Below are 55,881 nucleotides of genomic sequence, written 5' to 3'. Positions count from 1 at the left end.
GCGGTTGCTAGGCTCGCGCCTGTGCCTTCTCCTGAAGCGCCTGCGTCACCTCCAGTTGCGTCTCCTGCGCGAACTTGTCCGCCAGCGCCAGCAGGGCGCGCGCACTGATCGGACCGCCGAAGACGTGACGCGTGTAGTGCCAGTTGTTGAGCACGATCTCCAGGAAGGTGCCCTCCTCGACCGACACCACATGCACAAAACCGTAGCGCGTGCGAATGGCGCCCAACAAAGCCTGGGAGTCGGTCGAATCCTCCAGCGGATGCAGCCCCCATGACACAGGCTTGGTCACGGCCTGGCGCGAAGTGCTTGATTCGAAGTTCATCGGTCCTCCGGTGTACATGGCCGACGCCTCGCATTAGGCATCGGATGCCTTTTCTCGATAGCGCATCGTGGCGGGCGATCCGATGCGACCACCCTCCGGGCGCCTGCGGATGGCGCCAACCACAAGGCCGGAATCCTTACCCCGGCTTCCGGCACGGCTCCGCATCATGAATGATCAATGGCCGTGCATTTTGCAAAATTGAAACCAAAAGCATTACCCATCAACTTCTGTTGCGAAGTGCCGCCCTTGACATGTCGCAGGTCACCGCCAGAAGCGCCATACGTGGCTCTTATCCGGAAAAGTGCCCTTGTCGCCTCGCAACCCGCATGAACACTGGTGCATTTGCTTATCCGCATAAAGCGCGAACAAAAAGATAGTTTGCTTTCATAAGCACCTTGCCTACAGTTCGATCCCGACCGAGCCAGCGCTGCCATGCACGGCGTGCCGGCCCTTGATCCCTCGATGCCCATGAACGCCATTTCCCTCTACGCCAAGCCTTCTGCCGACTTCGACGCCAAGGTCGCCGAAAGCGTCGCGCTGCTGCAGCGCGCCGCCCGCGACTACGCGCCCATCACCCAGGCCTCCAGCCTGGGCGCCGAGGACATGGTGGTCACCGACCTGCTGCAGCGCCATCACGTGCAGTCGTCCATCTTCGTGCTCGAAACAGGCAAGCTGCACGCCGAGACGCTGGCGCTGATCGAACGGCTCGAAGCGCACTACGCCCGCGACGTCGAGCGCTACCACCCCGACCCCGCTGCCGCGGCCGCCTTCGTCGCCGAGAACGGCGAAGAGGCGATGTACCGCAGCCTCGGCCTGCGCAAGAGCTGCTGCGACATCCGCAAGATGGAGCCGCTGGAGCGCGCCCTGACGGGCAAGCGCGCCTGGATCACCGGCCTGCGCCGCGAACAGTCGGGCGCGCGTTCGGAAGTCGAGTTCATCGAGCATTCGCAGGTCACCGACAAGAACGGTGTCGAAAGCACCCGTAGCAAGGTCAACCCGCTTGCCCGCTGGACCTGGGGCGACGTGTGGCACTACATCGCCACGAACAAGGTGCCCTACAACCCGCTGCATGACCAGTTCTTTCCCAGCATCGGCTGCGCGCCCTGCACGCGCGCCGTGACGCTGGGCGAGGACTTCCGCTCCGGCCGCTGGTGGTGGGAGCAGGAAAGCGCCAAGGAATGCGGCCTGCACGTCGCCGCCGACGGCACGCACGAGGGCGAGGAGCCCGCCGCGTTCGAACCGCTGTCAGCCGTGTCGGTCATCCCGATCCGAGCAATTGAATGAATACCGGATACGGACAGCCGAACGCAGAACGAAGACAAACACGCAAAGGTCGCAAAAAGAAATGAATCAATTTTTTGGTTTTCCCTTCCGCGACCTCTGCGAAACCTTTGCGACTTCTGCGTTCGGCTGCCCGAATTAAAGACCCCATGAACGCCCGTACCGATACCGAACTGCTGCTGCCCTCGATGCACTCCCCTGCGCGCCTGTCCAACACGCACCTCGACGCGCTCGAGGAAGAAACCATCTTCATCCTGCGCGAAGTCGCTGCCGCCTTCGAACGGCCGACGCTGCTGTTCTCAGGCGGCAAGGACTCGCTGGTGCTGCTGAAGTGCGCCGAGAAGGCCTTCGGCGCCGGACGCATTCCCTACCCGCTGCTGATGATCGACACCGGCCACAACTTCCCCGAAGTGACCGACTACCGCGACCAGCGCGCCAAGGAACTGGGCGCCGAACTGATCGTGCGCAGCGTCGAGGATTCGATGGCACGCGGCACCGTGCGCCTGGCGCACCCTGGCGAGTCACGCAATGCGCACCAGTCGGTGACGTTGCTCGAGGCGATCGAGGAATTCCGTTTCGACGCCCTCATCGGCGGCGCCCGTCGCGACGAGGAAAAGGCGCGCGCGAAGGAGCGCATCTTTTCGCATCGCGACTCCTTCGGCCAATGGCAGCCAAAGGACCAGCGCCCCGAACTCTGGACGTTGTTCAACACGCGCCTTGCTCCGGGCGAACACTTCCGCGTGTTCCCGATCTCGAACTGGACCGAACTCGACGTCTGGCAATACATCGAGCGCGAACATGTCGGCCTGCCGTCGATCTACTACACGCACAAGCGCGAGGTGGTCGAGCGCCGCGGCCTGCTGGTACCGGTGACCGGCCTCACGCCGGCGCGCGACGGCGAAACCATTCAAGTGCGCGACGTGCGTTTCCGCACCGTCGGCGACATCACCACCACCTGCCCGGTCGAAAGCCTGGCCTCCGATGCCGGCGACGTGGTGATCGAGACGCTGAGCGTGGATGTCAGCGAACGCGGCGCGACGCGGATGGACGACATGACCTCCGAGGCTTCGATGGAGAAGCGCAAGAAAGACGGATATTTCTGAGATGACTACGAATGTTTTGAACGTCCCGGCCGAAGTGCATGGTCACGGCGACACCGGCACCGCCCTGCGCTTCATCACCTGCGGCAGCGTCGACGACGGCAAGAGCACGCTCATCGGCCGCCTGCTGGTCGACAGCAAGACCGTCCTGCAGGACCAGCTTGCCGGCGTGCAGCGCGGCGGCGAAACCGACCTGGCCCTGCTCACCGACGGCCTCTCCGCCGAACGCGAGCAAGGCATCACCATCGACGTCGCCTACCGCTACTTCTCGACCGCCAAGCGCAAGTTCATCATCGGCGACGCGCCGGGCCATGAGCAGTACACGCGCAACATGGTCACCGCCGCCTCGGCCGCGGACGCCGCCGTGGTGCTGGTCGATGCCACCAAGTTGCCGTGGGCCGGCGAAGTGCCCGACGGCGAGATCGTCGTGCAGGACCTCCTGCCGCAAACCCGCCGCCACACCCTGCTGTGCAACCTGTTGCGCGTGCAGTCCATCGTGTTCGCCGTCAACAAGCTCGATGCGATGGACGATGCCGAAGTCGCCTTCGAGCGCATCTCGACCGCGCTCAACGCCTTCGCCGAAGCGGCCAATGTGCAGGTCGCAGCCATCGTGCCGATCTCCGCGCTCAAGGGCTGGAACGTGGCCTCGCGCCATGCGGACTGGTGCAACTACGAAGGCCCGAGCCTGCTCGAATTGCTCGAACAACTGCCGGTGACCGAGAAGGACGAGGCGGTGCCTTTCGCCTTCCCGGTGCAATGGGTCGAGAAGTTCTCCTCGTCTGCCGACACCTCGCAAGGGCGCCGCGTCTTCTGGGGCCGCGTCGCCAGCGGACATGTCGAGCCGGGCCAGCGCGTGACGGTCCTGCCGAGCAAGCAGACCGCCACCGTCGCGCAAGTGCTCAACCACGTGCGCCAGCCGCACGCCGTGCATGCGGGTCACAGCGCCGGCATCGTGTTGGACCGCGAACTCGACGTGTCGCGCGGCGACTGGCTGCTGGAGCCCGAGGCCTTCGAGCCGGTGCGCGAGATCACCGCGACCATCGCATGGCTCGACGACGAGCCGCTGGTGGCGGGCCGCGTGTACTGGGCGCTGCAGGGTCATCGCTGGGTCAAGGCCAAGGTTGCGCGCATCATCGACCGCGTGAACATCACGACACTTGGCTCCGAGCCCGCCACGCAACTGGAAGCCAATTCGATCGGTGACGTGGTGCTGTCACTGCAGCAGCCGCTGGCCGTCCTGCCCTTCGCGAAATCGCGCGCACTCGGCTCGCTGGTGCTGGTCGACACCGCGACCCATAAGACTTCCGCGGCCGTGCTCGTGCAGCCTTCTGTCACAAACAACTAAAATCGCGGGTTTCCCCGATCACCAGCTTCAGCAAAAGAACATGACCCACGTCGTCTCCGAATCCTGCATCCGTTGCAAATACACCGACTGTGTGGACGTGTGCCCCGTGGACTGCTTCCGCGAAGGCCCCAACATGCTGGTGATCGACCCCGACGAATGCATCGACTGCGCCGTCTGCATTCCGGAGTGCCCCGTCAACGCGATCTACGCCGAGGAAGACCTCCCCGCGAACCAGATCGCCTTCATCAAGCTCAACGCCGAACTCTCGCTGGCCGACGGCTGGAAGAGCATCACCAAGCGCAAGCCCGCGCTGCCCGATGCCGAGGAGTGGAAGGACGTGACGGACAAGGTGGGCGAGCTCGTTCGCTGAGGCCGTCGAATACGGACAGCCGAACGCAGAAGTCGCAAAGGTCTCGCAGAAGTCGCAAAAAATTCAGAAGAAAATTCTTGATGTCTTCTTTTGCGACCTTTGCGATCCTTTGCGACTTCTGCGTTCGGTAGTCCGTATTTCTCTTGATGCACGCCCCCATTGAAACCGACGCGCTGATCATCGGCGCAGGCCCGGTCGGGCTGTTCCAGGCGTTCCAGCTCGGGCTGCTCGAAATCTCCTGCCACATCATCGACGCGCTGCCCCGTGCGGGCGGCCAATGCGTCGAGCTGTACGGCGACAAGCCCATCTACGACATTCCCGGCACACCGCGCACCACCGGGCGCGGGCTGGTCGATTCGCTGCTCGAACAGATCGCGCCGTTCAAGCCGACGTTCCACTACGGCGAGCAGGTCGCGACGCTGGAGCGCCAACCGGATGGCCGCCTGCTGCTGGGCACTTCGGCTGGCACGTCATTCCTGGCCAGGACAGTCTTCATCGCGGCAGGCGTAGGTGCCTTCGTGCCGCGCCGCATGACCGTCGAAGGTATCTCGCGCTTCGAGGGCACCAGGCTTTTCTACCACCCCGACGCGCTCGAACGCTTCGCCGGCCAGGACGTCGTCGTGCACGGTGGCGACGATGCCGCGCTCGAAACCGCACTGGCGCTCGCCGGCCAGGCGAACGAGGTCACGCTGCTGTTCCGCCGCGACGCCTTCAATGCCGAAGACTCCCTGGTGGCGCGGTTCCGCGAGGCCGTGTCGGCAGGCGCGGTGAAGCTCCTTATCGGCCAGCCAACCGGATTCGACGGCGCACGGGTGCAGGTTGCGACGCCCGACGCGCAGACCGTCGATCTCCCCATCGACGCCTTGATCGCCTGCCTGGGCATCTCCCCCCGCCTCGGCCCCATCGCCGATTGGGGCCTCGCGCTGGAACGCAAACAGGTCCCCGTCGACACCGAGCGCTTCGAGACCCGCGAGCGCGGCGTGTTCGCCGTCGGGGACGTCAACACCTATCCCGGCAAGAAGAAGCTCATCGTCTGCGGCTTCCACGAGGCCACGCTCGCCGCCTGGGCCGCCACGGCCGTCGTCTTCCCGGGCAAGTCGATCCCGCTCCAATACACCACGACCAGCACGCGGTTGCACACGCTGCTCGGCGTCGGCTGAAATACTACAATCCGACGAGTTGCGCACATCGCTGCGCAGCCACGCTAGGGGTGCCGGCCGTTTCACCAGACGGTTGGCTGAGAGAGTCCCTTTGAACCTGATTGAGGTAATCCTCGCGCAGGGAAGCTGGTCCGGCGGCCTCCACGTTGTCTCGCGTGCACCCATGGCCATCGAACCGCAACCTGCCAATCACTTTGCAATGGAGCAAATGGATGGCACAGCCTTCTGACAATTCATCCGGCCGCAACGAGGCGCTCACGCCCCTGGCGGATTCCGCCCGCGTGTTCCGCTGGCACGACCACGCATCGCTCTGGTTCAGCCTCGGCGTCGGCTTGCTCGTGATGCAGGTCGGCGCGTACCTGGTGCCCGCCGTGGGCACGCAGGCGGCCGCCGTCGCGATCGTGCTCGGCTCCTGCGTCGGCGCCGGGCTGCTGGCCTGGACGGCGCGGCTCGGTTGCGAAAGCGGCCTGGCCAGTGCGGGCCTCATGCATGCGACCTATGGCAGCGCCTTTGCGCGGCTGCCGGTGCTGCTCAACATCGTGCAGCTCGTAGGCTGGACCACCTTCGAGATCGTCATCATGCGCGAGGGCACGCAGGCGATCGGCAAGCAGGCCTTCGGCCTTGCGCTCGACACCCCGCTGGGCACGCTGCTCACCACCCTGCTCTGGGGCGCGGTACTGCTGGCACTGCTGGCCGGCTCGATGGTCAAGCTGGTGCGGCGCTTCGTCAGCCGCTTCGGCCTGCCGCTGGTGGTGATTTCGCTGGTCTGGCTGACATGGCAGTTTGCCGGGCAGCTCAACGCCAAGGGCTTCGGCGCCTTCTGGTCCCGCGCGGGCGACGGCTCCATGGGCATGTTCAGTGCGCTTGACCTGGTGATCGCGATGCCGGTCTCGTGGCTGCCGCTGGTGGCCGACTATGCGCGGCATGGCAAACGCAGCACCGGCGGCCTGGGCAGCGCCTTCAGCGGCACCTGGATCGGCTACCTGGTGGCCAATGTCTGGTGCTATGCGCTCGGCGTCATGGTCGTGAGTTCAGCCGACACCGGCACCAGCCTGGTCACCGCACTTCTGCTTGCACAAGGCGGTCTTCTCGCGCTCGGGCTGATCCTCGTCGACGAGCTCGACAACGCCTACGGCGACGTCTACTCGGGCGCTGTTTCGACGCACAGCCTGCTGCCGCGCTGGAGCGTGAAGCAATGGGGCCTGCTGATCGGCGTGCTGTGCATCGGCCTCGCGCTGGTGCTGCCGATGCACGCGCTGGAACCCTTCCTGTTGCTGCTGAGTTCGGTGTTCGTGCCGCTCTATGGCGTGATCCTCGGGCGCCTGGGAACCGGGGCAGCGCCGTCCGGCGTCGGCACGCATCGCGTCGACTGGGGTGCCGCCGCCATCTGGATCCTCGGCATCGCCGTGTACCACTGCCTGGCCCAGTGGGCGCCGCAGTTCGGCTCGGCCCTGCCGACGCTGGTGCTGACCTTCGTGACCGCCTGGCTCAGCCGGGCATCGGCTACAGGCGGTGCATCGGCACTGGCGCAAAGCCGTGGTTGAGCGGACCGTGGCCTGCGCCGACCTTGATGTCGGCCCCGGCCGTCATCGCAGCGATCACGTAGGCACGTGCCTGCTGCACGGCCTCGGGCAACGCGTGGCCGAGCGCAAGGTGCGCCGCGATGGCCGACGACAGCGTGCAGCCGGTGCCATGCAGGTTCTGGCTCGCGATACGGGCCGACCCGAAGCGGCGCGGCGGGCTTCCGGCCTCCGCCAGCACGTCGACGATCTCCTCGCCCTTCAGGTGGCCTCCCTTCAGCAGCACCGCATGCGCGCCGAGCGCCAGCAGGTCGCTGGCCGCGCGATCGAGGCCATCGACGCCATCGATCTCGCGGCCGATCAACAGGGCGGCCTCGTCGAGGTTCGGCGTGATCACCATTGCGCGCGGGAACAGCTCGTTCACCAGCCGCTGCACCGTCTCGTTCTCGATCAGGCGGTCGCCGCTGGTCGCGACCATCACCGGGTCAAGCACCACGTTCGGCAGCTTGTAGTGGTCGATGGCCCATGCCACCACCTCGACCACCTCGGGCGCATGCAGCATGCCGAGCTTGACCGCGTCGACGCCGATGTCCTCCACCACGGACTGGATCTGCGCCTTCAGGAAGGCCGGCGGCACCGCGAAGATGCCGCTCACGCCCATCGTGTTCTGCGCCGTGAGCGCGGTGATCGCGGTCATGCCGTAGCACCCGAGTGCGCTGAAGGTCTTGAGGTCGGCCTGGATGCCGGCACCGCCGCCACTGTCGGAGCCGGCGATCGAAAGCACGCGCGCGTAGCGCAAGGAAGCGTTGGTCATTCGCAAAATTATCAACCACCCGCATGAACTCCCTTGAAGCGCTTCCGTTCGATGCAGCCACCGTGCTCGGCGCCGGCCTCATGGGCCGGCTGCTGGCCCTGTCGCTGGCGCGGCGTGGCTGCCAGGTCACGCTGCACGACGCGGGCGGGCCGCAGGCCGATGGCGCCGCCGCGCGCGTGGCCGCCGCCATGCTGGCCCCGCTGGCCGAATCGGCCGTGGCGCCGGCCTCCGTGGTCCGCATGGGCCAGTACGGGCTCGAACGCTGGCCGGAGCTCCTCGCATCGCTCGCTTCCGCCGTCTTCTTTCAGCGCGAAGGCACGCTGGTGCTGTGGCATCGGCAGGACGCACCTGAGGCCGTGCGCTTTGCCGGCGTGCTCGCGCGCACGGTGAACGAAGTGCCGGGCTTGCCGGCGATGCAGCGGCTCGATGCCGCCGGCGTCGACGCCATCGAACCCGGCATCGGCAAGCGATTTGCGCAGGGCCTGCTGCTGCCGGGCGAAGGCCAGCTCGACAACCGGCAGTTGCTGGCCGCGCTGCTGGCCTCGCTGCAGGCGCTGCCCAACGTGACGATGCATTGGCACAGCGCACGCGCACCCGATGAATTCGAACCAGGCGCGTCGGAGCGCATCATCGATTGCCGCGGCCTCGGCGCCAGGCCGCAATGGGCCGCCCTGCGCGGCGTGCGTGGCGAGGTGATCCGCGTGCATGCGCCCGAGGTCAACCTGCGACGGCCGACGCGCCTCGTGCACCCGCGCTACCCGCTCTACATCGCGCCCAAGCCCGACGGCGTGTTCGTCATCGGCGCCACCGAGATCGAATCCGACGACATGTCGCCCGCCAGCGTGCGGTCCACGCTCGAATTGCTGAGCGCCGCCTATTCGGTGCACAGCGGCTTTGCGGAGGCGCGCATCCTGGAGATCGCGACACAATGCCGCCCCTCGCTGCCCGACAACCTGCCCGCCATTCGCTGGCTGAAGCCGCGCGTGATGCAGGTCAACGGCCTGTACCGTCACGGCTTTCTCATCGCACCCGCGATGCTGGACACGGCCATCGAACGGCTGGCCACCCGCACGCCGACGCTGGCGTCGCGCTTTGCCCTCGAATCCGAATGAACATCCTGATCAACGACACACCACGCGAACTGCCCACCGGCGCCTCGCTGGCCGACGCCATCGCGCTGCTGGCGCCGGCGCCACCCTTCGCCGCCGCGGTCAACAAGCAATTCGTGCCGCGTTCCGGTTACGCCGCCCGCACATTGCAGGACGACGACCTGGTCGAAGTGATCCGTCCAGTGACCGGCGGCTGACAAAACCCAAAAGCAGCGCCATGAAGAGAGACTCCATGAATACCGACGACCCGCTGGTCCTCTACGGCCAGACCTTCCACAGCCGCCTGCTCCTGGGCACCGCGCGCTACCCCTCGCCCGACGTGCTCGAAGCGGCCGTCAGGCGGGCCCGCCCCGCGATGCTGACCGCCTCCCTCCGGCGCCAGACCGCAGCACCTTCGGACCGCCATGACAACGGCTTCTGGGACTTGCTGCGCCGGCTCGACGTGCCGGTGCTGCCCAACACCGCCGGCTGCCACAGCGTGCAGGAAGTGATCGCGACCGCGCAGATGGCACGCGAGCTGTTCGAGACGCCGTGGATCAAGCTCGAGCTGATCGGTGACGACTACACCCTGCAGCCCGACACGCTCAATCTCGTCGATGCCGCTTCGCAGCTCATCCGCGACGGCTTCCAGGTGCTGCCCTATTGCACCGAAGACCTGGTGCTGTGCCAACGCCTCGTCGATGTCGGCTGCCAGGCCGTCATGCCCTGGGCCGCGCCCATCGGCACCGGCCGTGGCCCGGTCAACCCCTATGCGCTGCAACTGCTGCGCGAGCGGCTCGACGTGCCGATGCTGGTCGACGCCGGCCTGGGCCTGCCTTCGCATGCCTGCCAGGTCATGGAATGGGGCTACGACGGCGTGCTGTTGAACACCGCCGTTGCATTGGCGCAAGACCCGGTCGCGATGGCCGGCGCCTTTGCGGATGCGGTGCAAGCCGGCCGCGCCGCGCATCGGGCCGGCGCGATGTCCGCACAAGAGTCCGCCCAGCCGAGCACGCCCGTGCTGGGCACACCCTTTTGGCACCAGTCATGACCGCTCCTTCCGCGCAAGCCATCTTCGACGCCCACACCGGGCGCTTCGGCGCCGCCATCGGCGACCTCACGCCATCCTTCACGCGCGACGAGCCCGTCTACCGCGCCGCCAAGGAAGCCTGCCTTCGCCTCGGCTTCATCGAAAGCGACGCCGAATGCCTCGGGCAGGCCTGGCAGGCCCGCAGCGCGCGACTGGGCTTCGATGCCACCGCCTGGCCCGAAGACCCGGTCGACTTCGGCTTCCACCCCTGGCCGCGCGACAACGCCTTCGCGCCCTGCCCCAAGGCCCTCGGCCTCTATGCCGTGCTGCCCGATGCCGCCTGGGTCGGTCGCATGGCGCGCGCCGGCGTGCCCACGGTGCAACTGCGCTTCAAGTCCGACGACCCCCAGGCGGTCCAGCGTGAAGTGCGCGCAGCCATCGACGCGGTCGCGGGCACGTCCTCGCTGCTGTTCATCAACGACCACTGGCAAGTCGCCGTCGACGCGGGCGCCTACGGCGTCCACCTCGGGCAGGAAGACATCGACGAGGCGAATCTCGACGCCATCCGCGCCGCCGGCCTGCGTCTGGGCCTCAGCACCCACGGCTATGCGGAGATGCTTCGCGTCGATGCCCTCAGCCCCAGCTACATCGCGATGGGCGCCGTGTTCCCGACCACGCTCAAGCGCATGCCCACCGCGCCGCAAGGACCGACGCGCCTGGCCGCCTATGCGCGCCTCCTGCGCGACTATCCGCTGGTTGCCATCGGTGGCATCGATCTCGGCAGGCTGCCCGAGGTGCTGCAAAGCGGCGTTGGCTCGGTGGCCGTGGTGCGTGCGCTGGTGGCGGCGGCATCGCCGGAGACGGAGGTCGAGCGCTTCCAGCGGGCGCTGGAAAACTGCTAGAGCAGTTGCCCTAACTATCGACAGGATCTAGCTTTTTCCGACTAGTCCTTTGGAGGGAACATACGTCCATTCCAAACAACTCCTCACAGGACAAGACCATGTCGAACCAATCCCTCGCTACCGTTGCCACCCACGTCGTCGACCAGTACAGCGCTGCTGGCAAGACCCTGAACCAAGCCTACCGCGCCACCGTCGAGCGCGTGCTCGGCAACGCCAAGAGCCGCTTCGTCACGGCGCTGGAAGCCCGTTCGCTGCCCTTGGTCAACGACCAGGTCAAGTCGGACCTCGTGAACGCGCAAGACGTGCTGGCCGGCTTCATGCTCAAGGGCGTGCAAACCGCCTACGACCGCGCTGACCAAGCCATCGACGCGATCGCCACGCGCGCCAACAGCGGCATCCAGTCGGTCGACAGCACCATTGCTCGCGTCGAATCCGCTTTCAAGATCGGCAACCTCGACGCAGTGCGCGCCCTGTGCGCACCGGCCGCCACGCTGGCTTCGCAAGTCGCCGACAAGATCGCCGAAGGCGCCAAGGCCCTCGAAGCCCGCATCGGCTCGGTCGTTGAGCAAGGCACGGAAGTCGCCGTCGTCGCCAAGCCGGCCCGCCGCGCCGTTCGCAAGGCCTGAGTCCTGATAGGCTGCATGCCTGCGCCCTGAATTCCTGGGGCCCACACGAAAGTTCGCATGCCCTCGCCCGCCAAGAAAACTGCTGCATCCAGGAGCCCCAGGCCGAAGACCACCGCCGCGGACGACGCGCGCAAGGTCAAGGCCAGCGAGCCGGCGGCAGATGCAGCGGGCGGATCAAGCGAGAACCTGCTGACCGTGGGCCTCAAGGTGCTTGGCGACGCGCGCAACCACCAGAACCGGGTCGTCGAGTCGCTGCTCGGCATTCCCAAGGGCACGCCCACCGGGACGCGCCCGGCCGGCAAGAAGACCCCGCTCGATACGCTGGGCGACACCCTCGGCTTTCGCAAGCTCGAGGACGTGTTCGACCAGCGCATCGCCGCCGCCCTGGTGCGGCTCGGCATTCCCTCCGCTGAAGAATTGGCCAGCTTGCGCAGGCAGGTGAACCAACTGATCGAAGAGCGCGACAAGGCGCTCGCGCAGGCGCAACCCCGCCGCAAACGCTGACCTCCTGCGACGCGCATCGCGCCGGTATCGCTGTGGCCAGTTCCAACACCCGTGAACGGATTCTCCAGACGAGTCTGGCGTTGTTCAACGCGCACGGCTTGCCCTCGGTGTCCACGCACCGCATTGCCGCTGAAATGGGCATCAGCACCGGCAACCTTCACTATCACTTCAAGACCAAGCGACTGATCGTCGAATGGTTGTTCCGGCGTTTCGACGACAGGCTCGCAACCATCGACGAAGCCGGCGTCGGCGTCCGCGCGATCGACGACCTGTGGCTGGCGCTGCACCTGCGCTTCGAGGCCATCAACGAATACCGCTTCGTCTATCGCGACATGGCCCACCTCGAGAGCGAGTATCCCGAGACTGCCGCCAAGTCCCGAGCCTTGATGGCGCGCAACCTGCTGAACTCCCGCGCGCTGTGCGAGAACCTCGCTGCCCTGGGCGTCATCAAAGCGACCGCCGACGAGGCCGAGATGCTGGCGCTGCAGATCGTCTTCACGACCACCTGCTGGCTGTCGTTCGAGCGGCTGGTCACGCAAAATGCGGCTTCGACCCAACCGTCCGACACCGGACTCGCCGCCTACTACACGCTGACCTTGCTCACGCCCTATGTCGACCCGCAGTCACGGGCGTACCTCGACTACCTGCGTTCCAAGTACGTGCAATAGCAACGCTGTTCCTGACCACAGGAGTTCCATGGCCCGCACCGTTTCCCCGTCCACCATCGCACCGCCTTCGCGTTTCCTGCAGATCGCCGAACTGCGCGCGGGCTGGGAGCTGGGCGCTACCTTGTCGCTCTGGCCGCTGCTCAAGCTCGCGCCCAAGGGCGACGGACATCCGGTGCTCGTCCTGCCCGGTCTGGGCGCCGGCGACCGGTCGACGCAGTTGCTGCGCCGGTACCTTCGCGGGCGCGGATACGACGTGCATGGCTGGGGCCTGGGGCGCAACCTCGGTCCGCGCGAAGGCGTCGAAGCCGGCATGTTCAAGCTGCTCGAATCCCTGCGCGAAAAAGCCGATCGCAAGGTCAGCCTCGTAGGATGGAGCCTCGGCGGCGCTTACGCGCGCCTGCTGGCCACCAAGCGGCCTGACCTGGTGCGCAGCGTCATCACGCTCGGCAGCCCTTTCGCCGGCGGCCCGCGTTCGACGAACGCATGGCATATCTACGAAGACGTCAGCGGGCAGAGTTCGGACGACCAGACCCGCATGAAGCATGTGCGCCCCACGCCGCCTGTCCCGACCACTTCGATCTTCAGCCGCAGCGATGGTGTCGTCGCCTGGCGAGGCAGTCTTGAAAAGACCGGCCCCGCCGCGGAAAACATCGAGGTCTTCGCAAGCCACGTCGGCCTGGGGGCCAATCCTTCGGTGCTGTATGCCGTTGCAGATCGGCTCGCACAACCAGAGGGCGCCTGGAAGCCCTTCACCCGAAAGGCGCTTGGCGCGCTGATCTATCCCAACCCGCAACGCCGGCTCTGACGCCCGCGCGACGGCTCACTTGATGCCGAGGTAGTCGCGGATGTCTTGCAGCGATTCGCCCGCGGCCGCCACTGCATAGCGCAGTTGCATCTCTGACACGCCGAATTCACGGGTCCAAAAGAGGATGTGCCGAGGCTCGGTGACGTCGATGAACGACGGGGTGGAATGCGTCGCGTTTTCCGTGGAAGGCGTCATGGTGATCTCCGTGGAGGATGAACGGAGGGTGCCCGCGGCGCTCATGCGGCGTGCCGGAAAAAGCCGCATCCGGATGCAGGAAGCCAGCGACAGCGGAATGAAAAAGCCTGCTGTCTGATGGAGCAGCAGGCTTGTCTTGTGGGCTTTTCGACCTGGGTGTCGCACCGGCGTCGACCTTGCGCCGGCCGGTGTTCAAGCCCTCACGCAGGGGCCGTTGCGGTTTCCTTTGAACTAGTCGCTGACGTAGTGATATGCCTCACGAAGGCCTCCACCTGATTCATTGAGGCCTGCGATTCATTAAGGAACTTGGCGACCTGGAACACGTGCGGCAGGTCGTGCCAGATGGAGATTTCGGCACTGCCGCCCGCCGCCCGGACCTTTTCCACGAAGCGGCGCGAATCGTCGAGCAGCAGTTCGCTATCGCTCACCTGCATGAGCAAGGGAGGCAGCCCATGCAATTCGCCGTAGAGGGGCGAGACCCACGGGTGGTTCACCTGCGAGGGGTCCGTCAAGTAGAACTCCTGGATGTAGGCAGCAGCCTTCGGCATGAACATCACGTCCTTCAACGCATTCATGCGCACCGAATCGCCCGTGAATGCCAGGTCGGTCGCGGCTGAAAACGTGAAGGCACAGGCCGGCATTGGCAGGCCCTCGTCGCGCGCGCGCAGCAAGGTTGCCAATGTCAGGTTTCCGCCCGCGGAATCCCCGGCAATCACGAACTGCAAGGGCGATATCCCTTGCGCGAGGACATGCTTGTACGCGGCCAGGCAATCGTCCGAACCCAAGGGAAAGCGGAATTCGGGCGCCAGCCGGTAGTCGGGCAAGAACACGCGTGCCTCGAGTTGTTGGGCCAGGCGACGCGCAAGCCCGCGATACAGGCGCGGCGCGCGCGTGATCCAGGCGCCGCCGTGCAAGTAAAGCAAGACCCGCTTGGGCGCGATGCCGACCGGCTCGAACCATTCGCCTTCGCAATGCTGGGGAATGAATTCGGGCCGGCCCGGCATGGCGTCCCGCGCGGGCAGCCGCTTGCTCAACTGGTCCACGAGATGCTGCATGTCCGCTGCCGTGAGATTGGGGCGCTCCCACAGGGGGCGGGCCCGCTTGCGCAGCATCCAGTTGAAAGCCTTGCGCTTCATCCAGCCCCAGACGCTGTTCCCCGTATCAGATTGCTGCATTTGCCTGCACTCTCCATGAATGATTTGTGACACGGAGGCGCACCGCCCCGTGACGCGCGGCTGCCCGGGGCGACGAACAAGCCTTGACCTCGCCCGCGCAACAAACCAGAGGTTCGTCAAGCATGAGCGTGAGTGAAGCGTTGTACCGATGGTTGACAGCGGAATTGAACACGGCTTTCCTCTCCTTGGACCATGAAATCAGGTTGTATTGCGCCGGCGGCGTCCGTGCGTTGGGACCCCTCCTGTCCGGCAGGCGTGACAGTGCCGAAAGTGTAGGGTTGTTTTGTGCCAATCCAAACCAGCAAGCGTGGGCTTAGGTATTAAATTGGGAGTGCTCGGCCTGCGCCGAGTGGAAGCGACCACAGGTACGGTGCTTTTCAGCGACCCCGCGAAGAGGCGCAAGGCGTATCACGAGATGAGCCATTCGCAATTGAAAATGCCCCGCTACCAATTAGATAGCGGGGCATTCAAGAACCACAGGGGTTTGTCTTGGCTCCTCGACCTGGGCTCGAACCAGGGACCTACGGATTAACAGTCCGGCGCTCTACCAACTGAGCTATCGAGGAATATTGTTGAGCCTCAAATTATAGCGTGCTTTTTCGGGCTCTCACAACAACTCACAAAATCGCGCGAACTTCTCGCGCCGCTTCAAACAAAAGTGGCAGCAGTTCGTGCTGCAGCCGGGACGCCGGACGCGGTCCGCCCGGAAGCACCACGTTGAGTGCTGCAACGGTATGGCCCTGCATGTTGCGCAGCGGAACCGCCATCGCCTGCACGCCAAGTTCGTGCTCCTCGGTGGCAATGCAATAGTCATCGGCGCGCACTTGTGCAATGCGCCGGCGCAGCGCCGCGATCCGTGTGAGCGTGTGCGGTGTCAGCCGGGGCAGCGAGCGCCCCTTGAGCCACGCACCGAGGCTCGCCGCGCTCATTGACGCAAGCAACACACAACCTGTCGATGTCGCGTGCACAGGCAGGCGCGCACCCAGGTGCAATCCGTAGGCCAACGCGCGTGTCGGCGCGCCGTAGCTGCCACTGCGCGCAACGATGACCACCTCCTCCCCGTCCAGCACCACGGCGGAAAACGACTCATGCGTCTGCGCGGCCAGGCGGTTGAGCGTGGGCTGCAATGCGCGCGGCAGCCGCGACGATGCCAGGTAGCTCCCCGAAAACCGCAGCACTTTCGGCGACATCCAGAAATAGCTGCCGTCGGTCTCCAGGTAGCCCAGGTGCGTCAATGTCAGCAGATGGCGCCGGGCCGCCGCGCGCGTCAGCCCGGCGCGCGCGGCCGCGAGCGTCGCATTGAGGCGCTGCCGTTCCGTGTCGAAGCTCTCCAGCACCGCCATGCCCTTGGCGATGCCTTCGATGAAATCGGGTTTGGCGATGGTCACTCGGTTGCCTTGATCGACTTGCTGCGCGATCATCGCGCAGGCTTGCCGATCATCGCACACAGCGCTTGCACCGGGCTTCTGTCTTGAAGCTCCGCACCCTACGCTTGAGGTCATTCAGGAGACCTCATGAAAACGCAAGTCGTCATCATCGGCGCCGGCCCCGCGGGCCTGTTGCTGGGCCAGCTTTTGTACCGCGCCGGCATAGAAAACATCATCCTCGAACGCCAGAGCGGCGACTACGTGCTGGGCCGCATTCGCGCCGGCGTGCTGGAGCAGGTGAGCATGGACCTGCTGCGCCAGGCCGGCGTGGAGGTGCGCGCACTTGAAGAGGGCCTGCCGCACGAAGGCATCGAGCTGCTGTTCAAGGGCGCCCGCCACCGCATCGACCTGCACGGCTTGACCGGCGGCAAGCAGGTCACCGTCTACGGCCAGACCGAAGTCACGCGCGACCTGATGGCGGCCCGGGCGGCGGAAGGCCTCACGACGATCTACAACGCAGCGCCCGTGAGCCTGCAAGACTTCGACACCGCCACGCCCACCGTGCGCTACCAGAAGGACGGCGCCACGCATGAAATCGCTTGCGACTTCATCGCCGGTTGCGATGGCTACCACGGCATCAGCCGCGCCAGCGTGCCTGCAGCCGCGCTGCACCTCTACGAAAAGGTCTACCCCTTCGGCTGGCTGGGCATCCTGGCCGACGTGCCCCCCGTCTCGCACGAACTGATCTATGCCAACACCGCGCGGGGCTTCGCGCTGTGCAGCATGCGCAGCGAAGCGCGCAGCCGCTACTACCTGCAGGTGGCGAGCGACCAGAAAGTCGAGAACTGGAGCGACGACGCCTTCTGGAACGAACTGCGCCATCGCCTCGACCCCGAAGCCTGCGAGCGCCTCGTCACCGGGCCATCGCTCGAGAAGAGCATCGCGCCGCTGCGCAGCTTCGTCGCCGAGCCGATGCGATTCGGTAGCCTTTTCCTTGCAGGCGACGCCGCCCACATCGTTCCACCCACAGGTGCCAAGGGCCTCAACCTTGCGACCGCCGACGTCGGCTTCCTGTCGCGCGCCCTCGAGATCCACTACCGCGAAGGCAGCCAGTCCGCACTCGATCGCTACTCGGAGTTGTGCCTGCGCCGCGTCTGGAAGGCGGAGCGCTTCTCGTGGTGGTTTACTTCGCTGATGCACAGGTTTCCGGAGAACGGCGAGTTCGGCCAGAAGATCCAGGAGGCCGAACTCGACTACCTGGTCCACTCGCGCGCAGCGTCCACCTCGCTCGCAGAAAACTACGTAGGCCTGCCATTGGAATCCTTTTGAACATGGAGGAAGACACGCAAACGCGTGTATACCTCCAGCATGCAAATCACGTGGATCGCGCCCGGCGAATCGTTGCCTGACCCGGCATTGGCCTGGGGCCCCGACGCACCCGTGCCGGGCCTGCTGGCCGCCGGCGGAGAACTGGGGGTGGAGCGCTTGCTGGAGGCCTATGGCAACGCGATCTTTCCTTGGTTCAGCGACAACCAGCCGATCCTCTGGTGGAGCCCCGACCCGCGCATGGTGCTGGAGGTGGCGCGCTTTCGCCTGCACCGCTCGTTGCGCAAGACCCTCGAGAAATTCCGTCGCCAGGATGGCTGCGAAGTGCGCATCAACCACGACTTCAGGGCGGTGATCCGCGCTTGCGCAGCCGCGCCGCGCGCCGGCCAGTCCGGCACGTGGATCGTGCCGGACATGGTGGAAGCCTATTGCGGCCTGCACCAGGCCGGCCATGCGCACAGCATCGAAACCTGGATCGACGGCCGTCTGGCCGGCGGGCTCTACTGCGTGGCGATCGGCCGCGCGGTGTTTGGCGAATCCATGTTCGCGCGCCAGGCCGATGCTTCCAAGATCGCCCTCGCGGCGCTGGTGAGCTTTTGCCGCCGGCACGGCATGCCCATGATCGACTGCCAGCAGAACACGTCGCACCTGGCCAGCCTTGGCGCCCTGGAAATGCCGCGCAGCGCATTCATTTCGCATGTGACGCGCGCGCGCAGGCAACAGGGGCCCGCATGGCATTTCGACCCTTTATACTGGGACGAACTCCTGTTTGCGCGACCTTTGCCACTGACGTGACGCACCTCAAGGATCTTCCGCTCCACACGCTGCAGTTCTATGCCACTGCGCCCTATCCGTGCAGCTACCTGCCGGACCGGCAGGCGCGCTCCCAAGTCGCCACGCCAAGCCACCTGATCCACAACGACGCTTATTCCGACCTCGTGTTGGCGGGCTTCCGGCGCAGCGGCATGTTCACGTATCGACCCTATTGCGACGGCTGCCGCGCCTGCGTCCCACTGCGTGTGAAGGTCGACGAGTTCAAGCCTACGCGCAGCCAGCGTCGCGCCATGTCGCGCCACGCTAACCTGCAGGCGCGGGTGCTCAAGCTCTGCTTCGTGCCCGAGCACTACCAGCTGTACCTGCGCTACCAGAACGGTCGTCATGCAGGCGGCGGCATGGACCACGACAGCATCGATCAGTACACGCAATTCCTGCTGCAAAGCCGGGTCAATTCGCGCCTTGTGGAATTTCGCGAAACCCTGCCCGACGGCAGCGCGGGCGCCCTCAAGATGGTGTCGATCCTGGACGTCCTGAACGATGGGCTCTCCGCGGTCTACACCTTCTATGAACCCGACGCGGGCGCGGGCTACGGCAACTACGGCGTGCTGTGGCAGATCTCGCAGGCGCGAACCCTGGGGCTGCCGCACGTCTACCTTGGCTACTGGATCTCGGGCAGCGCCAAGATGAACTACAAGGCCCTTTATTCGCCGCACGAATTGCTTGTGGATGGGCGCTGGCAAGCGCAAAGCGATTTCACAAAGTAAAATGGCAGGCGATACAACCCCGTACCGCCGCCCATGAGAAAACCCCAATCCGACGTCGCCGCGACACCCGTCATCCAGGTGATCGAACGCATGTTCGCCTTGATCGACGTGCTGGCCTCCCGCGAGGAAGCCATCTCGCTCAAGGAGATCAGCGAAAAAACCGGATTGCACCCTTCCACCACGCACCGCATCCTCAACGATCTGGCCGTGGGGCGCTTTGTCGATCGACCCGAAGCCGGCAGCTACCGACTTGGCATGCGCCTCCTGGAACTGGGCAATCTGGTCAAGGGCCGGCTCAACGTGCGCGATGCCGCATTGACGCCCATGCGCGAACTGCACAAGCTCACGCAGCAACCCGTCAACCTGAGCATGCGCCAGGGCGACGAGATCGTGTACATCGAGCGTGCCTACAGCGAGCGCTCCGGCATGCAAGTGGTCCGCGCCATTGGTGGCCGGGCCCCGCTGCACCTCACCTCCACCGGCAAGTTGTTCCTCGCGGCCGACGATCCGCAGCGTGTGCGCAGCTATGCCACCCGCACGGGGCTGGCCGGCCATACCCGCAACAGCATCACGCAGTTGCCGGCGTTGGAGCGCGAACTGTCGCGAGCGCGCCAATACGGAATCGCCCGCGACAACGAGGAACTCGAACTGGGCGTCCGCTGCATGGCCGCCGGGATTTACGACGACCAGGGCAAGCTCATTGCCGGCCTGTCGATCTCGGCGCCGGCAGACCGTCTCGACGACGGCTGGCTGCCGAAGCTGCAAGCCACTGCGAACGAAATCTCCGGAGCGCTCGGTCACAGCGCCGACGCGCCCGCGGCGTCTTCGGCCTGAAGCTGCCGATGAGCAGTCGCCTGCAGCGACCGCTCATCGGCAAGCTTCGCCAGATAGCCCGCTATCCGGCGACGCCAACCGTCACGGCTTGATGGCGAGCCGCAGGCGTCGACATCAATTGAGTGGCCTCCACCCAACGGCGAACGCGCTCGGCATCCCCGATGCGGCTCAGCTTGCCGGCTGAATCCAGGAACACCATGATCAGCTTGCGTCCGGCGATCTTCGTCTGCATCACCAGGCACTGGCCCGCTTCCGAGATGTAGCCGGTCTTTTGCACGCCAATGTCCCAATCCGGGTTCTTCACCAGTCGATTGGTCGTGTTGAACTGCATCATCCGATTGCCGACCTCGACCTGGTACTCCGGGGACGTGGACAGTTCGCGCACCGTGGCGTCAGCCGAGGCTGCGTTCACCAACAAGGCCAGGTCCTGTGCGCTCGACTGGTTGCCGCTCGACAGCCCCGTCGGCTCGACATAGCGGGTGTCCTTCATGCCGAGCGAACGCGCTTTCGCATTCATCATGCTCACGAAAGTCGCCAAGCCACCGGGGAAGGTGCGGCCCAGCGCATGGGCAGCGCGGTTCTCGCTGGACATCAGCGCCAGGTGAAGCAATTCGCCACGCGACAAGGTAGTGCCCACACGCAGGCGCGAGCGGCTGAACTTCTCGGTGTCGATGTCGTCCTCGGTGATCGTGACCGGTTCGTCCATCGGCAGGCGGGCTTCGCTTACGAGCAAGCCAGTCATCAGCTTGGTCAGGGATGCAATCGGCAAGACGGCATGGTCGTTCTTGCTGAACAGCACTTCGCGCGTGTCCTGGTCAATGACGAGTGCCACGCTCGACTTCAGATCGAGCTCGTCCTGGCTGTGCAGTCCTGCGAGTTGCCCGTACGAAAGCTTGGGCGGCGCGGCATCGGCCAGCCGGACCACGGAGCGGCGCTGGACGGCGACAACCGTCTTGCCATGGCGCGTGTGAGCGGTGGCCACCACGTTCCTGCCGGCGCGAACGGAGCGTTCGGCCTTGTCGGTGCGCTCGACTTTGGATGCGCGTGCGGCCTTGGCCGGTGCAGCGTTGGCGGCGACGACCGCCTTCTGCTTGGCGCCGGCACTGGCTTGCGCCTTCTTGGCGGAAGCCGCCTCCGGATGCTTGGCCGCCTGGGCTGCGGGCAACAAAAACGCCGTGGCACACAGAGCGACGGCGATCATGCGAAACGCGGGTTGGAACCGCTGGCTGGAAACTCGATGTAGGCGGGCTTCAGGCATTAATAAATCTCCAGCGGGCGAAAGTAAGCGCGCAGTTTAACGAGTTAGAAAAAGACACGCAATATCAGTTACTTGCATTCGCTTCCTCATTCGAAAACAAAAGAGCGCTCGAACACCTAACCTTGCGCGGCAATTCTCTCAGCTTGGCTCTGTAACTTGTTGAGCGCACTCAGATATGCCTTGGCCGAGGCCACCACGATGTCGGGATCGGCTCCGACACCATTGACCACCCGGCCGGCATTCTGCAAGCGCACAGTTACCTCTCCCTGACTTTCGGTCGACCCGCTGATTGCGTTCACCGAGTACAAGACCATTTCCGCCCCGCTCTTCACATGCGATTCGATCGCCTTCAGAGAGGCATCGACGGGGCCGTTGCCATCGGACTCGCCCGTCACTTCCTTGCCGTGGGCAGTGAACACCACGCGCGCCTGCGGCCGCTCCCCGGTTTCGCTGTGTTGTGACAAGGAAACAAATGCAAACTGCTCCCCAACGTGCGACCCGTCCTCGTCGCTGACCAAAGCGAGGATGTCTTCATCAAAAATTTCACTCTTGCGGTCAGCCAGTTCCTTGAAGCGGGCAAAGGCGGCGTTGATGTCGGCCTCGCTTTCCATGGTCACGCCGAGTTCCTGCAGCCGCTGCTTGAACGCATTTCGGCCGCTCAGCTTGCCCAGCACGATCTTGTTCGTGGTCCAGCCCACATCTTCGGCACGCATGATCTCGTAGGTATCACGGGCCTTCAGGACACCATCCTGGTGGATGCCCGAAGCATGCGCGAACGCGTTGGCGCCGACCACCGCCTTGTTCGGCTGCACCACGAACCCGGTTGTCTGGCTCACCATGCGGCTGGCCGCGAGGATGTGCTGGGTGTCGATATTCATGGTCAAGCCGAAGTAGTCCTTGCGGGTCTTCACAGCCATGACGATTTCTTCCAGCGAACAGTTGCCCGCCCGCTCGCCCAGGCCATTGATCGTGCATTCGACCTGCCGCGCGCCGCCGAGCTTCACGCCCGCCAGCGAGTTGGCTACCGCCATGCCAAGGTCGTTGTGGCAATGCACCGACCAGATGGCCTTGTCGCTGTTCGGAATGCGCTCGCGCAGCGTCTTGATGAAGTTGCCGTACAGCTCCGGGATCGCATAGCCCACGGTGTCCGGCACATTGATCGTCGTCGCGCCTTCGGAGATCACGGTCTCCAGCACGCGGCACAGGAAATCCACGTCGCTGCGGTAGCCGTCCTCCGGGCTGAATTCCACATCGCCGATCTGGTTGCGCGCAAAGCGCACCGCCAGCTTCGCCTGCTCGAACACCTCGTCGGGCGTCATTCGCAGCTTCTTTTCCATGTGCAACGCGGAGGTCGCGATGAAGGTATGGATTCGACCACGGGCGGCGCCCTTGAGCGCCTCGGCCGCGCGCGCGATGTCGCGGTCGTTGGCGCGCGACAGGCCGCACACGGTCGAGTCCTTGATCGCGTTGGCGATGGCTTTGACGGCCTCGAAGTCGCCATTGGAACTGGCCGGAAATCCGGCCTCGATCACGTCGACCTTCAGCCGCTCCAGTTGCCGGGCAATGCGCATCTTCTCGTCGCGCGTCATCGACGCACCGGGCGATTGCTCGCCATCGCGCAAAGTGGTGTCAAAAATGATCAGCTGGTCGGTCATCGTGTCTCTCCATACTTTGAATTGCCGCTCTGCGCCTCAGGCCGGCTCAGCCACCGATTGTGCGCTGCGCGCGCCCTGCCCTCGCGCACGCTCCAGGCCCGAAACAATGGCCTTCAGCGAGGCGGAAATCGTGTCTGCGTCGATGCCCACGCCGAAAAGGGTTTGCGACTCGTCCACGCGCAACTCAAGGTAGGCCACCGCCTTGGCGTCGGCACCGGCGCCGATGGCATGCTGGTGGTAGTCGATCACGCGGACGGCATGGCCGGTCGCGTCGACAAGTGCATGGATGAAGGCATCGATCGGGCCGTTGCCTCGGCCTTCGATGCGGCAAGTCTCCCCATCCCATTGCAGGTCGCCGCGCAGCACGATCGACGCATCTTCCCCCTCGCCCTGCTCTTCAAGCACGCGGTGTTGCAAGGCATGCACGGTGCTCAAGCCGTACTCGCGCTCGAACAGCGCGTAGAGGTCGGCCGCACTCAATTCCTTGCCACCCACGTCCATCACCCGCTGCACCGTCTGCATGAATTCCATCTGCAGGCGGCGCGGCATCTCGATGCCGTATTCGCTTTCGAGCAGGTAGGCCATGCCGCCCTTGCCCGATTGGCTGTTGACGCGGATCACGGCTTCATAGCTGCGACCCACGTCCTTCGGGTCGATCGGCAGGTAGGGCATGTCCCAGATGTCGCCTTCCTTGCGCGCCGAGAACGCCTTCTTGATCGCGTCCTGGTGCGAACCCGAAAACGAGGTGTAAACCAGGTCGCCGACGTACGGATGGCGCGGATGTACCGGGATCTGGTTGCAGTGCTCGACCGTTGCGCGGATATCGTCGATGTGGGAGAAGTCCAGTTCCGGCGACACGCCCTGGGTATAGAGGTTGAGGGCGACGTTCACCAGGTCGAGGTTGCCGGTGCGCTCGCCATTGCCGAACAGGCAGCCTTCGATGCGGTCGGCGCCGGCCATCAACGCAAACTCGCCGGCCGCCGTGCCCGTGCCACGGTCGTTGTGCGGGTGAACCGACAGCACGATGCCGTCGCGCCGCGCGAGATTGCGATGCATCCACTCGATCATGTCGGCGAAGATGTTGGGCGTGGAATGTTCCACCGTCGAGGGGAGGTTGACGATGCACTTGTTCTGCGCCGTCGCACCCCATACCTCGGTCACTGCATCGACCACCCGCTTGGAGAACGCGAGATCGGTGCCCGAGAACATTTCCGGCGAATACTGGAAGGTCCATCGCGTGTGCGGTTGCTTCGCTGCGCAGTCCTTGAACATTTCGGCGTGCGAGCTGGCGAGTTCGACGATCTCGTCCTCGTTCATGCCCAGCACCACCTTGCGCATCACCGGCGCCACGGCGTTGTAGAGGTGGACGATCGCACGCGGCGCGCCTTGCAGCGACTCGAATGTGCGCGCGACGAGATGGTCGCGCGCCTGGGTGAGCACCTGGATCGTCACGTCATCGGGAATGCGGTCTTCCTCGATGAGCTTGCGCACGAAGTCGAACTCAACCTGCGAGGCCGAGGGAAAGCCGACCTCGATCTCCTTGAAGCCGATCGCCACGAGTTGCTCGAACATGCGCATCTTGCGCGCGATGTCCATGGGCTCCACCAGCGCCTGGTTGCCGTCGCGCAGGTCCGTCGACAGCCAGATCGGGGCCTTGGTCAGCACGGCGTCCGGCCAGGTGCGGTCCTTGAGGCCGATCGGTGCGAACGCGCGGTACTTGCGGTCGGGTTGCTTCAACATTTGATTCTCTCCATTGAGGGTGATGAACCAGCAACCCCAAGCAAAACGGCCCGTTGCTGGTGCGAACGGGCCGTGTGAAAAGGTTTGCGCGTGCGCTACCGTCTCCGCCCGAAGGGGATCAGTAGTAGGGCCAGCGAAATCTTTTGCATGAGGGTGCGGAGTGTAGCAGAGCCGATTTGTGCGTGGCAATTAGTTGTGCAGGCCGCGTTCGTCGGGTTCGTCGGTCGACGTGCTGATCACGCTCACCGGATGCCCCTTCGCCTTGCGCCATGCATACACGACATAGCCGCTCAACCCATAGGCGACGAACACGCCGAACAGCACTGTCGGGGGATCGATATTGATGATGGCAATGCCCAGCGCAATGAGCACGATCACCGCGAACGGCACGCTCTTCTTCACCTGAATGTCCTTGAAGCTGTAGAAGGGCGCGTTGGTCACCATCGTCAGGCCCGCGTACAGCGTGAAGGCAAAGGTGAGCCAGCTGATCTGGTTCCATGTCAGGTACAGGGCTTCGCCGCCCCGCTTTCCGGACTCGGTCATGAGCCAGATGAATCCGGCCACCAGTGCAGCGGCCGCTGGCGAAGGCAGGCCCTGGAACCACCGCTTGTCGATCACGCCGGTATTGACGTTGAATCGTGCCAGGCGGAGGGCCGCACAGGCGCAGTAGACAAACGCCGCAATCCATCCCCAGCGCCCCAATCCCTTCAGCGACCATTCGTATGCAATCAACGCGGGCGCGGCGCCGAACGACACCATGTCTGACAGGGAATCCATTTGCTCGCCAAACGCACTCTGCGTGTTGGTCATCCGGGCCACACGCCCGTCGAGGCTGTCCAAGATCATCGCGGCGCCCACGCCCATCGCGGCCAGGTCGAAGCGCGAATTCATCGCCATGACGATCGAATAGAAGCCGCCGAACAATGCGGCCAGCGTAAAAAGGTTGGGAAGGATGTAGATGCCCTTGCGGCGCTTGCGCGGCAGAGCCTCTGTGTGCACGGTGTCGTCATGCATCGAATTGACCTCCAGCGCACACGCCTCGGGCGCATTCAGCTATCACATTCATAGCAGGACGGGGGTTGATTCGCATCGTGGGCAGTGTAGTTCAGACGCCCTCTCGGGCCTGTAATGAAAAAGGCCACCGCAAGGGTGGCCTGCTGTTGGTCGCAGAGGCGATCAGTTGCGGGTCTGGTCGACCAGCTTGTTCTTCTTGATCCAGGGCATCATGGCGCGCAACTTGTCGCCGACGACTTCGATCTGGTGCTCTGCATTCAGGCGGCGGCGGCTGATGAGCGTGGGCGCGCCGCCAGCGTTCTCGAGCACGAAGCTCTTGGCGTATTCGCCGGTCTGGATGTCCTTGAGCACCTGCTTCATGACCTTCTTGGTCTCTTCGGTCACGATGCGCGGGCCCGTGACGTACTCGCCGTATTCGGCATTGTTCGAGATCGAGTAGTTCATGTTGGCGATGCCGCCTTCATAGATCAGGTCAACGATCAGCTTGAGCTCGTGCAGGCATTCGAAGTACGCCATTTCGGGCGCGTAGCCGGCTTCCACCAGTGTTTCGAAACCAGCCTTGATCAGTTCGACCGTGCCGCCGCACAGAACCGCTTGTTCGCCGAACAGGTCGGTCTCGGTTTCTTCGCGGAAGTTGGTTTCGATGATGCCGGCCTTGCCTCCGCCGTTGGCCGTGGCGTAGCTCAGGGCCAGGTCGCGGGCCTTGCCGGACTTGTCTTGATGGACAGCCACGAGGTGGGGAACGCCGCCGCCTTGCGTGTAGGTGCTGCGAACCGTGTGGCCGGGGGCCTTCGGCGCCACCATCCACACGTCGAGGTCGGCGCGCGGCTGCACGAAGCCGTAGTGCACGTTGAAGCCGTGCGCGAAGACCAGCGAAGCGCCTTCCTTGATGTTGGGGGCGACGTCGTTCTTGTAGACGTTGGCGATCTGCTCGTCAGGCAGGAGGATCATGACCACGTCGGCCGACTTCACGGCGTCAGCGACTTCCGCAACCTTCAGGCCGGCCTTCTCGACCTTGGGCCACGAAGCGCCGCCCTTGCGCAGGCCGACCACGACCTTGACGCCGCTGTCATTCAGGTTTTGCGCGTGCGCATGGCCTTGCGAACCGTAGCCGATGATTGCGACGGTCTTGCCCTTGATGAGGCTCAGGTCCGCGTCCTTGTCGTAATAAACCTTCATGAGATGCTCCTTCGTTGAATTCAGTGTGAGTGGTTGGATGGATGGGGCACTTGGTCAGCCCCGGATTTCTTCCAGAAACACCGCTGGGCAAGCTTTGCCGGACTGCGGGTGTTGCCCTGGCGAGGGGGTTGGCTGCCAAACGAAGTGGGCAAGCCTGGGGGAGTGCTCATACTCTCAAGATGCGTTCGCCGCGGCCGATGCCGCTGGCGCCGGTACGCACCGTCTCGAGGATCGCGCTGCGTTCGATCGCCTCGAGGAATGCGTCGTTCTTGCCATGGTCGCCAGTCAGCTCGATGGTGTAGCTCTTGTCGGTGACGTCGATGATGCGGCCGCGGAAGATCTCGGCCATGCGCATCATTTCTTCGCGCTCCTTGCCGACCGCGCGCACCTTCACCATCATGAGCTCGCGCTCGGTGTAGGAGCCTTCGGTCAGGTCGACAACCTTCACGACTTCGATCAGGCGATTCAGGTGCTTGGTGATCTGCTCGATGACTTCGTCGGACCCGCTCGTGACGATGGTCATGCGCGAGAGGCTCGCGTCTTCGGTCGGTGCGACCGTGAGCGATTCGATGTTGTAGCCACGGGCCGAGAACAGGCCCACCACGCGGGAGAGTGCGCCGGGCTCGTTTTCGAGCAGGACGGCAATGATGTGTTTCATAAGCGATGGACTCCTCTTTTCGCCGCCCTCCCCCGTGCACGGTAATGCGCGGGCTTGGCGGGCAATAGATTCGTCTTCAGGTTGAGTGGATCGGGATCGGCATCAGACAGCCGAACGCAAAGATCGCGAAGGTTTCGCAAGGTCGCAGACGGAACGCAGAAAAATCTTCACCGCCTTCTTTTGCGACTTCTGCGTAACTTTTGCCTTCCTTCTGCGTTCGAAGTCCGTATTAGAGGTCTTCGGAACCCAGCAACATTTCCGTGATGCCCATGCCGGCCTTCACCATGGGGAACACGTTCTCGGTGGGGTCGGTGCGGAAGTCCATGAACACTGTGCGGTCCTTGAGCTTGCGGGCTTCGCGCAACGCCGGCTCCACGTCCTGCGGACGCTCGATCAGCATGCCGACGTGGCCGTAGGCCTCCGCCAGCTTCACGAAGTTGGGCAGCGCGTCCATGTAACTGTGGCTGTAGCGGCCGGAATACTCGATTTCCTGCCACTGGCGCACCATACCGAGGTAGCGGTTGTTCAGCGAGCAGATCTTGATCGGCGTGTTGTACTGCAGGCAGGTGGAGAGTTCCTGGATGCACATCTGCACCGAGCCTTCGCCGGTGATGGTGAACACTTCAGCCTCCGGCTTGGCGAGCTTGATGCCCATGGCGTACGGAATGCCCACGCCCATGGTGCCCAGCCCGCCCGAATTGATCCAGCGGCGCGGTTCGTCGAAGCGGTAGTACTGGGCCGCCCACATCTGGTGCTGCCCGACGTCGGACGTGATGTACGCATCGGCATCCTTGGTCATGTTCCAGAGCGTCTCCACCACGTACTGCGGCTTGATGACGTCCGTATTGCCGCGGTCGTACTTCAGGCAATCCTTGCTGCGCCAGGCCTCGATGGTCTTCCACCATTCAGCCAGCGCACCCGCGTCCGGCCGCGTGGCGGTCTCGCGGATCATTGAGATCAGTTCGGTCAGCACATCCTTCACGTCGCCGACGATGGGAATGTCGACACGCACGCGCTTGGAGATGCTCGACGGGTCGATGTCGATATGGATGATCTTGCGTTCGTTCTGGGCGAAGTGCTTCGGGTTGCCGATCACGCGGTCATCGAAGCGCGCGCCAACGGCCAGCAGGACGTCGCACGTCTGCATCGCATTGTTGGCTTCGATGGTGCCGTGCATGCCCAGCATGCCGAGGAACTTGCGGTCGCTCGCCGGATAGGCGCCGAGGCCCATCAGGGTGTTGGTGACCGGATAGCCCAGCATGTCGACCAGCGTGCGCAGTTCGTTGGTGGCATTGCTCAACAGCACGCCGCCGCCGGTGTAGATGTACGGACGCTTGGCATTCAGCAGCAACTGCAATGCCTTGCGGATCTGGCCGCCGTGACCCTTGCGCACGGGGTTGTACGAGCGCATCTCCAGCTTTTCCGGGTAGCCGGAATAAGGCGTCTTCTTGAAGGACACGTCCTTCGGCACATCCACCACCACCGGGCCGGGACGGCCGCTGCGTGCGATGTGAAAGGCCTTTTTCATCGTCAGTGCCAGATCCTTCACGTCCTTGACGAGGAAGTTGTGCTTGACGATGGGGCGCGTGATGCCGACGGTGTCGCATTCCTGGAATGCGTCGAGACCGATGGCCGCAGTCGGCACTTGGCCCGAGATGATCACCATCGGGATCGAGTCCATGTAGGCCGTCGCGATGCCGGTGACCGCATTGGTCAGGCCGGGGCCGGAGGTGACCAGGGCCACGCCGACTTCACCGGTGGCACGCGCATAGCCGTCTGCCGCGTGCACGGCCGCCTGCTCGTGCCGCACCAGCACATGCTGCATGGTGTCCTGCTTGTAGAGCGCGTCGTAGATGTAGAGAACCGCGCCACCCGGGTAGCCCCAGATGTACTGGACGCCTTCGGCCTGCAGCGCCTTGACCAGCACTTCGGCGCCCATGAGTTCTTGCGATTGGTTGCCCATCCCGGAGGATGCAGCTGCTGCGGAAGCGAGTTCCGATTTGGATATTTCCATGATCAACCTTTTGTGATTTTCGGGAACGAAAAACCTTGGGTGCCCCTTGCCAACCCTTGTGAGGTCGCGTCGGGACTTGAGGCCAAAGCCATGAGCGGACTGGATGCTCCGCCGGACAGTGACCCGTTTGCGTTTTGACGTGCGACCGCGATTATGACACCTGAAAAGGTCGAATTTCGGGCCGCCAGCAGGCAAAACTTCGGATGCGATAATCCGCGCCGTCCAAAACATAACGCCTGGAAGAGACACCCCACGCTGCGCTTCACCGCGTTCATACCCGTTTGGCTACCGAAAAAGAACTCTCCGACTTTCTCAAAAGTGTCGAAAGGCGCGCGTTCAAGCGCTCGGTCTATCACGTCCGCGACGAGGAAGCAGCGCTCGACATCGTGCAGGACAGCATGATGAAACTGGCCGAACACTATGGCGACAAGCCGACCACGGAATTGCCGATGCTGTTCCAGCGCATCCTGTCGAACTGCACGCTCGACTGGTTTCGCCGCCAGAAGACCCGCCGGGCACTTTTCTCGAACCTGAGCGACTTCGAAGCCCCTGATGACGACGGCGAATTCGATCTGCTGGGAAACTTCAACTCGCCCACCGACTCGCGCGAGACCGAGAGCGCCGAAGACACCACCCGCCGTGCCCAGATCTTCCACGGAATCGAAGAAGAAATCGCTGCGCTGCCGGCGCGTCAACGCGAGGCGTTTCTGATGCGTTACTGGGAGGAAATGGACGTTGCCGAGACCGCCGCAGCGATGGGGTGTTCAGAAGGCAGCGTCAAAACCCATTGTTCGCGCGCCGTTCATGCCCTGAGCAAAGCGCTCAAGGCCAAAGGTATATCGCTATGAACGCAACACTTTCGAAGACTTCCAGCGCTCTCGAAGAGCAATTCGCCCGTCGCCTTACGGCCCGCCTGTCGGCCGGCAGCGCCGAACTTCCGCACGATATCGGAGAACGCCTGCGCGTCGCACGCCAGCAGGCCGTCGCCCGTCGCAAGATTGCCCCGGCCCTTCGCCCTGCGCAGGTGATCGTGCCGTCAGGCGGCGCTGTCGCACTGGGTGGCTGGTGGACACGCGTCGGCGCGGTGGTGCCGCTGGTCGCGCTGGTCGTCGGGTTGATCACGATCAGCATCGTGCAGGACGAAAATCGCGTGAACGACATGGCCGAAGTCGATGCCGCCCTGCTGACAGACGATCTTCCGCCTGCCGCGTTCACCGATCCGGGCTTTGCACAGTTCCTCAAGACAGACGCCAGCGACACCGCCTCACATTGAATCACCGCCACCCCGCCCGCATGGTCCCACGCCCGACCTCTTGCGCATCGGCGCGTTCATCGCTGCGCCCGCAAACGACGGGCGCTGCCGTTTGGGGCGGCCTGCTCCTGTCCGTCATGGTTACGGCACTGAGCCTGCTGCCAGCGGCGCGCGCCTCCGCGCAGCCCGGCACCGCCCCCACCGGATCATCCGAGGCGAATGGCAAGACCCCGGCCACGTCGAAGCCCTTCTGGACCAGCCTGACGCCCGGCCAACAGGCGGCCCTGCAGCCCTTGGCGCCGTACTGGAACTCCATCGGCGGCGTGCAGAAAAGCAAATGGCTGGCGCTCTCGCGCAACTTCGATTCCATGAAGCCCGAGGACCAGGCCACCCTGCACAGCCGGATGAGCGAGTGGGCCACGCTGAGCGCCCAGCAGCGCGCGCTGGCACGGCTGAACTTCGCCGAAGTCAATCGCCTGCCGGCTGACGAGCGCAAAGCCAAGTGGGAGGCCTACCAGGCGCTGAGCGAGGACGAAAAGCGCGACTTGGCGGAGCGTGCACAGGTGCGTCAGCCGAGCGCTGCCCTGCCGGTTCGCCCGGTACCGGAGAGAAAGCTCGCGCCGGTGCCGCAGTCGACTTCCCTGTTGGGCAAGGGCGAGCACAGTCCGCGCATCCAGCTTGCGCCGCCGGCCGGGCCTGCAACTCCGGCGGCATCGTCGGCTCCGGTCGCGGCTGCGCCGCCCCCCGCAGCACCTGCCAGCACGCCGGTGCCCCCTGCGGCAGAGGCTCAGATCCCCGCCCCGGCGGCCAGTGCGCCCGAGGCACCTGCTACGATTCCGCCGGTCCGCACAACCGAGCAACCCTCCTCCGCGCCCTGACCCGGCGCCGGGCCCATGAACGCTGGCGCCACCATTCACTCAGAACCCGCTCCCCCCGTCTCCCCGTCCACGCAAGCACTGCCCGATCTCTCCGCCCCGGGCCTCTGGCGCCGCATGGCTTGCTGGACCTACGAAGGCATGCTGCTGTTTGCCGTGGTCTTTGTTTCGGGTTGGTTGTTCAGCACGCTGGGGCAAATGCGTGACGCGATGGACGAGCGGCGGCATCTGCTGCAGGCATTCCTGTTCGTCGTGTTCGGCCTCTATTTCGTCTGGTTCTGGATCCACGGCCAGACGCTCGCGATGAAGACCTGGGGCCTGCGCGTGGTCGACCGCCATGGCCGGCCGCTGAAGCAGGGTCGCGCCCTGCTGCGCTACCTGCTGAGCTGGATCTGGTTCCTGCCGCCCTTGGCCGTCATGGCGCCGTTCAAGGTCTCGGGCGGCGAAGCGGTGCTGTTGCTCACCGGCTGGGTGGTGGTTTGGGCGTTGCTGGCGCGATTCCACCCGCAAGGGCAGTTCTGGCACGACGCCTGGGCTGGCACGCGGCTGATCCCCTCCAAGCCCATGAGCCGTCGATGAGCCAGCCCGATCCTGCCGTCAACCCCCAGAAGGGCCGCAGCGGGCTGACCCGCGTATTCCACGCGATGCTGATCTCGCTGAACGGCCTGCGAGCGGGCTGGGGCGAGACGGCGTTCCGGCAGGAGGTGCTGATTGCCATCGTGCTGGTGCCGCTGGCCTTCTGGCTTGGCCGTAGCTGGGTCGAAGTCGCGCTGCTCGCGGGCAGCGTTGTGCTGGTGATGATCGTGGAACTGCTCAATACCGCCGTGGAAGCGGCCATCGACCGCATCGGGCCGGAATGGCACGACCTGTCGAAGCGGGCGAAGGACATGGGCAGCGCCGCGGTGCTGCTGGCCCTTTTGCTGGCCGGCGGCATCTGGCTTGCTGCACTGTGCACCCGATTCCTGGTTTGAACGCGGCATGATCGTGGCATGAATCCTGATTTTTCGATTTGCATCTATTGCGGCTCGCGGCCCGGCGAGCGACCTGAACATACAGAAGCAGCGCAGTCCGTCGGCCGCTGGATCGGCGAGAACCGCGGCCAGCTCGTCTATGGCGGCGGCCGCACAGGCCTCATGGGCACGGTGGCCGAGGCCACGCGCGCCGCCGGAGGCCGGGTGGTGGGCATCATTCCCAAGGCACTGGTCGACAAGGAACTGGCCAATCCGCTCTGCGACGAGCTTCATGTCGTCGACACGATGCATGAACGCAAGGCCATGATGGGAGAACGCGCCGACGCCTTCGTGGCATTGGCGGGCGGCATCGGCACCTTCGAGGAGCTGTTCGAGATCTGGACCTGGCGCCAGTTGGGCTATCACGACAAGCCCGTCGGCATTCTCAACACGGCTGGCTACTACGACACCATGCTCGCCTTCCTCGCCCATTCAGTGGGCGAAGGCTTCATGGGGGAATGGCAGATGGGGCTGGTGCGCAGCGGCGCAGAGCCGGCTGCGCTGCTGGGAGAGTTGCTGGAAGAAGCGCGCCGCCACCCGCGTGGCGACAAGTTGGCCGAGGTGCTCTAGGAGTCTGGGCGGCAGAAGCAGCGTCGGCTGCAACGCGCGGAAAACGGTCCATCGCGGCGCTCCCGCCTGCGCCCATAGCTGGGCTATGGGCTTGTCGGTATCACCACGCTTTCCTCGTTTTTCGCGCATTTCGCTTCGACGGCTTCTGCCGCCCAGACTCCCAGGCTCGGGGGCTTCCGGCTCGCGGATCAGATCGCGGCTTCGTCCTGCTCGCCGGTTCGGATGCGGACGATGCGCTCGACGTTGGTAACGAAGATCTTGCCGTCACCGATCTTGCCGGTGCGCGCGGCGCCGACGATGGCTTCGATGCAGCGTTCGACGTCATCCGTGTTCACGACCACCTCGACCTTCATCTTGGGCAGGAAATCGACCACGTATTCCGCACCGCGATAAAGCTCGGTGTGGCCCTTCTGGCGGCCGAAGCCCTTGACTTCGGTAACCGTCAGTCCGGTCACGCCAACGGTTGCCAGCGCCTCGCGCACATCTTCGAGCTTGAAGGGTTTGACGATGGCGGTGATCTGTTTCATTGCGGAGGTTCTCCCGGTGATTTCGGAAAAGGGGGCGGCCGATTATGTCATTCACGCACTGTTAGGCTCCGGGGTCGATGAGTGCAAGTCCCCCTGTCACCCCCGCTGCATCCGGCTTGGCAACGCTGATCCGGCGGGTCAATGGCCAAGCCTGGCTGCTGCTCGTATTCACCACGCTGATCTGGGGCGCCAATGCGGTGGCGGCGCGCCTCGCGGTAGGCGAAGCATCGCCGATGCTGGTGACCTCCGCGCGATGGATCGTCTGCTGCGTGGCGCTCGGCCTGACCTCGCGCGGCGAGATCGCCACGCACTGGCGCGCGCTGGTGCCTCACTGGCGCTTCGTGGCGCTGATGGGCACTTTGGGCTTCACCGGATTCAACGCCCTCTTCTACACGGCCGCGCATCACACGACCGCGATCAACATTGCGATCATCCAGGGGACGATCCCGGTGTTCGTGCTGGTCGGGAGCCTCTACCTCTACCGCACCCGGATCACCGTGCTGCAGGCCGTCGGGGTCGCGCTGACGCTGGCGGGGATCGCGGTGGTTGCCTCGCAGGGGCACTTGGAACGGCTGGCCCAGTTCCAGTTCAACATCGGCGACGTGTGGATGCTGATCGCCTGCCTGCTCTATACCTTCTACGCCCTCGGCTTGCGTCGGCGGCCCGCAGTGCCGGCGATCGTTTTCTTTGCGGCGACGGCCGCGGTGGCGAGCGTCGTGTCGCTGCCGCTGCTGGTGGCCGAAATCGCGATGGGCAACTTCACGGCGCCCACCTTGAAGGGCCTGCTGCTGATCCTGTTCATCGGCACCTTTCCCTCGTACATCTCGCAGCTCACGTTCATTCGCGCCGTGACGCTGATCGGGCCGGCACGGGCCGGGGTGTTCCTGAACCTGGTGCCGATCTTCGGCCCGCTGCTCGCAGTGATGGTGCTGGGCGAGCCACTCTCGGGCTTCCACGCGGCGGCGCTCGCGCTGGTGCTGGGCGGGATCTGGATTGCCGAATACCTGGGCGTTCGGAAGACATGACGAAGCGACCGGAAATGCCCCCCACGGGAGATCAAGTCGGGATGGCAAAGCCACACAGACTCGAGAGCGACGAGCCGATCCTGCGCATCCACGGGGCGCCTTCCGAGATCGACGCGGCCGCATGGAACGAGTTGCTCGCGCTGCAAGGCGCGCCCAGCCCGTTCATGCGGCATGAATACCTGCATGCGATGCACGAGAGTGGCAGCGCCACGCCGGCCAGTGGATGGACCGCGGCCTTCGTGACGCTGTGGCAGGGCGAGCGGCTCGCTGGCGCGTGTCCGGTCTACATCAAGTCTCATTCGTACGGCGAATACGTGTTCGACTGGGCCTGGGCCAATGCCTATGAGCAGCATGGACTCGCCTACTACCCGAAGGCGGTCGCGGCGGTGCCGTTCACGCCGGTTCCGGGGGCGCGGTTGCTGGCGCGAGATGCGCAGAGCCGGGCATTGCTGGCGCAGGGGCTGGTGCAATGGTGCAAGCAGGCCGGGTTGTCGTCGCTGCACCTGCTGTTCGGGGCTGAGGAGGACATCGCTGCCTGCGTCGATGCGGGGTTGATGCTTCGGCACACGGTTCAGTTTCATTGGAAGAATATTGCCCCCGAGCTCGGCACTGGCGTGTCCTCGCTGCCCCCCGAGGGGGCGCGTTCCGCCTTGGGGCGGCCCGGCGGCGGAACTGTTGCCCCCACGCTCGGCACTGACGTGTCCTCGCTGCCCCCCGAGGGGGAACGTTCCGCCTTGGGGCGGCCCGGCGGCGGAACTGTCGCCCCCACGCTCGGCACTGGCGTGTCCTCGCTGCCCCCCGAGGGGGCGCTTTCCGCCTTGGGGCGGCCCGGCGGCGGAACGGGCTACGCGGACTTCGAGGCCTTCCTCGCCAGCCTCTCGCACGACAAGCGCAAGAAAATTCGCCAGGAGCGCCGCAAGGTGGCGGACGCGGGGGTTGTGTTTCGCTGGGCGCGCGGTGTGGACATCTCTCCGGACGACTGGGATTTCTTCTATCGCTGCTATGCCCGCACCTATCGCGAGCATGGCAATCCGCCCTACCTGAAGCGGGACTTCTTCCAGCGGATGGCCGACACCATGCCCGAGGCGTGGCTGCTGTTCGTTGCCGAGCGCGGCGGGCATCCGATCGCGACCAGTTTGATCGCGCTGTCGCAGGACGAACCGCGCAGCGATGGCTCCATCGGGCCCGAAGTGGCCTATGGCCGCTACTGGGGTGCGATGGAGCGCGTGGATTGCCTCCATTTCGAGGCTTGCTACTACCAGCCGCTCCAGTGGTGCATAGCGCACGGGGTGCAGCGCTTTGAAGGCGGCGCGCAGGGCGAGCACAAGATGGCCCGCGCGCTGATGCCGGTGAAGACGACCAGCGCCCACTGGCTGGCGCATCCGTCGTTCGCGGACGCGGTCGAGCGCTTCCTGGAACGCGAGGGCGAAGGGATCGCCAATTACATGGAACACCTCGACGAACGCAGCCCGTTCCGATCGAAATGACCAGCCCGGCAACACCAGCGCGGTGACCGGCTCCCCATGAAAAAAGCGCCGGCAACGGCGCTTTTTTGTCAGTGATCCGCGAGGGAACGGATCAGCCCTTGGCCTTGTATGCGGCGATGCCGTCCACGACTTCCTTCCGGGCTTCGTCAAGGCCCTTCCAGCCCAGGATCTTGACCCACTTGCCGGCTTCCAGGTCCTTGTAGTGCTCGAAGAAGTGGGCGATGGTCTTCAGGCGCATCGAGTTCACGTCGTCGATCGACTTCCAGTGGCTGTAGATCGGCAGCACCTTGTCGGTGGGCACGGCCAGAACCTTGCCGTCGACGCCGGCTTCGTCTTCCATCATCAGGATGCCCAGCGGACGGCACGGGCACACCACGCCGGGCATCAGGGCATAGGGTGCGATCACCAGCACGTCGACCGGGTCGCCGTCACCGCTCAAGGTTTGGGGGACATAGCCGTAATTGGCCGGATAGTGCATCGACGTGGTCATGAAGCGGTCCACGAAGAGCGCGCCCGACTCCTTGTCCACTTCGTACTTGACGGGATCGGCGTTCATCGGGATCTCGATGACCACGTTGAATGCGTCGGGGAGGTTCTTGCCTGGGGAAACTTTATCGAATGACATGTCTTTATACGTTGATTGAATGAAACAGCGGGTTACTCGGACAAACCCGAAGTTTAAGACGCGCGTCATGGGCAAGTCATACGGAATGTGACTTTTCACTGTTAAATTGGACTTGTTGGCCAATCGGTCTCCCTTTTTTGCGGGAGGCTTCGAGGAAGCAACGCGGCGGTAGCTCAGACCCGTACGCGTTGCGCGCAGGGTCTGTGCTTTCCGTCTCCACCAGTCGCAACGAACTCCTGGAGAAAGCAAAGCATGATCGGCAACACCCCCCTGATACTTGCCATCGTCTGCGGCCTTGTGGCCGTAGCCTATGGCTTCTGGGCCCGCAGTTGGATCCTCGCGAAAGATGCAGGCAACGCGCGAATGCAGGAAATCGCAGCGGCGATCCAGCAAGGCGCGTCGGCTTACCTCGCGAAGCAATACACAACCATCGCCGTCGTCGGCGTGGTCCTGGCGGTGCTCATCGCCGTCTTCCTCGACCTGACCACTGCGGTGGGTTTCATCATCGGCGCGGTGCTCTCGGGTGCTTGCGGGTTCATCGGCATGAACGTGTCGGTGCGCGCCAATGTGCGCACGGCCCAGGCGGCCACCAAGGGCATCGGGCCGGCACTTGACGTGGCGTTCAGGGGCGGCGCGATCACCGGCATGCTGGTGGTCGGGCTCGGCTTGCTGGGCGTCGCAGGCTTCTTCTGGTTCCTCGGCGGCGCCAGCCAGACCGATGGCAAGGCGCTGTCGCACGTGCTCAACCCGCTGATCGGTTTTGCATTCGGCTCCTCGCTGATCTCGATCTTCGCGCGGCTCGGCGGCGGCATCTTCACCAAGGGCGCCGACGTGGGCGCCGACCTGGTGGGCAAGGTCGAGGCCGGCATTCCGGAAGACGATCCGCGCAACCCCGCGGTAATTGCGGACAACGTGGGCGACAACGTCGGCGACTGCGCCGGCATGGCGGCCGACCTGTTCGAGACCTATGCGGTGACGCTGATCGCGACCATGGTGCTCGGCGCGTTGATGGTGACCGCCGCACCGGTGAATGCGGTGATGTACCCGCTGGCACTGGGTGGCGTGTCGATCATCGCGTCGATCATCGGCTGCTTCTTCGTGAAGGCATCCCCGGGCATGGTCAACGTGATGCCGGCGCTCTACAAGGGCCTGGCGGTGGCCGGCGTGCTGTCGCTGATCGCGTTCTGGTTCGTCACGAGCTGGCTCATTCCGGACAACGCGATTGCCGCGAGCGGGAGCCAGCTGAAATTGTTCGGCGCTTGCTTCGTAGGTCTGGCGCTGACGGCCGCGCTCGTGTGGATCACCGAGTACTACACGGGCACGCAATACAAGCCGGTGCAGCACATCGCGCAAGCCTCCACCACGGGCCACGGCACCAACATCATCGCGGGCCTGGGCGTGTCGATGCGTTCCACCGCCTGGCCGGTGATCTTCGTCTGCATCGCGATCCTGGCTTCGTATTCGCTGGCCGGCTTGTTCGGCATCGCGGTGGCCGCCACGTCGATGCTGAGCATGGCCGGCATCGTCGTTGCGCTGGACGCCTACGGCCCCATCACCGACAACGCCGGCGGCATCGCCGAGATGAGCGATCTGCCCGCCAGCGTGCGCGCCGTGACCGATCCCCTCGACGCGGTGGGCAACACCACCAAGGCAGTGACCAAGGGCTACGCGATCGGTTCGGCGGGCCTCGCATCGCTGGTGCTGTTCGCCGACTACACCCACAAGCTCGAGGGCCTCGGCCAGTCGATCGACTTCAACCTGAGCGACCCGATGGTGATCGTCGGGCTGTTCATCGGCGGGTTGATCCCCTACCTGTTCGGCGCCATGGCGATGGAGGCTGTGGGCCGCGCGGCCGGTGCGGTGGTGGAGGAAGTGCGTCGCCAGTTCCGCGACATCCCCGGCATCATGGAAGGCACCGGCAAGCCCGAGTACGGCAAGGCCGTGAGCATGCTGACCGGCGCGGCGATCAAGGAAATGATGATCCCGTCGCTGCTGCCCGTGGTAGTGCCGATCCTGGTCGGACTCGTGCTCGGACCGAAGGCGCTCGGCGGCCTGCTGATGGGCACCATCGTGACCGGCTTGTTCGTGGCGATCAGCATGTGCACCGGTGGCGGCGCATGGGACAACGCCAAGAAGTACATCGAGGACGGCCATCACGGCGGCAAGGGCAGCGAGGCGCACAAGGCGGCCGTCACCGGCGACACCGTAGGCGATCCGTACAAGGACACCGCCGGCCCGGCCGTCAACCCGCTCATCAAGATCATCAACATCGTGGCGCTGCTGATCGTGCCGCTGGTGGTGCAGTTCCATGGCGTGAAGGCCACCGCCGCACCGATGGCGCCGGTGTCTGCGCCTGCGCCAGCGCCCGGTCCGGCCGCGGCGGCGAGTGGCGAGAGCGCGATGGTGAAGATCGAGAACGGCATCGTGAAGTTCTACTTCGCGACCGGCAGCAACGACATTGCGCCGAACTCCAGGGAGTCGCTGGCCGACGTGGTGAAGGCGGTGCAGGCCGGCAACACTGCGCTGGTGAGTGGCTATCACGACGCCAGCGGCGACCCGGCCAAGAATGCCGAATTGGCCAAGCAACGCGCCGAGGCCGTGGCCGAGGCACTGAAGGCTGCCGGCGCACCGGCCGACAAGATCGAGCTGGCCAAGCCCGAGCAGACGCAAGCCGATGGGCCCGCGGCCGAGGCACGGCGCGTCGAGGTCAAGATCAAGTCCTGAACGACGTGCCGAGCGCGGAAAGACTCGAAGCCTTCATCGCCGCCGTCGAATGCGGCGACCATGTGAAGGCGATCGAGGACTACTACACCGAAAACGCCAGCATGCGCGAGAACCAGGCCGAGCCGCGGCGCGGCCGCCCTGTGCTGGTGGCCAACGAGGCCGCGGTGCTTGCGCGCATGGCTTCGGTGATCTCGAAGTGCGTGCGACCGGTGCTGGTGAACGGCGACCACGTGGTCATTCGCTGGATCTTCGACTTCACCAACAAGGATGGGCGCGGCATGCACATCGAGGAACTCGCATGGCAGCGCTGGGAAGGGGACCGGATTGCCGAGGAAGAGTTCTTCTATGACCCGGCGCAGATGAGAGCGCGCTGAAGACGCTGCGCCATGCGCAGTGTCAGTGTTGCGCCTCCTCCAGGGGTTGGACCCCCAGCGCGCCGCCCATCCCCTGGGAATCGGGAATGCGCGCCAGCACGCGGTCTTCGGCAAACGCAAAGTTCGCGTCGATCGTCCGGTCCAGCAGTTCAAGTTGCTTGTGCAGCTCGGCATGGCGATGCAAAGGCAATGTCTGCATAAGGTTGACCAGCATCGAGCGCAGTCGCCGCACGATCTGGATGCTGCCCGCACCACAGTGCCGTATTTCGGTGCAACTGAGGTGAACGAAATCCTCCCAGTTCGGCGTGCGCAGCACCAATCGCAAGTCACCGGCCTCGTCGCGGACCTCCTCCCCGCGCAGGTCGCGCTGCCCGACCAGGCGCAGCAGATGGTGCAGTTGGTCGATGGCCATCACGGCCGTGGTCGGATCGTTGATGGCGGCCGACAGCGCCTTGATCGCGATATCGACCAGGATCCGGAAAGCAAAGGCCGGATCCTGCTCGAGCGTGCGTTCGGTCCCCAGCACGACGGCCGCCCGCAGCCAGCGCGCGTCGATGGCAGTGGCATTGCCGTACAACTTGAACAGGGGTTCGTCGACGGCCAGGAAGTCGCCGACCAGCGGCACGAACTCGACGACGCCATTGGCACGTCGTGCCGCTGCCACCAAGCCTTTGACATTCAGCGCGAGCACCACGCCCGAGGCATCCGCATGAAGGACTGTCCGGTCGGGCGCGCCGAGCCGCCGGGTGACGGGCGGCCTTGGGCGAACGGTCGGGTCAGGATAGATCGCGTGGACGACTTTCGTGCCGAACTGCCCCACGCGCGCCACGATGCTGATGGGACGCAGCAAGCGGGCCGCGTAGTCGATCAGGAAGAGAAAGGTCATCAGCGAGATGACCCCCAGCAACGCGGCGATGAAGATGTCAAGCTGGTGCACCGACTCGCCGCTGCGTGACAACACCTGCACCGAGAAGACCAGGCTGAAGACGAAGCAACCCACCGTGCCCCGGATCACGTTGTCCCGCAACAGCGTCGTCGCGATGATGCGTGGCGTGTACTGGCCTCCCGCAACCTGGATGGCGACCAGCAGGGAGCCGAAGGTGAACACGAGGAAGGAGAGGTTAAGCGTCAGCACCGTCTCCAGCAGGGATCGCGCGCCGGTGACGGACAAGGCCAGCAACGAGGTCGCGTCGTCCAGCATCCCGGCCTGCAGCAGCCACTCGTCGATCCACTGCACGATGACGCGGAACGCCTGGTTGGCCACCAGCGCGAGGATCGGCACCAGCCACAGCGAGCCGCCGAGATAGCTCTTGACGGCGTACCTCCAGTTCCAGCGAATGCGTCTCAGGCCACGTTGTATTTGCATCTTGCGGCACTCAGGGGGGCGGCAGCAGAAAGCTTCCGGGGTGCCGCCGCAGGCGCGCGCCGATGGCTGCGCGAAGGCGTGCCCGGTCCACCCGGCTGACATTGTGGGCGCGGATGGCCAAGCGGACGGCGCAGTAGAAGCTGACGCCGAGGTTGAGCAGGCCCAGCACCGGAATCGCGGCAACGCTCCACCACAGCAGGGGCGATGCCAGCACGGATGGCCCGATGCTCGCCGCGGCCACCACGATCAGGCCGGTGCTGAGCGTGACGTGCGGCACTTCGAGCGGCAGGCCGAAGAAGTCGGCCACCACCGGCACCAGCCCGAGCATGAAGCCCAGCGAGATGTTCGCGGCGAAGCCCGAGATGTGGGTGCGCATGAAGACCGCCCAGCGCTGCGCCCGCTCCACGCCGAGCGTGGCCCGGATGCGGGGGTTGTAGCGCATGGCCGAATCGATGTGATTCAGCACGAAGGCGTTCTCCGCCCACCCCGCGATGAGGCTGCTGGCAAACAGCACCATGCCGGTGAAGGCGGCCATCCACGGCAAGACCGCGTAGATGTGCAGCGACTCGAGCGTCTCGCGCGCATGCGCCTCGTCGAGCGGCTGCACGCCCAGCACGCGGGTCAACAGGAAGAAGAGCAGCAGCGCCGTCGGCGCCACCAGCAATACGTTGCCCAGCACGGCCGCAACCTGCGAGCGCACCAGGTGCGTGACCTCGTCGACGAATTCCTCGATGGCGCCCTCGGTGTGCAGGTCCTTGAGCTTGGCGGCGATCGCCGGCGCCGTCATCGCCGGCTGCTTGGTGGCCAGCGTGGCGTGCGTGAGCTGGATCACGATGAAGCTCACCGAATAGAGGATACCGACCGCGAAGCCGCTCCAGAACGCCGACAGCGCGATCGCCAGCACGCCGAACTTGAGCAGCACCGTGAAGCCGGTGATGAAACCGCCGCCTGCCGACGACAGGAGCATGCCGCGATATTCCGCGCGGTCGCGCGTGATGTAGTGCTCGCCGACTTCCGCGCTGCGCTCCGCGACCTTGGCTGCCAGCAGCGAGGCATTGTTGGCGATCAGCGCACGGATGCTGTAGCGCTCGCCGCTGGCCAGCACCAGCCGGGCCAGCAACTGTGCGATGGCGCGATGCGGCTGCTCGGACAACAGGCAGTCGAGCAGGTCGCGGATTCGCACCATGCGCGCCCGCAGCTGGCGCAGCCGGAACACCAGCCCGACCGAGATGCCGTTCTCCTCGAGGTGCGCGTAGACCGAAGCGGCCGCCTCGCGGCAGCCATCCAGCCGCTCCCGGAATGCCTTGAACGCGGCCTTCAGGGCCTCCGGATCGCGCGGGCGGCGCAGCGCCTCGTCGCGCAGGCGATCGAGGTCGACCATCAATTCGTGGAAAGGCTGCCCTGCGCGCACAGGATCGCTCATGCGCAGGCGCAACTCCGACGAGAAGCCGGCGGCCACGACCTGGCTGGTGCAGAAGGTCACCGCGTCCATGATGAGCGGTTGCCAGTGCGGCACACCGTCGACGAGATCTGGCGGCGCCAGCCGCGCGATGCGGCGCAACTGGTCTGCATCGAGTTGCTGGAGCCATGTGGCGTCGAAGTCCACCGGCAGCGCCAGTCGCAGCAGGCTGGAGGCATCGATGGTCTCCGGCGTGGCCGGCAGCAGCTTGCGCCGCAGGCGCTCGCCAAATGCGCTCACGAAGGCGCTGCGTGGCGAGAAGCCGTGGTCGGCCAGCATCGCGGTCAATTCGACCGTGCGGACGAACACGGCCCACCATTCCCGCACGCGCGACTCGACCACGGGCCGGGCCTCGATGGCATCCAGGAACTGCGTCACCCTGCCCAAGGCGGCGCATGCCGACTTGCCGTCGCCTCGCACCCACGCCAGCAGCTTGATCAGCCAGATGTGACGCAACGGCATGCTCGCGTGCGGATCGAGCATGTGGAGCAGGAACTCCAGTCGCGGATCGGCAACCGCCGTGCTCAGGATTTCCGGGGCCTGCACGCCACCCGGCCCGTCGTACCCGGCGCGCAGCCCGTCGCGCCACGCACGCGGTTCATCCATCGCCTTATCCCTGCACCGTCAGGCTCTCGCGGCGGGCCTTGGCGACCATTGCCGCGACCGCGCACGAGGCGAGCCGTGTCATCAGGGAGTCGGCCCTGCTGGTCAGGCTCTCGATCCGCGCGCGAGGCCCGACCAGGATCGATGCGATCACCCCAAGGCGCGTCGCCTCCCGCATGCCCTCCAGCGAACTCTGGTCGCAGGGGTGCACGACCGCTGTCGGCATGGGGAGAAGCGACTTGCATGCGTCGATCAGCCGCTGGTATTTCTCATGCTTTGCGGTCATTTCGATGCCTTTGAAGGTCGAGCGTGCCGACACCGCCCATGACTGCCTCGGCGCGCGGGCTGCCCATCGCGCCGTCTGGCGCGCAAACGCCTCATTTCTTGGAAGCAGGCTCGACCGACAGCGCCACCGCCTCGGTGTAGACCGCATGGACCTGGTCGCCCACCTTGATCAGCTTCAGCTGCTCGGGATCGCGGACCTTCAGGTCGATCTCATGCTCCGGGCCGCGCAGCGTGACCATATGAGTCTTGCTGTTGACGGCCGTCACGTCGGCCGTGACCTCGACCTTCTGGCCGATCACACCGGCCGGGCGCTCGCCTTCCGCAGACCGGGCGCCGCTCGGGGTCTCGCTCTTGCTGCGCAGTTCCTTGCCGTCCTTCATCAAGGTCAGGCTCAACGCCTGCGCGTAGCTCACCCGGACGTGGTCGCCGACCTTGACCTGTTCCAGGTTGCGTGCCTCGGGGCCGATCGCCATCGCAATCAGCTTGCCGTGGGAATTCTTGAGCACCACATGACGTGTCGGCAGGTCGATCGCCTCGACCACACCCGAGACCCGGACGACTTCCGTGATGGTGCCCGAGCCGGGCGCCGTCGAGGCGGCCATGGCGTGGGCGGGTTTGTCTTTCGCGATCGCGGGTTGCAGCAGCGTGCCCAGCAGCGCCACTGCTGCAAGCGAAGTCATGATCCTCATGGGATCCTCCTTGGATGGTTGAGACTGGCGACTAGCATGTCCCCAAGCCCGTCGATTCGACTTGACGGAAGTCAATTGCCCTGGAAATTTGGCCGGCGCGTCAGCGTCCCATGCGGCTGTCGTAGCTGCGCGAGACGCGATCGATCAGCGCCGGATCGCGCGGACCAGTGGCATCGAATTGCACGCGCACGCTGCCATCGGCCTGCTGGAGCACGCGCGCGGTCACCGTGCCGCCCCCGATGCCGCCGACGACGGTGCCGCTGGCGCGGTCCTCGACGCTGATGGCCAGGCCCTGGTCGCGCATGGCGCCGCCCGCCGCGCTGAAGGACCGGTCGAAGCTGGCGGGGGCGGACGTCGCAACCGGATAGGGGTAGTACGCGCAGCCAGACACGGCCACCACCGCGGCGCAACTCGCGGCTCGCAGCAGGTGCATGAGGAAGACCGCCCTGCCCCGCTGCGGGCGAGGCAGGCGCGTCTTGTGTCGTGCGTCGGGCGCGTCGAAATGATGTTCGCTGTCCGTATCGAAGTCACTCATGTCTGTCACCTCCGTCAAGTGGTAAGCCGGCGCCGCTGCCTGCGAGGCGGCTGGGCACCTTGCGTCTCCCGTTCGACCTTGCCCCGGATCGGGCGGCCCGCCAGTGTTCCAGCACCCACACCGTCGCCCACGCATACAGCGCCACGACGACGAACAATGCGGCCCGCACGGCCGATGCCTTGAGGACATCCTTGCCGCCGGCACTGTCCTCGATGGCCGGCCCCAGCAGCAGCAGCATCGTCACCAGGGACTGCACCCAGAAGGAAGGCGGCCAGGCGCCGGGCCGCACGCGGAACAGACGCGTCCCGGCCCACAGCGCGGCCGCGGCCATCCAGAGCATCAGCATCCACAGGTTGGGCCGCAGCGAAAGGCCGAACCAGAGACAGCCGGCGATCGCTGCGCCCATGAGCGTGCAGCCCACGAGTTCCAGTCCGGCCGAACGGGTGCTCGTGGCGCCGGCCTGCTGGCCGAGCGCGACCGACTTCATGATGGCCGCGACGTAGAAGGACGGATTGGTCAGTGCCAGCACGAAGACGGGCAGCACGACCACGACCGCGCGCAAGGCGATCCAGCGCGCAGACTCCGCCGAGGGAACCTCCCGTGCAGCCCTTGCCATGCCAGGCACCGGCGGATCGGGAAAGAGCGCGTGCGATATGCCACCGACCAGCACGCCGATGCAGAGGCCCACCGCGAGGGTCACGCCGATCTGCAACGCCAGCGCCTGCGCCGCCACGCCGATCACCGGGATCAGGGTGATCGCCATCACCAGGATCGTCGCCAGCGGGTTGGCATTGCGCACACCCGAATAGAACACCGCGTAGAGCAAGGCCATGGTCAGCAGCACGCCGGCCAGCGCGTAGTTCTCCAGCAGCGGGACCAGCAGCACGCCCGACATCATCAGCACGGCAACGACGAGCGCCAGGACGATGCCCTTGAACAGCGGGATCGGCGCACCCGGCTTGCACAGGATCAGCACGGCCACCACGCAGACGGCATAGGGCGCCTTCAACGCCATGCCGTAGGCCACCAGTACCGCAAGACCCAGGCCGATGGCGAGCCGCAGCACGGCCTTGTCGGCCCGGCCCATGCGGCCCCGCGCAGTGGACTCAGTAGACATAGGACAGCAGGCTCATCATGTGGACGAAGACCCCTCCCAGCCAGTTCATCAGCCCGTGGTCGCCGGTGTAGACCAGCACCTCCGCCTGTCCCCCGACGCGCACGGCGCGCAGCTGATCGCGCTCGGACGGATCGAACTCGATGGCCACCGGAAAGCGCTGGGCCTGGCGCAGCCAGTCGCGGTTGTTCTCGATGGTCGGCAGCGTGCCGGGTTGCGCCGGCTGCCCGCTGGCGACCCCGGTGCCGATGCTGCGCACCCGGCCCTTGAACACCTTGCCCGGCATCACGTCGAGCACGATTGCCACCGCGTTGCCGGGCTCGATGTTGCCCAGGTTGTTTTCGGTCATGTCCGCGCTGATCCAGAGGTCGTGGACGGTGACCAGCGTCATGAACGGTGCGCCGGCCTGCACGAACTGCCCGGCGTCGGTGCGCAGGTCCGTCACCAGGCCGCTGGCGGGTGCGGTCACGGACGTGCGTTGCACGTCCAGTTCGGCCTTCTCGACGGCCGAGCGGGCGCTGGCCAGCTGCGCGTTCTTGTCGCCGCTCTCGCCCGCGGCTTCCTGGGCACGGATCAGGTCCACCCGGGCGGCCTGCTCCTGGCTCTGCGCCTTGACCCGGCTGGCCTGCGCGCTCTGCACGCGGCGGATGGAGATCGCGCCAGGGTCTTCCGCAAAGATCTGCTCCAGCCGCGTGGCGTCCTGCCGGGCATAGACATGGTTGGCCACGGCCGCCCGCAGCCCAGCCTGGGCCGCGTCCACCGAAGCCACCGATGCATTGACCGAGCGCCGCACCGACTCGTAGTCCGCGCGGCTGCGTTGCAGCGCGATGCGGTATTGCGTCGGGTCGATCTCGAAGAGCGCCTGCCCCTGCTGGACGCTGTCGTTGTTCCGCACGTGCACCTTCAGCACCCGCCCCGCCACCTCCGCCGCCACCGGCACCACGAAAGCCTGCACCCGGGCCTGCGAGGTGAAGGGCGTCAGGCGATCCGACGCGAAGTACCAGACCAGGCTGGCAACAATGAGCACCAGCACGACGATCCCGCCGATGCGGGCGCCCTTGCCGTTCTCGGGCGGCGGCGGCTCTGGGGACAGTGGCTCTGCCGGCTTCGCGACTTGTTCTTCGCTCATGGTCTTGTCCCCTCCGGAATGGGCGGCGCATCGGTGCCGGGCGGCGGCAGGGGGGCTGCCAGCAGTCTCTTCCAGTCGCTGCGCCGGCCCATGGTCTCCTGCGACGCATCGTCGAGCACCGGCCGATTGCGCGCTGCCTCCCAGCCACCGCCCAGGGCCTTGTAGATGGCGATCAGGCTCTGCGACTGGCTGCCGCGGCTGGCGACCAGCACGTCCTGCTGGGTGAAGAGCACCCGTTGCGAGTCGAGCACGCGCTGGAAATCGACCAGGCCTTCGTTGTATTGCCGGTCGGCGATTTCCAGCGAACGCTGCGCCGCCTTCACCGCGTCGGCCAGCAGCACGATCTGCTCGCCGGTCCTGGCAAAGGCGACCGACGCGTCATCGACCTCGCGGGCCGCCCGCAGCACGGTGTCCTGGTACTGCTGGTAGAGCTGCTGGAACCGCGCGTCCTGCACCAGCACGGCGTTGGTCAACCGTCCGTGATCGAACACGTTCCAGACCAGGCTGGGCCCGATGGCCCCGCTCAGGATGCGCGAGGACCCCTCGACCGAGGTGGCCGACAGGCCCACCGACCCCAGCAGCGTGATGGACGGATAGAAGTCCGCCTCGCTCACGCCGATCTGCGCCGATTGCGCCGCCAGCTGCATCTCCGCCGCACGCACGTCCGGACGGCGCCGCAGCAGCTCGGCCGGCATGTCGACGATGACGTCCAGGCCGGCCTGCGGAATCCGCTCCTCGCCCTCTTGCATCTCGGGCAACGGACCCGGCGCACGCGCCAGCAGGATGCTCAGGGCATTCTGCGATTGGCGCAGGGCAATCTCCAGCGGAGGCACGGTCGAGAGGGTGCCGAGGTACTGGGCCTTGGCCTGCTGCACGTCCAGCTCGGACTCGTTGCCGCTCCTGAAATGCAGCTCCGTGATCTGCAGGCTGCGCTTCTGCAATGCCGCGTTCTCGCGCGAGATCCGCAGGCGCAGCTCCACGGTGCGGATCGTGCAGTACAGGCCGGCCACCTGCGCGGCCATCAGCACCTGCATGTCGTCGTACTGGGCGATGCTGGCGAGGTAGGCGGCATCCGCCGATTCGATGCTGCGCCTGAACTTGCCCCAGAAGTCGAGCTCCCAGCCCACGGAGAACGCGGCACTGGCAGACAGCGCGCTGTTGTCGCGCCCGTTGGAGCGCTGTTCGCCCACGCCGAGCAGTTCGCCGCTCGCCTGCTGCACCTGCGGATAGCGCGTGCTGTCGGCGATCCCCAGCTGCGCCCGCGCCTCCATGATGCGCATGCCGGCAATGCGCACGCCGGGGTTGACGCGCTGCGCCTCGGCGACGAGCCGGTCGAGCACGGGGTCGTTGAAGTTGCCCCACCACGCCTGCATGGCGCCATTGCCGGGCCGCCGCGCGCGCCCCGGGTCGGCGGCAAGGGTGCCGAGCGAGCCGCCGCTCCAGGCCGACAGCCAGGGCACGACGGGCCGCTCGAAGTCGGGGCCTACCGTGGTGCACCCGCCCAGCATCGCGGCGGCGCCGGCAAGGGCCATCGCCCGCACCCTCGATGGCTTCGAAGGCATCGCGCGCATCAAGTGGCGGGCGGCAGGTCGCTTTCCGTGACGACGTCCGGATGGGTCGCCACCCAGGCCATGAGGATCTGGTAGCCCAGGCTCAGCGCGGTGGCGCCGATGAACATTCCCAGGATGCCGGCGCCCGCCAGGCCGCCCAGTGCGCCCATCAGTACTACCGGCATGGGCGCATCCACGCCGCGGCCCAGCAGCAGCGGCTTCAGCACGTTGTCGAGCATGCCGCCGATCCCCAGCAGCACCGTGTAGATGACTGCCGGCACGGTGCCGTAGTTGCCGCTCATCCAGATGTACGCGATGGCCGGCACCGTGACCAGCAGCGCAGGCACCTGTGCGATGCCGAGCACCAGCACGATCATGGCGAGGACGCCGGCGAAGGGAATGGCGGCCACGATCATCACGATGCCCACGGCCATGGCCTGGATGAAGGCGACGCCGACCACGCCCAGCGACACCGCCCGGATGGTCGCGGTGGACAGCGCCGCGAACTCCACGCCGCGCTCGATGCCGACGATGCGCCCGAGAATTTCCCGCGCGGCTTGGGCGCCCGACTCCCCGAAGGCCATGATGATGCCGGCGATGACGAAGGAAGCCATGAAGAGCAGAACCGTCCCGGCGATGCTGGCAACCATCGCCAGCGCCTTGGCGGCCAGTTCGCCAAGCTGCGGCTGCATCCTCTGGATGACCGAAGGCATGTCCGTGTGCGCCAGCGACCAGGCACCGTGCACCTTCGAGCCGACCACGGGCCACTCGGCCACGCTGGCCGGCGGCTCCGGGATCTCGACCTTGTTCTCGCGCACCCGTTCGACGGTCTCGTGGACCGAATCCCCCATCGAACCCAGCACCACGGCCATGGGCACGACGATCAGCGCGATGCCGACCAGCACCAGCAAGGTTGCGGCCAGGCCCTGCTTGCCGCCGAGCTTGCGGGCCAGCGCCTGGTGGCCCGGATAGGCCGTGACCGCAAGGATCAGCGCCCAGGCCATCATGGTGATGAAGGGCGCGAAGATCCGGAAGCACAGCAGTGTCAGGGCCAGCACCAGTCCGGCCCGGATGAACACGTCCATCAGCTTCCTGGACAGGCGTGTCTCGAGCACGAGGTCAGGCTTCGATGTGATCATGGGATGCCCTCCGGAGGTAGCGAGCTGCGATTGTTCACGCGACACTGCCGCCTCGACTTGACAACGCTCAAGACGGCAGCAATCAGCAACGGGTAGATTGCTTCGCACAAGTGGAGTTGTCACAGGATCAGGGACGCATTCGCGGACCGGGTCCGAACGTTGCCGGAAAACTCGACACGGTATGCAACTGGGTGATTTGCCTGCGGGACCGCGACAGGAGAACGCGCGCTGGACCTTGGTCGCGGTCGCAAGCGTGGTCGTTGCCGTCGTGGGCGCCTGGTTTCTGCAAAGCACCATTCCACGCCACATCGTTCTCGCGTCCGGCCTGCCGGACGGCATGTATCACCAGTACGCGAATCGCTACAAGGAAATCCTGGCGCGCGACGGCGTCACGGTCGAGGAGCGCATGACCGGTGGCGCAGACGAGAACGAGCGCTTGTTGCGGGATCCGAACTCCGGCGTGGACGTGGCGTTCGTGCAGGGCGGCGTGGTGCGCCCCGACGAGCGCGGCTCGTTGGTCATGCTTGCCGCCCTGTACTACGAACCGCTGTGGATCTTCTATCGCGACAGCGTCGTGCACGAGCACTTCGACGAATTTCGCTACAAGCGAATCGCCGTGGGCTCATCGGGCAGCGGCGTGCGCGCGTTCATGGAGCCCCTGCTCGCAGCGAACGGCATCACACGCTTCAACACCGAACTGGTGCCGCTGGTCAATCTGGAGGCACTGCGCGCGTTGCAGGCAGGACAGGTCGACGCCGCGTTCCTGGTCGGGCCGGTCCAGTTCCCGGCGGTCTGGCAGGCCTTGCACGACACGGACCTGAAGCTGATCAGCCTGGCACGCGCGGAGGCCTATCAACGCAGGTTCCCCTACATCACGAAGCTGACCTTGCCGGCGGGAACGATCGAGCTGGAGCAGCACATCCCGCAGGAAGACGTGAAGCTGATCGGTACCAAGGCGATGCTGGTCTCGCGCGAGGGCTTGTCGCCGGCGATCATCAACCTGCTCCTCGAGGCCGCGCGCGAACTGCACAGGAAGCAGGGCTACTTCGAAGCGGACGATGAATTTCCGAGTACCGCGGCGGTGGACCTGCCGGTGTCGGCCGATGCGGATCGTCACCACCGCTTCGGGCCCAGCGTGCTTCACCGCTACCTGCCGTTCACCATCGCGGCCTATCTCGAACGCCTCATCGTGCTCCTGCTGCCCGTGGTGTTCGTGGTCGTTCCCTTGACCAACATCCTGCCGCGCCTGTTCCGCTGGCGCATGCGATCGCGCATCTATCGCTGGTATGGAGAGCTGGCACTGCTCGAACGCGATGTCATGACGCGCGCCACCGCCCTGCCCATCGAGAAATGGCTGAGCGACCTGGTCCGCATCGAGCAGGCCGCCGCGCGGATCCGGGCGCCTTTGAGCTATGCCAGCGAGGCCTACACGCTGCGCGAGCACATCGGGCTGGTTCGCCAGAGCGTGATGGCCAAGGCGCAAGGCGTCGGCGCGGATACGGATGCCGAAGAGGCGGATGCCGCAACGGGGCCTGGACGCAACGGGCGCCAGACGCGCGCTGCGCCCGCCCCGCAAGGCCCATCGGGCCTGAAGACACCCTCCTGAACACGTCCTTGCGGGGAGCACATGGCTACATCCTCTTTCACGATCCATGGCCGTCTGCCGCGTGGGAGAAGTGGACTGTCTCTCACCGTCACGCTGCTCGCAGCCTCCGTTGCGCCTGCGCATGCCCAAACCGAATGGACCGGAAGATTCGGCAGTGACTGGTTCCTCAGCGGGAACTGGAGCGCCGGCTATCCCAGGCAAACGACCGACGGGATCATCAACACGGTGACGCCGAATTCGACTGAGATATCGAGCTTGGGTGCGCAGGCCAGAAATCTCGACATCGGTCCACTCGCAACAGGGAGACTCCTCATCCAGACCGGCGGGACATTGGCCGATTCCTTCGGCGCAATCGGCAATTTGACGGGTGGCGCGGGCACTGTGACGGTGACCGGCGTCGGCTCCAGTTGGTCGAATGCCGGAGGCGTCGTGCTGGGCGGCCAGGGCACGGCCACCCTCTTGATTCAAGACGGCGGCGCGATGCAAAGTGCCAACGCCTCCATCGGATTGGGGTCCGGTTCAGCGGGCATGGTGACGGTGACCGGCGCGGGCTCCAACTGGACGAACGGAATCAGCGGCGGGCTCAATATCGGCAGTTCCGGCACAGGCTCGCTGACGATCGCGAACGGCGGGGTCGTTACCAATATTTCTGCCAACTTCGCTGCCAACGTCGGCGCCAATGCAGGCTCGCGGGGTACGGTGACGGTGACCGGCGCGGGCTCCACCTGGACCAACGTTCCCGGAGTCAACGTTGGCAATCGGGGCACAGGCACGCTCACGATTGCGGATGGCGGCGTCGTCAACGGGCCTGTTGTGATCGCGAGCAATCCCGGCGGGACCGGGACACTCAATATCGGCGCGGGCGCGGGCGAGCCGGCCGCTGCACCCGGCACGTTGACGGCGCGGAGCATCGAATTTGGCGCCGGCACCGGCACGATCAACTTCAATCACACGTCCGCCGCTTACGTTTTCGCACCCGAGATCATCGGCAACGGCACCGTCAACGTGCTCGCCGGCACGACCATCTTCACTTTCAACAGCACCAACTACACCGGGCGGACCACCATCAGTCCCGCCGGTACGCTCCAACTCGGCGATGGCGGGACGAGCGGCTCGATCACCGGCGATGTCACCGACAACGGCACCTTCTCCGTCAACCGCTCGGGCCCCTTCACCTTTGGCGGGGTGATCTCCGGCTCCGGCCCCTTCCACCAGCTCGGCACCGGCACCACTATCCTGACAGGCGCCAACACCTACACCGGGGTCACGACCATCAGCAGCGGCACCCTGCAACTGGGGGTCGGCGGCACGACCGGCAGCATCATGGGCGATGTGGCCAACAACGCATCGCTGGTCTTCAATCGCAGCGACGCATTGACCTTCAGCGGCGCCATCAGCGGGAGCGGCACCGTCACCAAGCTCAACGGCGCCACGCTGACCCTGACGGGCGCCAACTCCTACGGCGGCGGCACGCTTCTCAAGGGCGGCCAGATCACCGTGGGCCACGACACCGCGCTGGGCAGTGGCGCGCTGGCCATGGACGAAGGCACCACACTGGCCTTTGGCCGCGACGGCCTGAAGCTGGCCAATGCCGTGGTGCTCACCGGCACCAGCGACCCCGTCATCGACACCGGCGCTTTCACCGGTACGCTGTCGGGCGTCGTCTCCGGCGGCGGCGCCCTCACCAAGAACGGCAGCGGCACGCTGGTGCTCGCGGGCGTCAATACCTACGCCGGCGCCACCACCGTGGCCGCGGGTACGTTGCGCGCGGCCGCTGCGAACGCGTTGAGCGCCGCGTCCAGCCACGCGGTAGCCCCGGGCGCCACGCTCGACACTGGCGGCTTCAACCAGCAGGTGGCGGCCCTGGCAAATAGCGGCACGGTCAGTCTGGTCAGCGCCAATGCAGGCAGCACGCTCACGGTCACCGGCCCCTATGCCGGGAACGCGGGCATCCTCAAGATAGGCACCGGCCTGCCTGGAAGCGACAGGCTGGTGATCGACGGAGCAACATCCACGGCGAGCGGCACCACCAGTGTCCAGGTCACCACCCTGGGCGGGCTGGGCGCGCTGACCACGGCCGATGGCATTGAAGTCATCAGCGCGCGCAACGGCGCCACCACCACCGCGCAGACCACCAGGAGCGCCTTCAGCCTGGCGGGCGGGCATGTGGACGCGGGTGCCTTTGAGTACCGGCTCCAGCCGGGGAACGCGCAAGGCGGCGGGGAGAACTGGTACCTGCGTTCGACGACAACACTGCCGCCAGTGATCCCGCCTGTAATCCCGCCTGTCGTGCCCCCGGGCGAGGAAACGCCGCCGGGTGAATCCGGCCCGCCTCCGGTCGTGCCTGTACAGCCGCCGACGAGCCCCCCTGTGCAAGTCCCGATCTACCGGGCCGAGGTGCCTCTCCTGGCGGCCTTGCCTGGGCAGCTGCGCCAAGCCGACTTGGCCATGCTCGGCAACATGCATCGACGCCTGGGCGATGAAGTGCCCGGGACCTCGGGCGCCGACCCGACGACACAGACCACATCGAGCCTTGCCGATGCAGGCACGCGCCGGGCCTGGGCGCGCGTCGTGTATGCGGACTTGAGCGTGGCGGAGCCAGGCGTCGCACAGGCCCGGACCGACCTGCGCGTGAGCGGCCTGCAGGCGGGCACCGACCTCCTGGTGACCGACGCCTGGCGGGCGGGCGTCTACGTCGGCTATCTGGACGGCAACGCCGACGTCAGCGGCAATGCGCGCGGCGTCACGGGGCGTGTCGGCAGCAACGACCTGCGCTCGCGCTTCCTGGGCACCTATGCGACGTGGTTGGATGCCAGCGGCTGGTACGTCGACAGCGTGCTGCAGGGCGCCAGCCATCGCTACGACGTGCGACCGGATATCAACCCCAGCGTGTCGGGCAAGGCCAGCGGCTTCATCGCCTCCGTGGAAGCCGGCAAGGCATTCGCGCTGAGCGAGCACTGGAACATCGAACCACAGGCGCAAATCGCCTGGCAGCACAACAGTTACGACGACCTCCTTCTTTCCGGCGCACGCGTGCAGCAGGACTCGGGCAGCGGCTGGATCGCCCGGCTGGGCTTGCGCATCAAGGGCGATCTCCCCAGCGCCGCCGGCCGGCTACAACCCTACGCGCGAGTGAACTTCTACCGCGCGAACTTCAGCGACGATGCCGCCCTCTTCATCGGGCCGGCGGCATCGACCGTGATCTCGAGCGGCGGCAGCTACAGCGCCGGCGAAGTCGCCGCGGGCGCAACCCTGGCGCTGACACCGGCCACAAGCCTTTACGGCGAAATCGGCCATCAGTGGAACATCGGCGGCGAGGCCAGCGTGAAGTCTTCCGTACTGGGCTCGCTCGGCATCAAGGTGCGCTGGTAGGTGCTTACTGTGCCGGGCCATGTCGTGGCCCGTGATTGACACGCGTCAATGCGCGGCACGAGCCGAGCGCGCATGCTGAGGTTCTTCAGGGTGGCTTTCCGTGCCGCAGCCCCAAGGAGAAAGCTTATGAAACTCGCAGGACTCGCATCGGCCGTGCTGGCCTTGTCGTTGGCCGCGCCAACCGTTGTCGCGCAGACGCCCGCGGCAGGCGCGCCCCCGGCGCCAGCCGCCAGCCCCCCCGCCGCCAATCCCGTCGACCCGGCGTCGATCCAGGCGCTCAAGGACATGGGAACCTACTTGCAGACCCTGACTCGCTTCCGGACCTCGACCTCGCTGATGGGCGAGCGCGTGCTGGCCGACGGGCAGAAGCTGCTGCACAGCGCATCGGCGACCGTCGACGTGCAGCGTCCGGACAAGCTGCGCGCCCACATGTGGAGTGCTCGTTCCGAGCGTGAAATCATCTACGGCGGCGGGACGGCCACCCTCTACTACCCGGCGCAGAAGTACTACTCGTCGGTCGAGTTCTCGGGCTCGAACGCCGAGCTGGTGAGCGAACTCGAAAAGCGGTACGGCGTCGAGATCCCGCTGGCCGACCTGTTCCTGTGGGGCACCCCGGCTGCGCCGGTCGACAAAGTCGAGTCGGCGATGAATGCCGGCCAGGATCTCATCGGGAACGACCTCTGCGACCACTACGCCTTTCGCCAGGGGGATTTCGACTGGCAGATATGGATCGCAAGCGGCGCCAGGCCGCTGCCGCGCAAGCTCGTGGTGACCAACCGTGCCGACGATGCCCGACCCCAGTCGATCACCTCCATGGACTGGAATCTGAAGCCTGCCTTCAACGACGCGACCTTCAGGTTCACGCCGCCCAAGGGGGCGACAAAAATCCAGATCGTTCCCACGAAAACCAACTAGAGGAGCATGACCATGAAAGGATCATTCCGCGGATTGCCCGCAGCCACGCTGGCCGCTCTTGTCCTGGTGGGTTTCGCATCCATCCCCGCTGCCGAGGCGGCGGGTGATCGCGGCGGCGGTGGCGCACGGGCTGGAGGCGGGGGTGGTGGCGGCGGCGCA

General features: G+C 65.5%; 53 protein-coding genes, 1 tRNA gene, 1 pseudogene and 1 riboswitch. Of the genes and pseudogenes, 31 read left to right on the top strand and 24 right to left on the bottom strand.

Features of this window, described 5'->3' with window-relative positions:
- Positions 1 to 7: 7 nt before the first annotated feature.
- Positions 8 to 322 carry a hypothetical protein gene (locus HB681_RS33505; protein WP_213959207.1) on the bottom strand — a complete coding sequence of 105 codons (315 nt, stop codon included), beginning with the start codon at positions 320 to 322 and terminating at the stop codon, positions 8 to 10.
- 468 nt (positions 323 to 790) lie between these two features.
- On the opposite strand from HB681_RS33505, the gene HB681_RS33500 reads away from it, so the two are divergent.
- The 6 genes from HB681_RS33500 (at position 791) to HB681_RS33475 (ending at position 7,122) form a co-directional block, all read left to right on the top strand.
- Positions 791 to 1,606, top strand: coding sequence for a phosphoadenylyl-sulfate reductase (locus HB681_RS33500; RefSeq protein WP_213959206.1), 816 nt, complete (start codon positions 791 to 793; stop codon positions 1,604 to 1,606).
- Positions 1,607 to 1,752: 146 nt separating this feature from the next.
- The gene (cysD, locus tag HB681_RS33495) at positions 1,753 to 2,706 is read left to right on the top strand and encodes a sulfate adenylyltransferase subunit CysD (protein WP_213959205.1); all 954 of its coding nucleotides are present in this window, start codon (positions 1,753 to 1,755) and stop codon (positions 2,704 to 2,706) included.
- Between the two features lies 1 nt (position 2,707).
- Positions 2,708 to 4,048, top strand: coding sequence for a GTP-binding protein (locus HB681_RS33490; protein WP_213959204.1), 1,341 nt, complete (start codon positions 2,708 to 2,710; stop codon positions 4,046 to 4,048).
- Positions 4,049 to 4,088: 40 nt separating this feature from the next.
- Positions 4,089 to 4,418 (top strand): ferredoxin FdxA, encoded by a 330-nt coding sequence (fdxA, locus tag HB681_RS33485; RefSeq protein ID WP_213959203.1) that lies wholly within the window; start codon positions 4,089 to 4,091, stop codon positions 4,416 to 4,418.
- Between the two features lie 146 nt (positions 4,419 to 4,564).
- Complete coding sequence (locus tag HB681_RS33480) at positions 4,565 to 5,578, top strand: NAD(P)/FAD-dependent oxidoreductase (protein WP_213959202.1); 1,014 nt, start codon at positions 4,565 to 4,567, stop codon at positions 5,576 to 5,578.
- Between the two features lie 36 nt (positions 5,579 to 5,614).
- Positions 5,615 to 5,719, top strand: a riboswitch (TPP riboswitch).
- A gap of 71 nt (positions 5,720 to 5,790) precedes the next feature.
- Complete coding sequence (locus HB681_RS33475) at positions 5,791 to 7,122, top strand: cytosine permease (RefSeq protein ID WP_213959201.1); 1,332 nt, start codon at positions 5,791 to 5,793, stop codon at positions 7,120 to 7,122.
- Here the strand turns inward: HB681_RS33475 and thiD are convergent.
- Positions 7,082 to 7,912: a bifunctional hydroxymethylpyrimidine kinase/phosphomethylpyrimidine kinase gene (gene thiD / locus HB681_RS33470; protein ID WP_213959200.1), complete on the bottom strand. Its 831-nt coding sequence runs from the start codon at positions 7,910 to 7,912 to the stop codon at positions 7,082 to 7,084. The genes HB681_RS33475 and thiD overlap by 41 nt on opposite strands.
- Positions 7,913 to 7,935: 23 nt before the next feature.
- Between thiD and HB681_RS33465 the strand changes: the two genes are divergently transcribed.
- The 8 genes from HB681_RS33465 to HB681_RS33430 all read left to right on the top strand — a co-directional run bounded on the left by HB681_RS33465 (position 7,936) and on the right by HB681_RS33430 (position 13,535).
- Positions 7,936 to 9,024 (top strand): FAD-dependent oxidoreductase, encoded by a 1,089-nt coding sequence (locus tag HB681_RS33465; protein ID WP_213959199.1) that lies wholly within the window; start codon positions 7,936 to 7,938, stop codon positions 9,022 to 9,024.
- Complete coding sequence (thiS, locus tag HB681_RS33460; RefSeq protein WP_213959198.1) at positions 9,021 to 9,218, top strand: sulfur carrier protein ThiS; 198 nt, start codon at positions 9,021 to 9,023, stop codon at positions 9,216 to 9,218. Before HB681_RS33465 ends, thiS begins: the two co-directional genes overlap by 4 nt.
- Before the next feature lie 35 nt (positions 9,219 to 9,253).
- Positions 9,254 to 10,051 (top strand): thiazole synthase, encoded by a 798-nt coding sequence (locus HB681_RS33455; RefSeq protein WP_213959197.1) that lies wholly within the window; start codon positions 9,254 to 9,256, stop codon positions 10,049 to 10,051.
- On the top strand, positions 10,048 to 10,932 hold the full coding sequence (locus tag HB681_RS33450; protein WP_213959196.1) for a thiamine phosphate synthase: 885 nt from the start codon (positions 10,048 to 10,050) through the stop codon (positions 10,930 to 10,932). Before HB681_RS33455 ends, HB681_RS33450 begins: the two co-directional genes overlap by 4 nt.
- Before the next feature lie 98 nt (positions 10,933 to 11,030).
- Entirely contained in the window at positions 11,031 to 11,558 is a 528-nt protein-coding gene (locus HB681_RS33445; RefSeq protein ID WP_213959195.1) for a hypothetical protein, read from the top strand.
- A gap of 57 nt (positions 11,559 to 11,615) precedes the next feature.
- Positions 11,616 to 12,062 carry a phasin family protein gene (locus tag HB681_RS33440; protein ID WP_213959194.1) on the top strand — a complete coding sequence of 149 codons (447 nt, stop codon included), beginning with the start codon at positions 11,616 to 11,618 and terminating at the stop codon, positions 12,060 to 12,062.
- Between the two features lie 32 nt (positions 12,063 to 12,094).
- Positions 12,095 to 12,730, top strand: a complete 636-nt coding sequence (locus HB681_RS33435) for a TetR/AcrR family transcriptional regulator (protein WP_213959193.1) — start codon at positions 12,095 to 12,097, stop codon at positions 12,728 to 12,730.
- Between the two features lie 28 nt (positions 12,731 to 12,758).
- On the top strand, positions 12,759 to 13,535 hold the full coding sequence (locus tag HB681_RS33430; RefSeq protein ID WP_213959192.1) for an alpha/beta hydrolase: 777 nt from the start codon (positions 12,759 to 12,761) through the stop codon (positions 13,533 to 13,535).
- 15 nt (positions 13,536 to 13,550) lie between these two features.
- Here HB681_RS33430 and HB681_RS33425 read toward each other — a convergent pair whose 3' ends face one another.
- The 4 genes from HB681_RS33425 to HB681_RS33410 all read right to left on the bottom strand — a co-directional run bounded on the left by HB681_RS33425 (position 13,551) and on the right by HB681_RS33410 (position 16,326).
- Positions 13,551 to 13,730: a DUF3606 domain-containing protein gene (locus HB681_RS33425; protein ID WP_213959191.1), complete on the bottom strand. Its 180-nt coding sequence runs from the start codon at positions 13,728 to 13,730 to the stop codon at positions 13,551 to 13,553.
- Between the two features lie 200 nt (positions 13,731 to 13,930).
- Complete coding sequence (locus tag HB681_RS33420; RefSeq protein ID WP_213959190.1) at positions 13,931 to 14,905, bottom strand: alpha/beta hydrolase; 975 nt, start codon at positions 14,903 to 14,905, stop codon at positions 13,931 to 13,933.
- Positions 14,906 to 15,395: 490 nt separating this feature from the next.
- Positions 15,396 to 15,471: transfer RNA gene (locus tag HB681_RS33415), tRNA-Asn, on the bottom strand.
- 51 nt (positions 15,472 to 15,522) lie between these two features.
- The gene (locus HB681_RS33410; RefSeq protein WP_213959189.1) at positions 15,523 to 16,326 is read right to left on the bottom strand and encodes an IclR family transcriptional regulator C-terminal domain-containing protein; all 804 of its coding nucleotides are present in this window, start codon (positions 16,324 to 16,326) and stop codon (positions 15,523 to 15,525) included.
- A 93-nt stretch (positions 16,327 to 16,419) separates the two neighbouring features.
- Here HB681_RS33410 and pobA point away from each other — a divergent pair, with 93 nt between their 5' ends.
- Genes pobA through HB681_RS33390 form a run of 4 tightly spaced genes read left to right on the top strand, consistent with a single transcriptional unit; the run spans position 16,420 to position 19,973 of the window.
- Complete coding sequence (pobA, locus tag HB681_RS33405; RefSeq protein ID WP_213959188.1) at positions 16,420 to 17,601, top strand: 4-hydroxybenzoate 3-monooxygenase; 1,182 nt, start codon at positions 16,420 to 16,422, stop codon at positions 17,599 to 17,601.
- A gap of 39 nt (positions 17,602 to 17,640) precedes the next feature.
- The gene (gene aat, locus HB681_RS33400; RefSeq protein ID WP_213959187.1) at positions 17,641 to 18,393 is read left to right on the top strand and encodes a leucyl/phenylalanyl-tRNA--protein transferase; all 753 of its coding nucleotides are present in this window, start codon (positions 17,641 to 17,643) and stop codon (positions 18,391 to 18,393) included.
- Complete coding sequence (locus HB681_RS33395) at positions 18,390 to 19,139, top strand: arginyltransferase (RefSeq protein ID WP_213959186.1); 750 nt, start codon at positions 18,390 to 18,392, stop codon at positions 19,137 to 19,139. Before aat ends, HB681_RS33395 begins: the two co-directional genes overlap by 4 nt.
- A gap of 33 nt (positions 19,140 to 19,172) precedes the next feature.
- Positions 19,173 to 19,973, top strand: coding sequence for an IclR family transcriptional regulator (locus HB681_RS33390; protein WP_213959185.1), 801 nt, complete (start codon positions 19,173 to 19,175; stop codon positions 19,971 to 19,973).
- A 61-nt stretch (positions 19,974 to 20,034) separates the two neighbouring features.
- Here the strand turns inward: HB681_RS33390 and HB681_RS33385 are convergent, their stop codons facing one another.
- From HB681_RS33385 to HB681_RS33355, 7 genes are all read right to left on the bottom strand, one after another.
- Entirely contained in the window at positions 20,035 to 21,231 is a 1,197-nt protein-coding gene (locus HB681_RS33385) for a serine hydrolase (protein WP_213959184.1), read from the bottom strand.
- A gap of 116 nt (positions 21,232 to 21,347) precedes the next feature.
- On the bottom strand, positions 21,348 to 22,886 hold the full coding sequence (locus HB681_RS33380; RefSeq protein WP_213959183.1) for a 2-isopropylmalate synthase: 1,539 nt from the start codon (positions 22,884 to 22,886) through the stop codon (positions 21,348 to 21,350).
- Between the two features lie 36 nt (positions 22,887 to 22,922).
- Positions 22,923 to 24,626, bottom strand: coding sequence for a 2-isopropylmalate synthase (gene leuA / locus HB681_RS33375; protein ID WP_213959182.1), 1,704 nt, complete (start codon positions 24,624 to 24,626; stop codon positions 22,923 to 22,925).
- Between the two features lie 189 nt (positions 24,627 to 24,815).
- The gene (gene pssA / locus HB681_RS33370) at positions 24,816 to 25,640 is read right to left on the bottom strand and encodes a CDP-diacylglycerol--serine O-phosphatidyltransferase (protein ID WP_213959181.1); all 825 of its coding nucleotides are present in this window, start codon (positions 25,638 to 25,640) and stop codon (positions 24,816 to 24,818) included.
- 162 nt (positions 25,641 to 25,802) lie between these two features.
- Complete coding sequence (gene ilvC, locus HB681_RS33365; RefSeq protein WP_213959180.1) at positions 25,803 to 26,819, bottom strand: ketol-acid reductoisomerase; 1,017 nt, start codon at positions 26,817 to 26,819, stop codon at positions 25,803 to 25,805.
- A 166-nt stretch (positions 26,820 to 26,985) separates the two neighbouring features.
- Positions 26,986 to 27,477: an acetolactate synthase small subunit gene (ilvN, locus tag HB681_RS33360; RefSeq protein ID WP_213959179.1), complete on the bottom strand. Its 492-nt coding sequence runs from the start codon at positions 27,475 to 27,477 to the stop codon at positions 26,986 to 26,988.
- A gap of 229 nt (positions 27,478 to 27,706) precedes the next feature.
- The gene (locus tag HB681_RS33355) at positions 27,707 to 29,491 is read right to left on the bottom strand and encodes an acetolactate synthase 3 catalytic subunit (RefSeq protein ID WP_213959178.1); all 1,785 of its coding nucleotides are present in this window, start codon (positions 29,489 to 29,491) and stop codon (positions 27,707 to 27,709) included.
- A gap of 281 nt (positions 29,492 to 29,772) precedes the next feature.
- Here HB681_RS33355 and HB681_RS33350 point away from each other — a divergent pair, with 281 nt between their 5' ends.
- The 6 genes from HB681_RS33350 (at position 29,773) to HB681_RS33325 (ending at position 33,198) form a co-directional block, all read left to right on the top strand.
- Positions 29,773 to 30,339, top strand: coding sequence for an RNA polymerase sigma factor (locus HB681_RS33350; RefSeq protein ID WP_213959177.1), 567 nt, complete (start codon positions 29,773 to 29,775; stop codon positions 30,337 to 30,339).
- On the top strand, positions 30,336 to 30,764 hold the full coding sequence (locus HB681_RS33345) for a DUF3619 family protein (RefSeq protein WP_213959176.1): 429 nt from the start codon (positions 30,336 to 30,338) through the stop codon (positions 30,762 to 30,764). The genes HB681_RS33350 and HB681_RS33345 overlap by 4 nt, the downstream gene beginning before the upstream one ends.
- Positions 30,765 to 30,880: 116 nt before the next feature.
- A complete protein-coding gene (locus tag HB681_RS33340; RefSeq protein WP_256354664.1) occupies positions 30,881 to 31,621 on the top strand; it encodes a DUF3106 domain-containing protein in 741 nt (246 codons plus the stop codon).
- A gap of 15 nt (positions 31,622 to 31,636) precedes the next feature.
- Positions 31,637 to 32,197 carry an RDD family protein gene (locus tag HB681_RS33335; protein WP_213959174.1) on the top strand — a complete coding sequence of 187 codons (561 nt, stop codon included), beginning with the start codon at positions 31,637 to 31,639 and terminating at the stop codon, positions 32,195 to 32,197.
- A complete protein-coding gene (locus HB681_RS33330) occupies positions 32,194 to 32,589 on the top strand; it encodes a diacylglycerol kinase (RefSeq protein ID WP_213959173.1) in 396 nt (131 codons plus the stop codon). Before HB681_RS33335 ends, HB681_RS33330 begins: the two co-directional genes overlap by 4 nt.
- Positions 32,590 to 32,607: 18 nt before the next feature.
- Positions 32,608 to 33,198, top strand: coding sequence for a TIGR00730 family Rossman fold protein (locus HB681_RS33325; RefSeq protein WP_213959172.1), 591 nt, complete (start codon positions 32,608 to 32,610; stop codon positions 33,196 to 33,198).
- A gap of 188 nt (positions 33,199 to 33,386) precedes the next feature.
- Here HB681_RS33325 and HB681_RS33320 read toward each other — a convergent pair whose 3' ends face one another.
- Complete coding sequence (locus tag HB681_RS33320) at positions 33,387 to 33,725, bottom strand: P-II family nitrogen regulator (RefSeq protein WP_213959171.1); 339 nt, start codon at positions 33,723 to 33,725, stop codon at positions 33,387 to 33,389.
- Between the two features lie 116 nt (positions 33,726 to 33,841).
- Here HB681_RS33320 and HB681_RS33315 point away from each other — a divergent pair, with 116 nt between their 5' ends.
- Together HB681_RS33315 and HB681_RS33310 are read left to right on the top strand one after the other, a co-directional pair.
- Complete coding sequence (locus HB681_RS33315; RefSeq protein WP_256354665.1) at positions 33,842 to 34,750, top strand: DMT family transporter; 909 nt, start codon at positions 33,842 to 33,844, stop codon at positions 34,748 to 34,750.
- A gap of 41 nt (positions 34,751 to 34,791) precedes the next feature.
- Positions 34,792 to 36,237, top strand: a complete 1,446-nt coding sequence (locus HB681_RS33310; RefSeq protein ID WP_213959169.1) for a GNAT family N-acetyltransferase — start codon at positions 34,792 to 34,794, stop codon at positions 36,235 to 36,237.
- A 91-nt stretch (positions 36,238 to 36,328) separates the two neighbouring features.
- On the opposite strand, the gene ppa is transcribed toward HB681_RS33310, so the two are convergent.
- A complete protein-coding gene (gene ppa, locus HB681_RS33305) occupies positions 36,329 to 36,862 on the bottom strand; it encodes an inorganic diphosphatase (RefSeq protein ID WP_213959168.1) in 534 nt (177 codons plus the stop codon).
- Positions 36,863 to 37,114: 252 nt separating this feature from the next.
- Between ppa and HB681_RS33300 the strand changes: the two genes are divergently transcribed.
- Entirely contained in the window at positions 37,115 to 39,586 is a 2,472-nt protein-coding gene (locus tag HB681_RS33300) for a sodium-translocating pyrophosphatase (protein ID WP_213959167.1), read from the top strand.
- A 5-nt stretch (positions 39,587 to 39,591) separates the two neighbouring features.
- Positions 39,592 to 39,960, top strand: a complete 369-nt coding sequence (locus HB681_RS33295) for a nuclear transport factor 2 family protein (RefSeq protein ID WP_213959166.1) — start codon at positions 39,592 to 39,594, stop codon at positions 39,958 to 39,960.
- Positions 39,961 to 39,982: 22 nt separating this feature from the next.
- On the opposite strand, the gene HB681_RS33290 is transcribed toward HB681_RS33295, so the two are convergent.
- From HB681_RS33290 to HB681_RS33250, 9 genes and pseudogenes are all read right to left on the bottom strand, one after another.
- Complete coding sequence (locus HB681_RS33290; protein ID WP_218628371.1) at positions 39,983 to 41,326, bottom strand: DUF2254 domain-containing protein; 1,344 nt, start codon at positions 41,324 to 41,326, stop codon at positions 39,983 to 39,985.
- A gap of 10 nt (positions 41,327 to 41,336) precedes the next feature.
- Positions 41,337 to 43,268 carry a site-specific recombinase gene (locus tag HB681_RS33285; RefSeq protein ID WP_256735200.1) on the bottom strand — a complete coding sequence of 644 codons (1,932 nt, stop codon included), beginning with the start codon at positions 43,266 to 43,268 and terminating at the stop codon, positions 41,337 to 41,339.
- A 232-nt stretch (positions 43,269 to 43,500) separates the two neighbouring features.
- Positions 43,501 to 43,674, bottom strand: a pseudogene (locus tag HB681_RS33280) (phosphate acetyltransferase); the annotation flags it as partial.
- A 91-nt stretch (positions 43,675 to 43,765) separates the two neighbouring features.
- A complete protein-coding gene (locus tag HB681_RS33275) occupies positions 43,766 to 44,362 on the bottom strand; it encodes a hypothetical protein (RefSeq protein ID WP_213959164.1) in 597 nt (198 codons plus the stop codon).
- 100 nt (positions 44,363 to 44,462) lie between these two features.
- Positions 44,463 to 44,795, bottom strand: a complete 333-nt coding sequence (locus HB681_RS33270; RefSeq protein ID WP_213959228.1) for a hypothetical protein — start codon at positions 44,793 to 44,795, stop codon at positions 44,463 to 44,465.
- A 94-nt stretch (positions 44,796 to 44,889) separates the two neighbouring features.
- Complete coding sequence (locus HB681_RS33265) at positions 44,890 to 46,014, bottom strand: DUF2955 domain-containing protein (protein ID WP_256735199.1); 1,125 nt, start codon at positions 46,012 to 46,014, stop codon at positions 44,890 to 44,892.
- Positions 46,004 to 47,140: an HlyD family secretion protein gene (locus tag HB681_RS33260; RefSeq protein ID WP_213959163.1), complete on the bottom strand. Its 1,137-nt coding sequence runs from the start codon at positions 47,138 to 47,140 to the stop codon at positions 46,004 to 46,006. The genes HB681_RS33265 and HB681_RS33260 overlap by 11 nt, the downstream gene beginning before the upstream one ends.
- Positions 47,137 to 48,672: an efflux transporter outer membrane subunit gene (locus HB681_RS33255; RefSeq protein ID WP_256735198.1), complete on the bottom strand. Its 1,536-nt coding sequence runs from the start codon at positions 48,670 to 48,672 to the stop codon at positions 47,137 to 47,139. The genes HB681_RS33260 and HB681_RS33255 overlap by 4 nt, the downstream gene beginning before the upstream one ends.
- 38 nt (positions 48,673 to 48,710) lie before the next feature.
- The gene (locus HB681_RS33250; protein WP_213959161.1) at positions 48,711 to 49,829 is read right to left on the bottom strand and encodes an AI-2E family transporter; all 1,119 of its coding nucleotides are present in this window, start codon (positions 49,827 to 49,829) and stop codon (positions 48,711 to 48,713) included.
- A 181-nt stretch (positions 49,830 to 50,010) separates the two neighbouring features.
- On the opposite strand from HB681_RS33250, the gene HB681_RS33245 reads away from it, so the two are divergent.
- The 3 genes from HB681_RS33245 to HB681_RS33235 all read left to right on the top strand — a co-directional run bounded on the left by HB681_RS33245 (position 50,011) and on the right by HB681_RS33235 (position 55,722).
- Entirely contained in the window at positions 50,011 to 51,435 is a 1,425-nt protein-coding gene (locus tag HB681_RS33245) for a TAXI family TRAP transporter solute-binding subunit (protein ID WP_213959160.1), read from the top strand.
- A gap of 21 nt (positions 51,436 to 51,456) precedes the next feature.
- Positions 51,457 to 54,807: an autotransporter outer membrane beta-barrel domain-containing protein gene (locus HB681_RS33240; RefSeq protein ID WP_213959159.1), complete on the top strand. Its 3,351-nt coding sequence runs from the start codon at positions 51,457 to 51,459 to the stop codon at positions 54,805 to 54,807.
- Positions 54,808 to 54,933: 126 nt separating this feature from the next.
- Positions 54,934 to 55,722 carry a DUF2092 domain-containing protein gene (locus tag HB681_RS33235; RefSeq protein ID WP_213959158.1) on the top strand — a complete coding sequence of 263 codons (789 nt, stop codon included), beginning with the start codon at positions 54,934 to 54,936 and terminating at the stop codon, positions 55,720 to 55,722.
- Positions 55,723 to 55,881 lie beyond the last annotated feature (159 nt).

The organism is Variovorax sp. dw_954 (assembly GCF_018449755.1).
Taxonomy (GTDB): domain Bacteria; phylum Pseudomonadota; class Gammaproteobacteria; order Burkholderiales; family Burkholderiaceae_C; genus Variovorax.
The sequence above is the reverse complement of the archived record's forward strand: the minus strand, read 5'-3'. Positions and strand labels throughout refer to the sequence as shown.

Excerpts from the sequence above, each read along its gene's own strand:
- HB681_RS33505 (WP_213959207.1), bottom strand. The coding sequence starts at position 322 with ATGAACTTCGAATCAAGCACTTCGCGCCAGGCCGTGACCAAGCCTGTG.
- HB681_RS33500 (WP_213959206.1), top strand. The coding sequence starts at position 791 with ATGAACGCCATTTCCCTCTACGCCAAGCCTTCTGCCGACTTCGACGCC.
- cysD (WP_213959205.1), top strand. The coding sequence starts at position 1,753 with ATGAACGCCCGTACCGATACCGAACTGCTGCTGCCCTCGATGCACTCC.
- HB681_RS33490 (WP_213959204.1), top strand. The coding sequence starts at position 2,708 with ATGACTACGAATGTTTTGAACGTCCCGGCCGAAGTGCATGGTCACGGC.
- fdxA (WP_213959203.1), top strand. The coding sequence starts at position 4,089 with ATGACCCACGTCGTCTCCGAATCCTGCATCCGTTGCAAATACACCGAC.
- HB681_RS33480 (WP_213959202.1), top strand. The coding sequence starts at position 4,565 with ATGCACGCCCCCATTGAAACCGACGCGCTGATCATCGGCGCAGGCCCG.
- HB681_RS33475 (WP_213959201.1), top strand. The coding sequence starts at position 5,791 with ATGGCACAGCCTTCTGACAATTCATCCGGCCGCAACGAGGCGCTCACG.
- thiD (WP_213959200.1), bottom strand. The coding sequence starts at position 7,912 with ATGACCAACGCTTCCTTGCGCTACGCGCGCGTGCTTTCGATCGCCGGC.
- HB681_RS33465 (WP_213959199.1), top strand. The coding sequence starts at position 7,936 with ATGAACTCCCTTGAAGCGCTTCCGTTCGATGCAGCCACCGTGCTCGGC.
- thiS (WP_213959198.1), top strand. The coding sequence starts at position 9,021 with ATGAACATCCTGATCAACGACACACCACGCGAACTGCCCACCGGCGCC.
- HB681_RS33455 (WP_213959197.1), top strand. The coding sequence starts at position 9,254 with ATGAATACCGACGACCCGCTGGTCCTCTACGGCCAGACCTTCCACAGC.
- HB681_RS33450 (WP_213959196.1), top strand. The coding sequence starts at position 10,048 with ATGACCGCTCCTTCCGCGCAAGCCATCTTCGACGCCCACACCGGGCGC.
- HB681_RS33445 (WP_213959195.1), top strand. The coding sequence starts at position 11,031 with ATGTCGAACCAATCCCTCGCTACCGTTGCCACCCACGTCGTCGACCAG.
- HB681_RS33440 (WP_213959194.1), top strand. The coding sequence starts at position 11,616 with ATGCCCTCGCCCGCCAAGAAAACTGCTGCATCCAGGAGCCCCAGGCCG.
- HB681_RS33430 (WP_213959192.1), top strand. The coding sequence starts at position 12,759 with ATGGCCCGCACCGTTTCCCCGTCCACCATCGCACCGCCTTCGCGTTTC.
- HB681_RS33425 (WP_213959191.1), bottom strand. The coding sequence starts at position 13,730 with ATGACGCCTTCCACGGAAAACGCGACGCATTCCACCCCGTCGTTCATC.
- HB681_RS33420 (WP_213959190.1), bottom strand. The coding sequence starts at position 14,905 with ATGCAGCAATCTGATACGGGGAACAGCGTCTGGGGCTGGATGAAGCGC.
- HB681_RS33410 (WP_213959189.1), bottom strand. The coding sequence starts at position 16,326 with ATGATCGCGCAGCAAGTCGATCAAGGCAACCGAGTGACCATCGCCAAA.
- pobA (WP_213959188.1), top strand. The coding sequence starts at position 16,420 with ATGAAAACGCAAGTCGTCATCATCGGCGCCGGCCCCGCGGGCCTGTTG.
- aat (WP_213959187.1), top strand. The coding sequence starts at position 17,641 with ATGCAAATCACGTGGATCGCGCCCGGCGAATCGTTGCCTGACCCGGCA.
- HB681_RS33390 (WP_213959185.1), top strand. The coding sequence starts at position 19,173 with ATGAGAAAACCCCAATCCGACGTCGCCGCGACACCCGTCATCCAGGTG.
- HB681_RS33385 (WP_213959184.1), bottom strand. The coding sequence starts at position 21,231 with ATGCCTGAAGCCCGCCTACATCGAGTTTCCAGCCAGCGGTTCCAACCC.
- HB681_RS33380 (WP_213959183.1), bottom strand. The coding sequence starts at position 22,886 with ATGACCGACCAGCTGATCATTTTTGACACCACTTTGCGCGATGGCGAG.
- leuA (WP_213959182.1), bottom strand. The coding sequence starts at position 24,626 with ATGTTGAAGCAACCCGACCGCAAGTACCGCGCGTTCGCACCGATCGGC.
- pssA (WP_213959181.1), bottom strand. The coding sequence starts at position 25,640 with ATGCATGACGACACCGTGCACACAGAGGCTCTGCCGCGCAAGCGCCGC.
- ilvC (WP_213959180.1), bottom strand. The coding sequence starts at position 26,819 with ATGAAGGTTTATTACGACAAGGACGCGGACCTGAGCCTCATCAAGGGC.
- ilvN (WP_213959179.1), bottom strand. The coding sequence starts at position 27,477 with ATGAAACACATCATTGCCGTCCTGCTCGAAAACGAGCCCGGCGCACTC.
- HB681_RS33355 (WP_213959178.1), bottom strand. The coding sequence starts at position 29,491 with ATGGAAATATCCAAATCGGAACTCGCTTCCGCAGCAGCTGCATCCTCC.
- HB681_RS33345 (WP_213959176.1), top strand. The coding sequence starts at position 30,336 with ATGAACGCAACACTTTCGAAGACTTCCAGCGCTCTCGAAGAGCAATTC.
- HB681_RS33340 (WP_256354664.1), top strand. The coding sequence starts at position 30,881 with ATGGTTACGGCACTGAGCCTGCTGCCAGCGGCGCGCGCCTCCGCGCAG.
- HB681_RS33335 (WP_213959174.1), top strand. The coding sequence starts at position 31,637 with ATGAACGCTGGCGCCACCATTCACTCAGAACCCGCTCCCCCCGTCTCC.
- HB681_RS33330 (WP_213959173.1), top strand. The coding sequence starts at position 32,194 with ATGAGCCAGCCCGATCCTGCCGTCAACCCCCAGAAGGGCCGCAGCGGG.
- HB681_RS33325 (WP_213959172.1), top strand. The coding sequence starts at position 32,608 with ATGAATCCTGATTTTTCGATTTGCATCTATTGCGGCTCGCGGCCCGGC.
- HB681_RS33320 (WP_213959171.1), bottom strand. The coding sequence starts at position 33,725 with ATGAAACAGATCACCGCCATCGTCAAACCCTTCAAGCTCGAAGATGTG.
- HB681_RS33310 (WP_213959169.1), top strand. The coding sequence starts at position 34,792 with ATGGCAAAGCCACACAGACTCGAGAGCGACGAGCCGATCCTGCGCATC.
- ppa (WP_213959168.1), bottom strand. The coding sequence starts at position 36,862 with ATGTCATTCGATAAAGTTTCCCCAGGCAAGAACCTCCCCGACGCATTC.
- HB681_RS33300 (WP_213959167.1), top strand. The coding sequence starts at position 37,115 with ATGATCGGCAACACCCCCCTGATACTTGCCATCGTCTGCGGCCTTGTG.
- HB681_RS33290 (WP_218628371.1), bottom strand. The coding sequence starts at position 41,326 with ATGCAAATACAACGTGGCCTGAGACGCATTCGCTGGAACTGGAGGTAC.
- HB681_RS33285 (WP_256735200.1), bottom strand. The coding sequence starts at position 43,268 with ATGCTCGATCCGCACGCGAGCATGCCGTTGCGTCACATCTGGCTGATC.
- HB681_RS33275 (WP_213959164.1), bottom strand. The coding sequence starts at position 44,362 with ATGAGGATCATGACTTCGCTTGCAGCAGTGGCGCTGCTGGGCACGCTG.
- HB681_RS33270 (WP_213959228.1), bottom strand. The coding sequence starts at position 44,795 with ATGCACCTGCTGCGAGCCGCGAGTTGCGCCGCGGTGGTGGCCGTGTCT.
- HB681_RS33265 (WP_256735199.1), bottom strand. The coding sequence starts at position 46,014 with ATGTCTACTGAGTCCACTGCGCGGGGCCGCATGGGCCGGGCCGACAAG.
- HB681_RS33260 (WP_213959163.1), bottom strand. The coding sequence starts at position 47,140 with ATGAGCGAAGAACAAGTCGCGAAGCCGGCAGAGCCACTGTCCCCAGAG.
- HB681_RS33255 (WP_256735198.1), bottom strand. The coding sequence starts at position 48,672 with ATGGCCCTTGCCGGCGCCGCCGCGATGCTGGGCGGGTGCACCACGGTA.
- HB681_RS33250 (WP_213959161.1), bottom strand. The coding sequence starts at position 49,829 with ATGATCACATCGAAGCCTGACCTCGTGCTCGAGACACGCCTGTCCAGG.
- HB681_RS33245 (WP_213959160.1), top strand. The coding sequence starts at position 50,011 with ATGCAACTGGGTGATTTGCCTGCGGGACCGCGACAGGAGAACGCGCGC.
- HB681_RS33240 (WP_213959159.1), top strand. The coding sequence starts at position 51,457 with ATGGCTACATCCTCTTTCACGATCCATGGCCGTCTGCCGCGTGGGAGA.
- HB681_RS33235 (WP_213959158.1), top strand. The coding sequence starts at position 54,934 with ATGAAACTCGCAGGACTCGCATCGGCCGTGCTGGCCTTGTCGTTGGCC.